Consider the following 55,514-nt stretch of genomic DNA (forward strand, 5'->3'; position numbering starts at 1 on the left):
CCAAGGGGTTCGAACTGACCGCCTCGGGCCGCATCGCGGATTTCCTGCTCTCGGCCTCCTATGCCTATAGCCACAGCACGGTCCGTGCGCCGGGCATGCGGTTCGATGGCCTGGCCCCGCGCAAAGCCCGCGCCACGCCGCCAGCGCCACGCTCGCCTGGGAACCCAGGCAAGGCCCGGCGCTCTCCGCCACGCTGCGCTATGTCGGCAAGCAATATGAGGACGACCTCCAGACCGACGTGCTGCCCGATGCGCTGACCGTCGACGCGGTGGCCCGCTTGCCGCTGGGCCATGGCGTTACCCTGGTCGCGCGCGGTGAGAATCTCTTCGATGAAGAGGTGGTCACCCGCAATGCCGGAGGGTCGATCGACCTGGGCACACCCCGGACGCTGTGGATCGGCGTCCGTTTTACCGGTTGAAGCGCAACCTTCGGAAAAAGCACGCTGGTTGAGGCAGGGCAAAGCTGTATGAGGGACGCCATGCGCTTCTCCTTCCTGCTCGCCCTGCCGCTCCTTGCCGCCACGCCCGCCCAGGCATGGGGGCCGGTCGGCCATCGCATTACCGGCGCCATCGCCGACCAGAATCTGAGCGGCGCCGCACGCGCCCAGGTCCGTCTGCTTCTGGGTGTCGAGGATCTGGCGGAAGCGGCGACCTGGCCCGACGACATGAAGTCCGATCCCGCCGACTTCTGGCGCAAGACCGCCAGCCCCTGGCATTATGTCACGGTGAAGGAAGGCGATCGTTACGGCCCCGCCGACGCCCCGAAGGAGGGCGATGCGATCACCGCGCTCAAACGCTTCACCGCCACGCTGCGGGACGGCAAGGCTCCGCTGGAGGACCGCCGCCTCGCGCTCCGCTTCATCGTCCACATCCTTGGCGACCTGCACCAGCCGCTGCACGCGGGAGGCGGCAACGATCGCGGCGGCAATGATGTGAAGGTCACCTTCTTCGGTCAGGCGACCAACCTGCATTCGGTCTGGGATTCGGGCCTGATCGAACAGCGTGCCCTGTCCTATTCGGAATATGCGAACTGGCTCTCGCGCTCGATCACGCCGGCCCAGTTCATCGACTGGAGCGCCAGCGGTCCGGCGACCTGGGTTCGCGAAAGCATCGCCCTGCGCAAGACCATCTATCCGGCCGAGGCCGATCTGTCCTGGGACTATGCCTATCAGCATCGCGCCGAACTGGACGACCGTTTGCGGCGCGGCGGGGTACGCATCGCCGCCTATCTGAACGCCATTTTCGATTCGACCGCGCCGACCGGCGACATGCCATGAAGCTTCTCGCGCACACCCGCCGGCGAAATATCAAGCTATGGGCAAATCGGGCGACCATCCGGTCACGGGAGGAAAATGGTGCTGCCGGTGAGGATTGAACTCACGACCTCAGCCTTACCAAGGATGCGCTCTACCACTGAGCTACGGCAGCACTATTTTCAGCTCCATCCGGCGTTTCGCGCCAGCGGAGCCGGGCCTATGGCCGCCCCATCGTCCCATGTCAAGGCGGCTTGCGGCAGAAGATGCAAATTGCTTAAGGGCGGGTCATGACAAACGGTCGGGACGAACGGAAAGAGCGCTTGGCGCAGGCGTTGCGGGACAATCTGCGCCGCCGCAAGGCCCAGTCGCGTGAATCGCGGAGTGAGGAAACCCCCCAGCGCCCGGAGGACGCCAGGGGGTAGAAACAAAAGACATATGCTCCCGCGAAGGCAGGAGCGCATGCGGTTACAGGGGCGCGCAGGCCGCCTTCAACCAATCGAGCGCCGAGCCCTCGATCTGCGGGCCGACGACCTCCACCACCCTGGCATGATAGGCGTCCAGCCAGGCCCGCTCTTCGCCGGTCAACAGTTCCACGGCGATCGCATGGCGGTCGATCGGGGCGAAGGTCAGCGTCGCGAAGCCCAACATCTCCCGCTCGGCGCCCGGCACGTCCCGCGCCTCCACCAGCACCAGATTCTCGATCCGGATGCCATATTCGCCGGTCTTGTAATAACCCGGCTCGTTCGACAGGATCATGCCCGGCTGCAACGGCTCGTCCCCGCCGCCGAAGGTCGCGATCCGCTGAGGCCCCTCGTGCACCGACAGGAAGCTGCCGACGCCGTGCCCGGTGCCATGGGCATAATCCAGCCCCTCGGCCCACAGGAACTGCCGCGCCAGCACGTCGAGCTGCCCGCCCCGTGTTCCCTTCGGAAACTGCGCCCGAGCGAGCGCGATATGCCCCTTCAGCACCAAGGTGAAGCGCCGCTTCATCTCGTCGGTCGGCGTGCCGATGGCGACGGTCCGGGTCACGTCGGTCGTGCCGTCGCGATATTGCCCGCCCGAATCGACCAGATAGAAGCTGCCCGTCTCGATTGCGCGATTGGTCTTTTCCTCGACCCGGTAATGCACCACCGCGCCATTCGGCCCCGCGCCGGAAATGGTGTCGAAGGACAGGTCCTCCAGCAGCCCCGTCTCCTTGCGGAACGCCTCCAGCTTCGCCGCCGCGCCCAGTTCGTCGATGCCGCCCCTGGGCGCTTCCACCGCGATCCAGTGCAGGAACCGCGACAGCGCCGCCCCGTCGCGCGCCTGCGCCGCCTTGTGTCCGGCGATCTCGACGGGGTTCTTCACCGCCTTGGGCAACACCGCCGGATCGCGCAGCGGCAATATGGTGGCGCCACCCGCATCCAGCGCCTCGAAGATCGCCGCCACCGCCCGCTCGGGATCGGCCACCACGGTCTTCCCCGCGAAGCCCGCCAGCGCATCGGCAAAACCGGCGCGATCATGCACCCGCACCGCATTGCCCAGATGCTTCACCACCGCCTCGTCGATCTTCTCGGGCGCGACATAAAGGTCCGCCGTCGCATCGGCATGGACGATGGCATAGGCCAGCGCCACGGGCGTCCGCTCCACATCCCTGCCCCGGATGTTGAAGGTCCAGGCCAGCGAATCCAGCGCCGACAGCACCGCCGCATCGGCATGTTTGCCGACCAGCCAGTCGGCCATCGCCTGCCGTTTCTCCGCCGACGACTGCCCGGCATGACGGTCCTCGTGCACCACCAGCTTGGCATCGCTCGGCGCGGGCCGATCCGGCCACACCGCATCCACCGGATTGGTGTCGACGGCCACCAGTTCCGCGCCCCGTTCGGCCAGCGCCTCGCCCGCCGCCTTCACCCAGGCGCGCGTATGCAGCCAGGGATCGTAACCGATCCTCCCGCCGGCGGCCGCATGCTTGCCGAGCCAGGCCGCCACGGACGTCTGAGGCACGCTCTCATAGTGCCAGTGCGCCCCGTCCACCTGCTCGCGCACCTGGAGCGTATAGCGCCCATCCACGAAGATCGCCGCTTCCTCGGGCAGCACGACGGCGCTTCCCGCCGAGCCCTGGAAGCCCGTCAGCCAGGCCAGCCGTTGCGCATAGGCGCCGACATATTCGCTCATATGCTCGTCGGTCAGCGGCACGACGAAGCCGTCCAGCCGGTCGCGCACCAGTTGCGCGCGCAAGGCCTTCAGGCGGTCTTCATAGGTGGACATTGAAATTCCCTTGGATCAAACGGTCCTCTTGCACAGGACGCCATGCGCCCAACATAAGCAGACCAGGGCACTTACGCCAGATCAGGACTTTGAATGACCGCTTCCGCTCCGCTCTCCCCGAAAGATCCTCCCAAGGCCGAAACCCGCGCGCACAGCTTCACCCGCCACGGCATCACGGTGGAGGACCCCTATGCCTGGCTGCGCGATCCGGGCTATCCGGAGGTGAAGGACCAGGCCGTGCTGTCCTATCTGGAGGAGGAGAACGCTTTCTTCGAAGCCGCGATGCAACCGCGCAAGGCGCTGACCGACCGGCTGTTCGAGGAGATGAAGGGCCGCATCAAGGAAGATGACAGTTCGGTCCCGCAGAAGGACGGCGACTATATCTACTGGCGCGCCTTCGAGATCGGCGCCCAGTACCGTAAATGGTATCGCAGGCCCGTGACGGCCAAAGCGGACGGCAGCGACGACCAGCTCATCCTCGACGAACCCGCGCTGGCGCAAGGCCATGATTATTTCCGCCTGGGCGCCATGTCGGTCAGCCCGGACGGCCGCTACCTGGCCTATGCGATCGACGATAACGGCTCGGAACGGTTCGAGGCGCGGATCAAGGACCTGACGACCGGCGAGCTTCTCCCCGAAATCATCCCCGACACCCTGTCCTCGCTGGTGTGGACCAGCGACAGCAAGGGGCTGCTCTACGGCATCGCCAACGACCAGTGGCGCACCGACAATGCCCGCCTCCACTGGCTGGGCCAGCCGGTCGAATCCGACATCGAACTGTTCCACGAGGATGATGAGGGCTTCCGCGTCTCGGTCGGCCTGACCTCCTCGGAAAAATGGATCGTGATCGCGACCGGCGATCATGTGACGACCGAAGCCTGGCTGCTCCCCGCCGACAATCCCACGGCGAAGCCGCTGCTCGTCGCCCCGCGCCAGCCTGGCCGCGAATATGAGGTGGATGAGCATGAGGGCACGCTCTACATCCGCACCAACGACACCCACCCGAATTTCCGGTTGGTGAAATCGACCCTCGCCGCCCCCGACGAGTGGGAAGAGGTGATCGCGCCCGATACCCATTTCTACCTGACCGATTTCACGCTGTTCAAGGGCTTCTACGTCACCGAAGGGCGGCAGGACGGCCTCGACCAGATCGAGCTGCGCGACTATGCGAGCCATGAACCGAAACGCATTCCCTTCCCGGAAGCCAGCTATTCCGCCTCGCTCGACGACAATCCCGAATATGACGTGACGAAGCTGCGCATCGGCTATGAATCCATGGTCACGCCCGACACCATCTATGATTATCACCTTGCCACGGGTGAACTCGAGGTCCTGAAGATGCAGGAAATCCCCTCGGGCTATGACGCGACCCGCTATGCCACCGAGCGGCTGATGATCCCCGCCCGCGACGGCACGCAAATCCCGGTGTCGATCGTCTATCCCAGGGACCTGCCCCGCGACGGCAGCGCCTTGCTCAACCTCTACGGCTATGGCGCCTATGGCATCGCGATGGAGCCGGGCTTCTCCACCAGCCGGCTGTCCCTTCTGGACCGGGGCTTCGCCTTCGCGCTCGCCCATATCCGCGGCGGGGACGATCTTGGCCAGCAATGGTATCTCGACGGCAAGCTCGACAAGCGCACCAACACCTTCACGGATTTTGTGGACGTGGCGAAGGGCCTGATCGACCTTGGCTATACCAGCAAGGGAAGGATCAGCATTTCCGGCGGTTCGGCCGGCGGCGAGCTGATGGGCGCGGTGATCAACAGCGATCCCGACCTGTGGGGCGCGGTCGTGGCGCATGTGCCCTTCGTCGACGTCCTCAACACCATGCTGGACGAGACGCTGCCCCTGACACCCGGCGAATGGCCCGAATGGGGCAACCCTTGCCTGGACAAGGCCGCCTTCGAGACGATCCTCTCCTATGATCCCTACAGCAATGTCAGCGCGCAGGCCTACCCGCCGCTGATGGTGACCGCGGGCCTCAACGATCCCCGCGTCACCTATTGGGAACCGGCCAAATGGGTCGCCAGGCTGCGCGCCAACAAGACGGACGGCAACATGCTGATCCTCAAGACCAATATGGGCGCAGGCCATGGGGGCAAGTCGGGCCGCTTCGAAAGCCTGCGCGAAACGGCGGAGGAATTCGCCTTCATCCTCTGGCAATTGGGCGTCGCGGACTGATGCCCTCCACCTACACCCGCACCTTCACGGCAGGCCCGGAGCATATCGACATGCTTGGCCATGTGAACAATGCGGTCTGGGTCCAGTGGATGGAGCAGGTCGCGACCGAGCACTGGACCCAGGATGCGGACCCGGCGCATGTCGACGCCTATGTCTGGGTCGTGACCCGGCATGAGATCGACTATCGCGGGAACGTCCGGCAGGGTGAAACGGTTTCTGTCCGGACCTGGATCGCGGAAGCGCCGCGCGGCGCCCGGTTCGACCGCCACATGGAATTTACCGGCCCCGACGGCAAGGTAAAGGTGGCGGCTAAATCGACATGGGCGATCATCGACAAGGAAACGGGAAGAATCCTGCGCGTTCCGACCGAAGTTTCTGCGCCTTTCCTGAACAACGGTTCATCCGGAACTTAGCCATATCTACGCACGTTCTTCGGTCCACCAATAATGATGACAGGAGAATTTATGCGTAAGATCGGCACATCTATACGTTTCTTTGCTGCTGCATCGGCTCTGTTTCTTGCCAGCGGTCCGGCATTGGCAGGGGACGAGGAGCGGGCGCTGGCCGCCATCGCCCAGGCCCAGGGCAAGATCGACGCCGCCGGAAAGCTCAAGGCGGGCGAAGCCAATCCGGCCGTTCTCGCCAGGGCGCAGGCATCGCTCCGTCTGGCCCAGGAACAGCTCAAGAGCGGTAAGGAACAGGCCGCCATCCGGGCAGCGATCGAAGCCCAGCAATTTGCCGATACCGCCATCGGGCAGAGCCAGGCCCGCGCCGAAACCGACGCCCAGATCCAGGCATCGACCGCCGCCTCGGCGCAGCAGGATGCCGCTGCCGCCAATGCGCGGGCGGAAGCGGCTGAGCGTGCAGCCTCCGCCGCCGCTGCAGACGCGCAGGCTGCCCGTGCCGCCGCCGCCACGCCCGCTCCCGCCACGACGACCGTGACCACGGAGACGGTGAAGACGGTCCCGACGACGGTCGTGCGCAAGGCCGCCCCGGCCAAGCGCAAGGTCGTGCGCAGGACCACCAGCCCCGCCCGCGCGTCGGTGGTGGAACGGACGACCACCACCGTGTCGAGCCGTTAAAGCGATTTCCACTCAGATGGCGTCATCTGACGATCGAGACATCGCGCGCTTGATCATCACGGATACGCTAAGGGCACGGCCCCTGGGCAGGGAACCATTCCGGGTTCCCTGCCCATCCTTCATGCCGCGCGGTCTTCCGCCTTCGTCTTCCACAACGACCAGACGACCCCCGCGCCGATCAGCGCAAAGGTCACGCCCAGGCTCAGCGCCGGCGGGAACTTGCCCCCATCCAGCAGGAAGTCCGCCACGAAGATCTTGGTCCCGATGAACACCAGGATCGCGGCAAGCGCATATTTGAGGTAGTGGAAGCGGTGCACCATGGCCGACAGCGCGAAATACAGCGCGCGCAGGCCCAGTATCGCCATCACGTTCGACGTATAGACGATGAACGTATCGGTCGTGATCGCGAAGATCGCGGGCACGCTGTCCACCGCGAACACCAGATCGGCGAAATTGATGACGATCAGCGCCAGCAGCAGCGGCGTCGCGGCCCGCACCATCCGGCCCGTCTTCGGATCCTTCATGCGGGCGAGGAAATGCTCGCCATGCAGCTCCGGCGTCACCCGCATATGCGTCGAGATGAAGCGGATCAGCGGATTTTTGCCGACATCCATCGGCTCGTCGCCCGCGAACATCATCTTGATGCCGGTGAAGATCAGGAAGGCGGCGAACAGGTACAGCACCCAATAGGCTTCATGCAGCAGCATCGCCCCGCCCGCGATCATCAGGCCGCGCAGCACGATCACGCCGATGATGCCCCAGAGCAGCGCCCGATACTGATATTTCGCCGGAATCGCGAAATAGGAGAAGATCAGGCTGATCACGAAGACATTGTCGATCGACAGCGCCTTCTCGATGAAGAAGCCGGTGAAATATTGCATCCCCGGCTCCGGCCCGCGCACGAACCAGACCCAGACGCCGAAAGCCATGGCGATGCTGATGTAGAAGAGGGAGAGTTTCAGGCTCTCCCTGATGCCGATCTCCTTGTCCTCCTTGTGCAGGAAACCAAGGTCGAAGGCCGTCAGCGCCGCAACGATGGCGAAGAAGGCCAGCCAGAACCACGCCGGTGTCCCCAGCCAGTCCATGAAGAGAAATTCCACGGGATATGCTCCTCTCGTTCAACAACAAGGTTGATCGGAGAATCCGCTGCGAAGGGGAGGGGGTGGTCCAAACCAAGCCGTCAGTCGCATCGGATAGTCCGATGCGGTCCGACATCACGCGCTGTTTGAGGTCAGCGCGCCAGAGGGGCCCGGTCCGCGAGCGCGACCATAGCTGCGGAAGCCGCCAAAATCAACCGGACCCCATTTCTCCCCACGACGGATGGGGAGGGGGACGGCGGCAGAAGGCGGTGGTGGAGGGAAAATGGTGCAGCCCGAGCCGCGTTGCCCTTGCCCCAGCGGCAAAGGCCGCCATCAACCCCTGCGCAGGTCAACCACTTCGAAAACATCCTCGATCTTCGGCTCGACCTCCGGCGCTTGGGCCATCTCGTCCCGCTCGGTCGCCTGCCGTGCCCACATGGTCGCGTAAAGTCCGTCCGCCCGCACCAGATCGCCGTGCCGCCCGCGTTCGACGATACGGCCCTGCTCCAGCACGATGATCTCGTCGGCATCGACCACGGTGGACAGGCGGTGCGCGACGATCAGCGTCGTGCGCTTGCGTGCGATGCTGCGCAGCACGTCCTGGATTTCCGTCTCGGTCCGGCTGTCGAGCGCACTGGTCGCTTCGTCGAGCACCAGCACCGGCGGGTCCTTCAGCAATGTGCGTGCAATCGCCACGCGCTGCTTCTCCCCGCCGGACAGTTTCAGGCCGCGCTCGCCGACCCGCGTCGCATAACCCTGCGGCAGTCCCATGATGAAATCGTGGATCGACGCCGCCTTGGCCGCTTCCTCAATCTCTTCCTGGGTCGCGCCCGCCCGGCCATAGCCGATATTATAGCCGACCGTATCGTTGAACAGCACCATGTCCTGCGGCACGATGCCGATGGCCGAACGCAGCGACCCCTGGGTGACCTGGGCGATGTCCTGCCCGTCGATCAGGATGCGTCCGCCCTGAATGTCGTAAAACCGGAACAGCAGCCGCGCGATGGTCGATTTGCCCGCGCCCGAAGGTCCGACGATCGCCAGCGTCTTGCCCGCCGGCACGGCGAAGCTCACGCCATGCAGGATTTCGCGTTCGGGATCATAACCGAAATGCACATGGTCGAAGCGCACCTCGCCCGTCTCGACATGCAGGACCGGTGCACCCTGCGCATCGGCGATCTCGGCCTGCGTGTCGATCAGCTTGTACATCGCCTCCATGTCGATCAGCCCCTGCCGGATCGTCCGATAGACCATGCCCAGCAGGTCGAGCGGCCGGAAAAGCTGGCTCAGCAACGTGTTGACCAGCACCACGTCGCCGGTCGAGAATTGCCCCTTGCTCCACCCCCAGACGGTATAGCCCATGGCCCCCGCCATCATCAGGTTGGTGATCAGGGACTGTCCGATATTCAGCCAGGCCAGCGAATTTTCCGACTTCACCGCCGCATCGGCATAGCGCCGCATCGCCTTGGCATAGCGCGCCGCCTCGCGATCCTCGGCGCCGAAATATTTGACCGTCTCGAAATTGAGCAGGCTGTCGACGGCATGGGCGACGGCGTTGGTGTCCATGTCCACCATGTCGCGCCGCAACTGGTTGCGCCATTCGGTGATGGTCCGGGTGAACCAGATATAGAGGCCCACCATCACCAGCGTCGCCGCGACCAGTCCGGGACCGAACTTCACGAAGAAGATGACGCAGACCGCCGCCAGTTCCAGCACGGTCGGCGCGATGTTGAACAGCATGAAATAGAGCATCGTGTCGATGCTCTTCGTGCCCCGTTCGACGATCTTGGTGACGGCGCCGGTCCGCCGGTCGAGATGGAAGCGCAGCGACAGCCGATGCAGATGCACGAACACATCGTCGGCCAGCCGCCGCCCGGCTTCCTGGCCCACCCGCTCGAAAATGGCGTTGCGCAGATTGTCGAACAGCACGCTGCCAAAGCGCGCGCCGGCATAGGCCACCACCAGCGCCACGGCGAGGCCCGCGCCGGACTCCATGCCCGGCACCATCCGGTCGACCGCGCCCTTGTAAGCGAAGGGCATGGCAAGGCTGACGATCTTCGCGACCAGCACCAGCACCATGGCGATCGCCACCCGTCGCCTCAGGGCAGGGGCATCGGCCGGCCAGAGATAGGGGAAAAAGCGCCGCAGCGTCGCCCAGATGGGCGGAAGGGGCGAATTGTCGGGCGTGGATGGCGGCATGGGGGTTATGTAGGGTTCTGAGCCGTCCGCATCCAGTAGGTTCAACCTTGCGGTCAAGTAATCCGTGCTCCTGCGAAGGCAGGAGCCCAGATCAGAGGGTGGAACTGGGCTCCTGCCTTCGCAGGAGCACGCAGCTACCATTTGCGCGGTAGGCGTTAATCCCGCAGCAGTTCGTTGATCCCGGTCTTGGACCGGGTCTGGGCGTCGACGCGCTTCACGATCACCGCGCAATAGAGGCTCGGCCCCGGCGTGCCGTCGGGCAGCGGCTTGCCCGGCAGGCTGCCCGGCACGACCACCGAATAGGGCGGCACTTCGCCGATGAAGATTTCGCCGGTGGTGCGGTCGACGATCTTGGTCGACATGCCGATGAACACGCCCATCGACAGCACCGAACCCTTGCCGATGCGCACGCCTTCCACGACTTCGGAACGGGCGCCGATGAAGCAGTCGTCCTCGATGATCACCGGATCGGCCTGCAACGGCTCCAGCACGCCGCCGATGCCGACGCCGCCCGACAGGTGGACGTTCTTGCCGATCTGCGCGCAGCTTCCCACCGTCACCCAGGTGTCGACCATCGTGCCTTCATCGACGAACGCGCCGATGTTGACAAAGCTCGGCATCAAAATGACATTCTTCGCAATGTGCGCACCCGCGCGGGCGAACGACCCCGGAACCGCGCGGAAACCGGCGGCGCGGAAAGCGGCCTCGTCCCAGCCGGCGAACTTGCTCGGCACCTTGTCCCACCAATGGCCCGCGCCCGGACCATTGTCGATCATCGCATTGTCGTTGAGGCGGAAGCTGAGCAGCACCGCCTTCTTCGCCCACTGGTTGACCTGCCAGGCTCCGGCGCCCTCGGTGCCGGTCGGTTCGGCGACGCGCAGTTCGCCCTTGTCCAGCAGCGCCAGCGCCTTGTCGACCGCCTGCCGGACTTCGCCCTGCGTCTGGAGATTGACGTTGGCCCGGTCCTCCCAGGCGGTATCGATGGTCGCGATCAGTTCGTTGCTCATGGTTGTTCCCCAAAAATATCCGCCAGAAACGGCGTCAGATGGTCGGTTTCGAAATCGATGAAATCGGGATGATGCTCGTGATTGCCGGCTTCCGAGCCGTTATTGACCCAGATGGTGGCCATGCCGATCGCCTTGGCGGGGCGCAGGTTGCGGGCCATGTCCTCGAAAAAGGCGGCCCGCATCGGATCGACATGGTGGACCCGGCAGAGTTCGGCATAGCCCGACGGGTCGGGCTTGGGCACATATTGGCAGGCATGGATGTCGTGGATCAGCTCGAACGCCCCGGCGAGGCCGAGCTTGTCCAGCACGCGCCCGGCATAGGCAGCATCGCCATTGGTGAAGATCAGCCGCCGCCCCGGCAGCGCGGCGATATGGGCGTTCAGTGCCTCGTCCACCTCCAGCCGGTCCATCGATATGTCGTGGACATAGTCGAGAAATTCGCGCGGCTCGATGCCATGATGGTGCATCAGGCCGGACAGCGTCGTGCCATGCTCCAGGAAATAGCGCTTCTGCGTCTGTTTCGCGACCACCGGATCGCAGCCGAGCAGCCCCTGGATGAACTCCCCCATCTTCACGTCGATCAGGGCGAACAGGTCCGCCTTCGCCGGGTAGAGCGTGTTGTCCAGATCGAAGATCCAGGTGTCGACATGGGCGAGATCGGCGCGCATGGCCGCGCCCTAATCCTCCCTGACGGCCAGGGCAAGGATCAACCGCAGCCGGGCGCTTCGGAGTCCTGATAGAAGTTCTGCACCGCCTGCCATGCCTCCTCGGCCGTTTCCACCCAGGTCAACAGATGGAGGTCCGACGGCGAGATCACGCCCTCGTCGGCCAGCGCTTCGAAATCCACCACCCGGGTCCAGAAATCCTTGCCGAAGAGCAGCACCGGGATCGGCTTCATCTTGCCGGTCTGGATCAGGGTCAGCAACTCGAACATCTCATCGAACGTGCCGAAGCCGCCAGGGAACACCGCCAGAGCCCGCGCCCGCAGCAGGAAGTGCATTTTGCGCAGCGCGAAATAATGGAACTGGAAGCTCAATTCCGGCGTGACGAAGCGGTTGGGCGCCTGCTCATGCGGCAGCACGATATTCATGCCGATGGTGGTCTGGCCGACATCATCCGCGCCGCGATTGGCCGCCTCCATGATCGACGGACCACCGCCCGAGCAGACGACGAAATGGCGGCATCCCGCCTCGTTCACCGGATATTGCGCCGCGATCCGCGCCAGCTTGCGCGCTTCGTCATAATAGCGTGCTTTCCGGCCCAGATTCTCGGCAATGCGCTTCTGCTCCGGCGTCGCCGCCGCATCGATCCGCGCCTGTACCTGGTCGGGTTCGGGAATCCGGGCGGAACCATAGAAGACGAAGGTCGACTCGATCTTCGCCTCGTCCATCAGCAATTGGGGCTTCAGCAATTCGAGCTGGAACCGTATCGGCCGCAGATCCTCCCGCAGCAGGAATTCGGTATCCTGGAAAGCCAGGCGGTAGGCGGCGCTGCTGGTCTGTGGTGTTTCCAGCCCCCTGCGGGCGTCGGCGGCTTCCTGACGGGCGGGGCGGAATTTGCGTTCTTCGATTTCTTTTCTAGTCATTTCCGGAAAGGTAGGATGTCGGGATGACAAAGCCAAGGCGCTTATCCGCAGAAGCCGCCAAACCATTTGGCGCTTAACGGCAAAAGCGCCCTGTCGTCATCAGCGGCAGAACCCGCCTTTTCCGCCCATGTCGAAATGGAAATGGTCGTGATGCGCCGCATTGTAATCGGGGCTGAGCACGGTGCGGAACCGCTTGCAGGCGCTGGCGTGGACGATTTCCAGAAACTGGCGCGTCCGCCTGTCGCCGTTCCAGTCCCTTTCGATCGAAATCCGCCGTCCGTCGCTCAGGACGAAGGCCGACACGTCGATCGCATTGCTGTGCGCATGTTCGCTCAGCTTGCCGCTGCCCGCGATCGGCCGGCAGTTATAGGTGCCGAATGTCTCGATCCTCTCGATCTCCGCGCCCAGGATCAGCCGGGCGGCAGGTTGCACGCCGTAACGCGCCCAGGCCGCGAAATTGGCGGCAAGGCCGCAGGTCATCGCGCCCAGATTGGTCGCGGGAACCCCGATATCGATCAGCTTGACGCTTCCCGTCGCGCTGCATCCGCCACCGAAATTCTGGTCGGGCAGGGGGGTGAAGAGGACCGACTGAGACGTCAGCTTCGCCATGCACTGGCGCAGTTCCATCGATGGCGGCGTGGCCGGGCGCGCCGTCCTCACCGGCTTGGCGGGCCGTTCCACGCGTCCGCGCGGCACCAGGTCGCCGCCGCACCCGGCCAGCGCCAGCACGGCGGCCGACAGGCCCGTAAAACCTATGCCGCGAAGGATCGCTTTCCCCCAAACCCGCTCAATCATGACGGCATGATTTACCACGTCCGGCTGGCTCAAGGGTTAACGGCCGACTCCTTTCATCGCATGCAGACATTCAACTTGACTCTTTGGCCGGAGACTTTAGGGCGGCCAGCGGGCCACGCGGTCCCAACGCCGCGCGTGCTCTCTGTAAGGAGACGCATTACATGACTGATCTGACTGCCGTTGACGCCACCCTTGCGCCTGCTGAAAAGCCCGCCAACCGTCCGGCCCGCCCCTATTTCTCTTCCGGTCCCTGCGCCAAGCCTCCGGGCTGGAGCGCCGACAAGCTGAGCGCGCAATCGCTGGGCCGCTCGCACCGCGCCAAGATCGGCAAGACCCGCCTCGCTTATTGCATCGACCTGATGCGCGAGCTGCTCAACCTGCCCGAAACCCACCGCATCGGCATCGTGCCGGGTTCGGACACCGGCGCCTTCGAAATGGCGATGTGGACCATGCTGGGCGCCCGTCCGGTCACGACGCTGGCCTGGGAAAGCTTCGGCGAAGGCTGGGTGACGGATGCCGCCAAGCAGTTGAAGCTCGATCCGACGATCATCCGCGCCGACTATGGTCAATTGCCCGACCTGAACGGTGTGAACTTCGCCCATGACGTGCTGTTCACCTGGAACGGCACGACCTCGGGCGTGCGCGTTCCCAATGCCGACTGGATTCCGGCCGACCGCGAGGGGCTGACCTTCGCCGACGCCACCAGCGCGGTCTTCGCCTATGAGATCGACTGGACCAAGATCGACGTCGCCACCTTCTCCTGGCAGAAGGTGCTGGGCGGCGAGGGCGGCCATGGCGTGCTGATCCTCGGCCCCCGCGCGGTCGAGCGTCTGGAGACCTACACCCCCGCCTGGCCGCTGCCCAAGGTGTTCCGCCTGATGGCGAAGGGCAAGCTCGCCGAGGGCGTGTTCAAGGGCGAGACGATCAACACCCCCTCCATGCTGGCGGTCGAGGACGCGATCTTCGCGCTGGAATGGGGCAAGTCGATCGGCGGTTCCGCGGGCCTGATCGCGCGCAGCAACGCCAATGCGGCGGCGCTCAACAAGATCGTCGAGGAACGCGACTGGCTGGGCCATCTCGCCGCCGACGAAGCGTCGCGCTCGACCACCAGCGTCTGCCTGACGGTCGAGGGTGCGGACGAAGCCTTCATCAAGAGCTTCGCGGCCCTGCTGGAGAAGGAAGGTGCAGCCTATGACGTCGCGGGCTATCGCGACGCCCCGGCGGGCCTGCGCATCTGGTGCGGCGCGACGGTGGAGACCGCCGACATCGAAGCGCTGGGGCCTTGGCTCGACTGGGCCTATGCGACCGTGAAGGCTGCTTAAACAAACTTCTTCCCATATATCCCGTCATCCCAGCGAAAGCTGGGATCTCAGGCATCTAGGTACGACTTTGCCGCCTGAGATCCTGACTTTCGTCAGGATGACGAATTGCAAGAAAGGCAATTCGTCATGCCCAAGGTACTTATTTCCGACAAGATGGACCCCCGCGCCGCCGCGATCTTCCGTGAACGCGGCGTGGAAGTCGACGAAATCACCGGCAAGACGCCGGAAGAGCTGAAGGCGATCATCGGCCAGTATGACGGCCTTGCGATCCGCAGCTCGACCAAGGTGACGAAGGATATTCTCGACCACGCCACCAACCTCAAGGTCATCGGCCGCGCCGGCATCGGCGTCGACAATGTCGACATCCCGGCCGCCTCGTCCAAGGGCGTGATCGTCATGAACACCCCGTTCGGCAACTCGATCACCACCGCCGAACATGCCATCGCGCTGATGTTCGCGCTGGCCCGCCAACTGCCCGAAGCCAATGCCCAGACGCAGCAGGGCCTGTGGCCGAAGAACGGCTTCATGGGCGTGGAAGTCACCGGTAAGACGCTGGGCCTGATCGGCGCGGGCAACATCGGCTCGATCGTCGCCAGCCGCGCGCTGGGTCTCAAGATGAAGGTCGTTGCGTTCGATCCCTTCCTGACCCCGGAACGCGCCGTCGAAATGGGCGTGGAAAAGGCCGATCTCGACACGCTGCTCAGCAAAGCCGACTTCATCACGCTGCACACGCCGCTGACCGACCAGACCCGCAACATCCTGTCGAAGGAAAATCTGGCCAAGACCAAGAAGGGCGTGCGCATCATCAACTGCGCCCGCGGCGGCCTGATCGACGAAGCCGCGCTCAAGGAAGCGATGGATGCGGGCCATGTCGCTGGCGCCGCGCTCGACGTGTTCGTGACCGAACCGGCGAAGGAATCGCCGCTGTTCGGCACCCCCAACTTCATCTGCACCCCGCATCTGGGCGCATCGACCGACGAGGCGCAGGTCAATGTCGCGCTCCAGGTCGCGGAACAGCTTTCCGACTATCTGCTCGACGGCGGTATCACCAATGCGCTGAACGTGCCGTCGCTGTCGGCTGAGGAAGCCCCGAAGCTCAAGCCCTATATGGCGCTGGCGGAAGAACTGGGCAGCCTTGTCGGCCAGCTCGAAGGCGACCGTATCCAGAGCGTCTCGGTCGAGGTCGAGGGCCATGCCGCCGAACTCAACCAGAAGCCGATCACCGCGGCGGTGCTCGCGGGGCTGATGCGCGTCTATTCGGACACGGTGAACATGGTCAACGCCCCCTTCCTCGCGAAGGAGCGCGGCCTCGATGTTCGTGAGGTCCGCCATGACCGCGAGGGCGATTATCAGACCCTCGTCCGCGTGACCGTGAAGACGGAAAGCGGCGACAAGTCGGTCGCGGGCACCCTCTTCGGCAATGCGCAGGCCCGCCTGGTCGAACTGTTCGGCATCAAGGTCGAAGCCGATCTGGCCGGTCACATGCTCTACATCGTCAACCAGGACGCGCCGGGCTTCATCGGTCGTCTGGGTTCGACGCTGGGCGAGGCGCAGGTCAATATCGGCACCTTCCACCTTGGCCGTCGCAACCAGGGCGGTGAAGCCGTGCTGCTGCTGTCGGTCGACGGCGCGGTGAACGAAACCGTCCTGGCCGACATCTGCAAGCTGGCAGGCGTCAAGACGGTCAAGCTGCTCCGCTTCGCCTGATCAGCTTGTGGTTCGGGCTGGCCTATTGCGAATAATCCGCTAAAGGCCAGCCCATGACCACGATCCCACCCGGCCTCCTCCCCGAAGGACTGTCAGATCGCCTGCCACCGCAGGCAGAGGCGTCCGCGCGCCTCGCGCGCCGTGTGCTCGATACCGTCGCCGGCCATGGCTATGAGCGTGTCATGCCGCCGCTCGCGGAGTTCGAGGATACGCTGGTCGGCCGTTTGAAAACGATGCGCGCGCAGGACCTTGTCCGCGCCATCGACCCCGTTTCCCAACGCAGCCTGGCCCTTCGCCCGGACATGACCGCGCAGGTCGGCCGCATCGCCGCCACGCGCCTTGCCAGCGCGCCGCGCCCGCTGCGCCTGTCCTACGCCGGGCCGGTGATCCGCCTGCGCGCGAATCAGCTTCGGCCCGAGCGCGAACGTTTCCAGATCGGCGCCGAACTGATCGGCAGCGACAGCGCCACCGCCGCCGTCGAAATCGTGAACGTCGCCATAGAGGCCTTGCAGGCCGCGGGCGTCACCGGCATCACCATCGACTTTACCTTGCCGGACCTGATCGACAATCTCGCCGCCGGCCCGCTGCCGCTGGCGCCGGAGGAGATCGAGGCGGTTCGCACGGAACTCGATGCCAAGGATGCGGGTGCACTCGCCGCGATCAGCCCGGCTGCCGCCGCCTATCTTCCGCTGATCGAGGCGACCGGACCGTTCCACGCCGCGATGGAGCGGCTCGAAGCGCTCAATGCCGAGCTTGGCGGCGCGATCGACAGCCGGATCGCCGGCCTGCGCGCCATCGCGAAGCCCATCGGCTGGGACATCACCCTGACGCTCGACCCCACCGAGCGTCATGGCTTCGAATATCAGAACTGGTTCGGCTTCTCGATCTTCGCGGACGGCTTCACGGGGGAGATCGGCCGGGGCGGCAGCTACGCCATCACCCGCGCCGACGGCTCGGACGAACCGGCGATGGGCTTCTCGCTCTATCCCGATCCGTTGATCGACGCGGGCTTTGGTGGCGAAGCGCCCCGGCGCCTGTTCCTGCCGTTGCATCATGACCCGGTGCGAGCCGCCGCGTTGCGGGCGGAGGGCTGGCATAGCATCGCCGCGCTCACAGGGCAGGAAAATGGCGAGACGCTTCGCTGTTCGCACTGGCTCGACGGCGACGAGCCGCGCGCCTATTGACTTTACCGGGCCAGCACGGCTAACGCGCGGCCCGCACACCGGGCGATGCGCCCACCCTATCCCACCGGCATGTCGAGTCCCGTCGAAGGGCATGGCCGGTCCGCGCGGCGGGCGGAGGACTATATCCATGGCAAATGTTACCGTGATCGGCGCTCAATGGGGCGACGAAGGCAAAGGCAAGATCGTCGACTGGCTGTCGGAACGCGCGGACGTCGTCGCCCGCTTCCAGGGCGGCCACAATGCGGGCCACACACTGGTCGTGGGCGAGAATGTCTACAAGCTTTCGCTGCTCCCCTCGGGCATCGTGCGGGGCACGCTGTCGGTGATCGGCAATGGCGTGGTGCTGGACCCCTGGCACTTCCGCGATGAAGTCGCCAAGCTGAAGGGGCAGGGGGTGGAGATCACGCCCGACAACCTTCAGATCGCGGAAACCTGCCCGCTGATCCTGCCTTTCCACCGCGACCTGGATGGCCTGCGCGAGGATGCGTCGGGCGCGGGCAAGATCGGCACGACCCGTCGCGGCATCGGCCCGGCCTATGAGGACAAGGTCGGCCGCCGCGCCATCCGCGTCTGCGACCTTTTCCATCTCGACGATCTCGGCCCGCAGCTCGATCGTCTGACCGCGCATCACGACGCGCTGCGCGCCGGGTTCAACGAAGCCCCGATCGACCGCGATGCATTGATGGCCGAGCTGCGCGACATCGCCAGTTTCATCCTGCCCTTCGCCAAGCCGGTCTGGCTGACGCTGAACGACGCCAAGTCCAAGGGCAAGCGCATCCTGTTCGAAGGTGCACAGGGCACGCTGCTCGACATCGACCATGGCACCTATCCGTTCGTCACCTCCTCCAACACGGTTGCGGGCACGGCGGCAAGCGGCACCGGCCTTGGCCCGTCGGGCGCGGGCTTCGTGCTGGGCATCGTCAAGGCCTATACGACGCGCGTCGGTTCAGGACCGTTCCCCACCGAACTGGAGGACGAAACCGGCCAGCGCCTGGGCGAGCGAGGCCATGAATTCGGCACCGTCACCGGCCGCAAGCGCCGTTGCGGCTGGTTCGACGCCGTGCTGGTGCGCCAGTCGGTCGCGGTGTCGGGCGTGACCGGCATCGCGCTCACCAAGCTGGACGTGCTGGACGGTTTCGACGAACTGAAAATCTGCGTCGGTTACAAGATCGGCGATCAGAGCTTCGATTACCTCCCCGCCCATGCGCAGGATCAGGCGAAGGCCGAGCCGGTGTATGAAACGATCGAAGGCTGGCAGGACACGACCGCGGGCGCCCGCAGTTGGGCCGACCTTCCGGCGCAGGCGATCAAATATATCCGCCGCATCGAGGAACTGGTCGGCTGCCCGGTCACGCTCGTCTCCACAAGCCCCGAGCGCGAGGACACCATCCTCGTGCGCGATCCGTTCGCGGACTGATCCGATGGCGGGCGATCGCTTCGAGCGGCACAAGCAGCCCTGGACGGCGGACGAGCTGCAAAAGCTCCATACGCTGGCGAAGAAGGGCATGGCGCTCAAGGCGATCGCCAAGGCCCTCACCCGCAGCGAGGAATCGGTCAAGGCCCGCGCCAAACAGGACGGGCTTTCCATCGCCAAGCTGCGCTAGGGCCAATCGACATTCAGCCCTGACGGCCTGCAAATGGCGCTTTCCCGTGCTTCCGGTGCTCACGTACTTTTAGTACGCTCCGCTCCGGGTCACGAAAAACCACCATTTTCGTCTCGTCATCATCTGAATGTCGATTGGCCCTAGAGCGGTTTGCGATCTGATGGAATCGGATCGGCCGCTCCATTTCTTTGTTTTACCGCGATTTCTTAACCGTCTGATGATGCCATCCGACTGGAAATCGCTCCAGGGCTGGACGCCGTCGAGCGCCAATGCGACATTCTTCTGAACATCAGGAGAGTCTCCCATGGCGCTTGATATCCTTGTCCTTTACGGCTCCTATCGTCGGGGTCGCCTCGGCATCCGTCTGGCGGATTATCTGATCCGGGGCTTCCAGCAACTGGGCCACAAGGCCGAACTGATCGACGCGCAGGCAATTGGCTTGCCCATGCTCGATCTACGCTACAGCGACTATCCGCCGGGCGAAGCGCCTGCCGCCATGGCCGCCCTGTCCGAACGCCTGACCGCCGCCGATGCCTTTGTCTTCGTCGCGGGGGAATATAATCGCGGCGTCCAGCCTGGCCTCAAGAACCTCACCGACCATTTCCTCAAGGAATTCGACCGTCGCCCGGCGGGCGTCGCCAGCTATTCCATGGGCCGCTTCGCCGGGGTCAACAGCCACGCCAACTGGACGGTGACGCTCAATGCCATGGGCATGACCGTCATTCCCGATCGCCTCAGCGTCGGGCAGATCGGCGACACGCTGGATGCCCAAGCCCGTCCCCATGGGGAAAGCGGCGCGGCGCTGGAGCGCGGCTTTGCCAGTTTCGCCCGCACCCTGGTCTATTGGGCCGAAGCCGTGGCGCGTTGACGCAGCCGCTGGACCTCAGGACCGCTTTTCCTCGTCCACCATATCGGATGCCAGCTCCAGTCCGGCGCGACCATGGGATGCGGTATGGGCGGGTGCCTTGGGGTGCGGTACATAATCCGGCTCCTCGACCTCCAGCATCCCCTCCCATTTGGTGATGACGGACGTGGCGATCGCGTTGCCCAGTACGTTGGTCGCGGTACGGCCCATGTCCATGAAATGGTCCACGGCCAGGATGAAGGCGACGCCCTCTACCGGCAGGTCGAACTGCCCCAGCGTCGCCGCCACCACCACAAGGCTGGCGCGGGGCACGGCGGCGATTCCCTTGCTGGTCACCATCAGCACCAGCAGGATGGTGATCTGCGTCGCGATCGGCAGATCGATGCCATAGGCCTGGGCGATGAAGATCGTCGCGAAAGTCGAATACATCATCGACCCGTCAAGGTTGAAACTGTAGCCCAGCGGCAGCACGAAACTGTATATCCGCCGCGGCACGCCGAAGCGGTCGAGCTGCTCCAGCATCTTGGGATAGGCCGCTTCCGAGGATGCTGTGGAAAAGGCGATCAATACCGGCTCGCGCACATAACGGACCAGCGTCAGCATCCGCTTGCCCAGGAATGCCGATCCCGCTGCAAACAGCAGCAGCCACAGGGCCATGAGCGCCAGATAGAATTCGCCCACCAACTGCCCGAAGGTCTTGAGTACACCCAGCCCCTCGGTGGTGATCACCGATGCCAACGCTCCGAACACGGCCAGCGGCGCCATGCGCATGACATAGCCGGTGACCTGCAACATCAGTTCGACCATCGCCTCGATCACGGTGACGATCGGCTTGCCCTTTTCGCCGATGGCGGTCAGCGCGACGCCGACGAACAGCGAGAAGACGACGATCTGCAGGATCGAATTTTCCGCCATGGCCCCGACCATGGAGGTCGGGAAGACATGCAGGATGAAGTCACGGAAGTTGAGCGCTTCGGTATTGACCCCCGAATCCGCGCCCGAGCGGACGAGGTTCAGCCCTTCGCCCGGCGCGAAGAAATTGACGAAGACGAGGCCCAGGGTCAGCGAGATCAGGCTGGCGATGATGAACCAGGCAAGGGCGCGCCCGCCGATTCGGCCGAGCGCCGCGCTGTCGCCCATATGGGCGATGCCGGCGACCAGGGTGGAAAAGACCAGCGGCGCGATGATCATCTTGATGAGATGCAGGAAGATGTCGGCCAGCAGGTGGAAATAACCCGCTACATCCTTTGCCAGGGCCTTGTCGCCGCCCACCCACAAATTGGTCGCAAAGCCCACGATCACCCCGAGAATCATGCCCGTCAGGATGAACGCCGTCAGTCGATTTCGCATGCAATTCCTCTAACCCGTGCCCGCCACAGCGACACCTAACAGGCGCACGGCACCCCCGCAATCGAGGTGGGCCGACCCGCTTATCCCGTTGAACGAACGACGCAGCATATTCCGCGCGCGTTTATTTCATGTCCGGCCGCCGCCGGCGCGGGGCGGGGCAGGTCAAGGGTATAGCAATCCCTCGTGCCAGCCGTCGCCGGTCCGCTCGAACAGGCGGCGTTCGTGCAGGCGATGCTCCCGATCCTGCCAGAATTCGATGCGTTCCGGTTTGACCCGAAAGCCCGACCAATGGGGCGGCCTGGGCACTGGCCCACCCTCGAACCGCAAGCTCGCCTCCTCATAGCGGGCCATGAACAGATCGCGGGATTCCAGCGGGCGCGACTGGTCCGAGGCCCAGGCGCCAAGCTGGCTGTCCCGGCTGCGCGTCGCGAAATAGGCATCGGCGGTGGCGTCGTCGACCGGACCCACCGGCCCCTCGATCCGGATCTGGCGCCGCAGCGATTTCCAGTGGAACAGTAGCGCCGCATGGGGATTGGCGTGCAGATCCTCCGCCTTGCGCCCTTCGAAATTGGTATAGAAGATGAACCCGTCCGGCCCATGCCCCTTGAGCAACACCATCCGCACCGACGGCCGCCCGCGTGCATCGGCGGTGGCGAGCGCCATGGCATTGCTGTCGTTGATCTCGGTTTCGCGTGCCTCATCGTACCAGGCGGCGAACAGGGCAAAGGGATCGGTCATACGCGCCGGTCTACGCGCGCCGAAAAGCCTTGTCGATAAGGCTTTCCCACGCTTGAACCATTCCGCACCTTTCGCCACATAGGGCGCGAACGGGTTTTTATTGCAAGAGGATGTGTTACCGCCCATGGCCGACCCTTATTCCACATTGGGCGTGGCGCGCAGCGCGAGCGAGGCCGAGATCAAGTCCGCCTATCGCAAGCTGGCCAAGGAGCTGCATCCTGACCGGAACAAGGACAATCCCCAGGCAGCGGAGAAATTTTCCGCCGCGACCAGCGCCTATGACCTCTTGTCGGACAAGGACAAGCGTGCCCGCTTCGATCGGGGCGAGATAGACGGCGACGGCAATCCGACTGCGCCCTTCGGCTTTGGTGGCGGTGGGGGAGGCTTTCGCGGGCATCCGGGCGGCCAGGGCGGCGGCTTCGAATTCAACGGCGGCGGCGCGGATTTCGGCGATATTTTCGAAGGGCTGTTCGGCGGCGGTACGGGGCGTCGCGGTGGCGGCGGAGGGGGCTTTGGCGGCTTCGGCCGTGGCGCGCCGCCGCAAAAGGGCGCGAACGTCACCTATCGCCTGGCCGTCCAGTTTGTCGACGCCGCAACCCTCGCGCCGCAGCGGATAACGCTTCAGGACGGCAAGACCATCGACCTGAAATTGCCCGCGGGGGTTGAAACAGGCACGCAGATGCGCCTTTCCGGCAAGGGCCAGCAAGGACCCGGTGGCGCGGGTGACGCCATCGTCACGATCGAGGTGAAGCCTCATGCCTTCTTCACCCGCGACGGCGACAATGTGTTGCTGGAACTGCCGATCACGCTCGATGAAGCCGTGAAGGGCGCGAAGGTCAAGGTTCCCACGGTCGACGGTCCCGTCATGCTGGGTGTGCCCGCGGGCACCTCCTCCGGCAAGACGCTGCGCCTGCGCGGCAAGGGTTTTACCGGCAAGACCGGCCAGCGCGGCGACCAGCTCGTTACCCTGCTGATCGACGTGCCCGCCGACGATCCGGCGATCCAGGCGCTGGTCGAAAGCTGGCAGGACAGCCGCGCCGTGCGGACCCATCTCGGCGTCTGAGGGGTTAGGAGGGAATGCCGCAACCCTCGCCCCTGTCTCCCGAGTCCCGTCGCAAGCATATCGCGGAAGAAGCCCGCATCCATTTCAACCGCCATATCGACCGGGTACGGCCTGGCAGCCACGCCTTTGAAATCGCCAAGCGCGTGGCCGTCGGCACCTATAGCGACGGCTTCATCCATGCCGGGAACCTCGCCTATCTTTCGTTGATGACATTGTTTCCCTTCTTCATCGTGGCGGCGGCGGTGGCGAGCATCTTCGGCCATTCGCAGGATGGGCTGGCGGCGGTCAGGGCCTTTCTGGAAACCGTGCCGCCAGGTGTCGCGGATGTCGTGCGGCAACCGATCATCGACGTGCTGAACGCCCGCACCGGGCCGCTGCTCTGGCTGGGGGGGCTGGTCGGCCTGTGGACCGTCGGCAGCCTCATCGAGACGATCCGCGACATATTGCGCCGCGCCTATGGCACAAAGAGCACGCGCCCCTTCTGGCATTATCGCCTGACCGCCATCGGCATCACGCTGGTCAGCGTTTTCGCGGTGATGTTCGCCTTCTCGATGCAGGTGATCATCACCGGCATCGACCAGTTCCTGCACCAGATATTGCCTTTCGCCGACCAGGCGATCCAGATCGTCGCCCTGACCAAGCTGGTGCCGATGGCGATCCTGTGCGTCGCCCTCTATTCTCTCTACGTCTCCCTGACCCCCAGCCTGTACAAGGACCCCTGCTTCCCCAAATGGCCCGGCGCCCTCGCCACGGCGCTGTGGTGGTATGGCGTCACCCTGTTATTGCCGCCCACGCTTTCCCTCCTGGGCGGTTACGATCGCACCTATGGCAGTCTGGCCGGCGTGATGATCACGCTTATTTTCTTCTTCCTTGTCGGGCTTGGCGTGGTAATTGGCGCGGAATTGAATGCGGCGCTGGCGGAGTTCCCGGAAGAGGAAGCCGCCACCGTCGCGCAGGTCGACAAAGGGAATGGAACGACGAAATGACAGGCTTGATGGCGGGAAAACGCGGTCTGATCATGGGACTGGCGAACGACAAGTCGCTGGCCTGGGGCATATCGAAGGCGCTGCATGCGCAGGGCGCGGAACTGGCTTTCTCCTATCAGGGCGATGCGCTGGCCAAGCGGGTCCGGCCGCTGGCGGAGGAACTCGGTTCCGATTTCCTGATCGACTGCGACGTGTCGGACATGGAAAAGCTCGACGCCGCCTTTGACGAGATCAAGGCGAAGTGGGGCAGGCTGGACTTCGTGGTCCACGCGATCGGCTTTTCCGACAAGAACGAACTGCGTGGGCTTTATGTCGACACCAGCCTGGAAAATTTCCTGCTGACGATGAACATCTCCGCCTACAGCTTCGTCGCCGTCGCAAAGCGGGCGCGTGCGCTGATGGCGGAGGGCGGCAGCCTGCTGACGCTCAGCTATTATGGCGCGGAAAAGGTGATTCCCCATTACAACGTCATGGGCGTGGCCAAGGCGGCACTGGAAACCAGCGTCAAATATCTGGCGATGGACCTGGGGCCGGAGGGTATCCGCGTGAACGCCATCTCCGCCGGACCGATCAAGACGCTGGCCGCGAGCGGTATCGGCGATTTCCGCTACATCATGAAGTGGAACGAGCTGAACAGCCCGCTTCGCCGCAATGTGACGATCGAGGACGTGGGCGGCGCCGGCCTCTATTTGTTGTCCGATCTGGCATCGGGCGTGACCGGCGAAGTCCACCATGTCGATGCGGGCTACAATGTCATCGGCATGAAGGCAGAAGACGCCCCCGACATCGCGCTCGACAAATGAGTGATGAAGGTAGCCTGCCCATAGGTTTCTATAATTTAGGGGTGGGTTACCTTGATGTGGCGCGTGCAGCGTCAAAAGGCGGCGATGTCTGGTTATTCCATGATCCGTTCGAGTTCTTAGTGGCGCATGGCTTAGAACTGATTTTCAAAGCAGATCGTCGCCGGGAGCTGAGTGTGGAGCATGTGCGACGGCAATACGGACATTCCCTGCCTAAATTATTTGATGACCTCAGTGCTGATTTTAAGAATAAGTTTCAGGTCGGAGATGATCTGAAATTCCTGGTCAATCATTTGGACTTGGGGCATTCAGGCCCGAATTGGCGGAATCGTTATCTTGAAACGGGTTATCGTGCCAATGTGCCGTCTCTGCCATCCATGCTTGAGATAGTAGCTCCCTTCACCACCATTGATCGTCGCTGGCTTTCAAACCATTTTGTCGGGCAAATAGCATGAGCTTCAACACCTTCGGCCGCGTCTTCCGCTTCTCGACCTGGGGTGAGTCCCACGGTCCCGCCATCGGCGCGATGGTCGACGGCTGCCCTCCGGGCCTGCCGCTCAGCGAAGCCGACATCCAGCCGTTCCTCGACAAGCGCAAGCCCGGCACGTCGAAATTCACCACCCAGCGCCGCGAACCCGATGAAGTGCGCATCCTCTCGGGTGTGTTCGAGGGCCGGACCACGGGTACCCCGATCAGCCTGATGATCGAGAATAAAGACCAGCGGTCCAAGGATTACAGCGAAGTCGCCAAGGCCTATCGCCCCGGCCATGCCGACTATGCCTATGATGCCAAATATGGCTTTCGCGATTATCGCGGCGGCGGGCGGTCCTCGGCGCGCGAAACCGCCAGCCGGGTGGCGGCGGGGGCGGTGGCGCGGCTCGTCATCCCCGATGTCGACATCTTCGCCTATGTCAGCGAGATCGGCGGCGACGCCATCGACCATGCCCGCTTCGACGCGAGCGAGATCGACAACAATCCCTTCTTCTGCCCCGACCCGGAAGCGGCGAAGCGCTGGGAGAAGCTGGTCGATGATGCCCGCAAGGACGGTTCCTCGCTCGGCGCGGTGGTCGAATGTATTGCCAGCGGCGTTCCGGCGGGCTGGGGCGCACCGCTCTATGCCAAGCTCGACAGCGAACTCGCCGCCGCGATGATGAGCATCAATGCGGTCAAGGGCGTGGAAATCGGTGACGGTTTCGCCGCCGCCCGCCTGCGCGGCGAAGAGAATGCCGACCCGATGCGGCCCAATGCCGAAGGGGGTAAGGACGGTAATCCGGTCTTCCTCGCCAACCATGCCGGCGGGATCGCGGGCGGCATCTCCACCGGCCAGCCGGTCAAGGTCCGCATCGCCTTCAAGCCGACCAGCTCGATCCTGATCCCGGTCGAGACCGTCACGCGGGAAGGCGCCGCGTCGGAGATCATCACCAAGGGCCGTCACGACCCCTGCGTCGGCATTCGCGGCGTGCCGGTCGTCGAAGCGATGATGGCGCTGGTGCTGGCCGACCAGAAGCTGCTCCATCGCGCGCAATGCGGAGCGGATTGAAAGCGCCGAATCGAGCCATAATTCCGGCAAAGACGCGATTCCCGCGAGACGACTCAGCCGATCTGCGGTAACATCTTCGTTACAGATCGCCCGCGGGAGGGCGAGCGGCAGTGCGTAAGCCTGGGGAGCGTCATCATGCCTTGCATGGATTGACGGTCAAAACGTCCCCTTCAGCCGCGAACACGGGCCAGCCATGCAACCATGGCTGGCCCATTTCGTTTCATCGCCGCCAGGAAAGGCGAACTTCGCCAGGACCAATTCCGCCCGACCGGCCCTGTCCCGGCGCCGGCCGCGGCGTCATGATGACGGGGAAACACCAAAGGATCGTCCGTGACCAGCCTGCCCTTCATCCAGGTCGATGCCTTCGCTGATGCCCCTTTCACCGGCAATCCGGCCGCGGTCATGCCGCTTGGCCGATGGCTGGACGACGCCACGCTTCAGGCGATCGCGGCGGAGAACAATCTCTCCGAAACCGCCTTCACCGTGCCCACGCCCGACGATCCCGACGCGGACTATGCGCTGCGCTGGTTCACCCCCGATGTGGAGGTCAAGCTGTGCGGCCATGCCACGTTGGCGAGCGGCCATGTGCTGATGGGCGGCCGTACCGCCGTCCACTTCCGCACGACGCATGCGGGGGTGCTCACCGTATCGCGCGATCGCGACGGCTATGCGCTCTCGCTCCCGGCCTGGACGACCGACCCCAGGCCGCTGCCCGACCTTGCCGCAGCGATGGGCGGCGATGTCCTCGAAACCCGTTGGCGCGAGGGCGGCTACGCGATCTTCGTCTATTCCGACGCCGCCGCGATCCGTGCGCTGCAACCCGATTTCGCGACGCTCAAAAAGGCCGGAAGCATCCTCCTCATCGCGACCGCGCCCAGCGAGGACAGCGATATGATCAGCCGCGTCTTCGTCCCCGGCGCGGGCATAGACGAAGACCCCGTCACCGGCTCGGCCCACTGCCTGCTCACCCCCTATTGGGCCAGGCGGCTCGATAAGACCAAGCTCGTTGCGTTTCAGGCGTCCCGGCGCGGGGGACGCCTATTGTGTCGCCTTTCCGGCAACCGGGTGATCCTGACGGGGGCTTGCCGGACGGTGATCGAAGGCAATTTCCTGCTTTAAGCAGGACTGCTTCTGGCCATTTGCGGACATGAGTTCTCCGTCACCCCGGACTTGATCCGGGGTCCCGCTTTCTTCTCTCGTGCGCGTTTGGCCCAAGGCAGCGGGACGCCGGGTCAAGCCCGGGGCGATGAAACGGGGAACGTTCGCTCTCCACCCTCAACGCGAATAAAGCCCCACCAGCTTCGCCAGTCCTTCCTTCACGACCTCCCGCTGCGCCTTGTCCGGCGACATGCCCAGCCGCACCACGGTCAGCCGCTGCGAGGGCGACACCAATATATATTGCCCATCATGTCCGACGCAGCCGAACAGGCTCCGCGGCGCCTGCCCCGGCATCAACGCGCTTTCCTCGCTGTCCCGGTTGAGCCACAGATGTGCCCCATAGGCTGCGTTGCGCGGCGAGGGCGTGCGCATATAGTCGATCCACTTTTCCGGCACGATCTGGTGCCCCACCACCCCGCGCCCATGGTTGCGCAGCAACTCCCCGAAGCGGGCATAATCCCGCGCCGTCATATGCATGAAGCTGCCCCCGATCATCGTGCCCGCCGCATCATATTCCACGGTCAGGCTGTCGAGCCGTGCAGGAATCTTCAGCCGCCCGTCGATGAACATCTGCATCGCCCGCCGCCGCACGTCGGGATCGGCGCTGTCGGTCAGCATCCGCGCCATCAGGTCGCTGAGGATGATCGTGCTGCCGGTCGAATAGGAAAAGGCCGAACCCGGCCTGTGGGCGAGCGGCTTGGCCTCGGCAAAGGCGCCCATGTCCTGTGCCCCGTCGGTGAACAGCATGCGTACCGTATCGGCCTCGGCCAGGGGCTCGGTATCTTCGACATGGTCGAGGCCGGAGGTCATGGCCAGCAACTGCCGCAGGGTGATCCGTCCCCGCGGATCGCCCGGCTGACCCCAGGCTGCCACCGGCACCGGCGAATCGAGCGCCAACCGTCCGTCGGACACCATCAGCCCGATCAGGACCGCCGTCACGCTCTTGGCCATGGACCAGGACAGCAGCTTCGTTTGAGGCCCGAATCCCGGCGCATAGCGTTCGGCCACGATCTTTCCGTCATGCATGACGATCAGCGCCCGCGTCTCGCCCGCCTCGCTGTCGAACAGCGGATCGATCGCCGCGCCGAGCGCGGCCGCATCCACATCGGAATCGCCGCCGATCCGGACGATGGGTTCCGGCCCGGCGGCGTGCACGGTCCACAGGCCCGCCACCGCGAGCATGGCCAAAATGCCGCCGATCGCGCCAAGGCGCTTTACGCTTTTCCGCTCAAGCCTCATAAGCCGCGGCCTTAGCATGGGATGTGGGAAAGAGTAGCATGTCCGGTCGCCGGAAATGGATTTACGCCTTGGCGGCCATGGGCCTTGTCGCGGTTGCCCTGCTCGCGTGGAACTGGAGTGCGCTGCGTGCCCACGCGCAGGTCGGCGCGGGCTTCGGCGCGCGCGTCGCCTGCTCCTGCCGTTATGTCGAGGGGCGTTCGATGGCGAGCTGCAAGGGCGACAAGGAACCCGGCATGTGGGCGGTGTCGTTGAAGGATCTGCCCGAATCGCAATCGGTCAGCGCCGCCGTTCCGCTGCTTGCCTTCCGCACGGCACGCTATCGCAAAGGGTGGGGCTGCCTGCTCGAACAATAGGTCCCGCCCCTTGGACTGGCACTTCGCCAACTGAGCCGCTAGAGCCACCCTTCATGCGTGCCGACATACCGACCATCCTCCACGATATTTTCGGCTTTCCCGGTTTCCGCGGCGTGCAGGAACAGGTGGTGGGCCGCATCATGGCGGGTCAGCCGACGCTCGCGATCATGCCGACCGGCGCTGGGAAGTCGCTCTGCTACCAACTTCCCGCCGTCGCGCTGGACGGTTGCTGTGTCGTCGTCTCCCCCCTGATCGCGCTGATGCACGACCAGTTGCGCGCCGCGCAGGCGGTCGGCATCCGCGCTGCCAGCCTCACCAGCGTCGACGCCGACTGGCGGGAGACGCAGGACCGGTTGCGCAGCGGCGATCTCGACCTTCTCTATGTCGCCCCCGAACGCGCCAGCGGAGAGGGCTTCCGCAACCTCCTGCGCAGCACCAAGATTGCCCTCTTCGCCATAGACGAGGCCCATTGCGTCTCCGAATGGGGGCATGATTTCCGCCCGGACTATCGCCTGTTGCGTCCGCTGCTGGACGAATTTCCGGATGTTCCCCGCCTCGCGCTGACCGCCACCGCCGACCATCACACCCGCGACGACATCCTGGTCCAGCTTGGCATCCCGCGCGATGGCCTGATCATCGCGGGGTTCGATCGCCCGAACATCCGCTATGCCGTCCATCCCCGCGACGGCCTGCCGCGCCAGCTTTCCGACCTGATCGCCGGTCAGACCGGCCCCGGCATCGTCTACGCCCCCACCCGCGCCGCGACAGAGAAGCTGGCTGAGACCCTGTCCCGTACCGGCCGCCCGACCCGCGCCTATCATGCCGGTCTCGACCCGCACATCCGCGCCGCCAATCAGGCGGCGTTCATCGCCAGCGAGGATATGGTGATGGTCGCCACCATCGCCTTCGGCATGGGCATCGATAAGCCCGACGTCCGCTTCGTCGCCCATGCGGCGTTGCCCAAGTCGATCGAGGGCTATTATCAGGAATCCGGCCGCGCGGGCCGCGACGGCGAACCGGCGCAGGCCCATCTCTTCTGGGGCGCCGACGATTTCGCCCGCGCCCGCCAGCGCATCGGCGAACTCGATCCCTTGCGCCAGCAGGGCGAGCGTGCCCGCATCACCGCGCTGGGCGGGCTGGTGGAAACCGGCACCTGCCGGCGCGCCATCTTGCTGCGTCATTTTGGCGAGAATCCACCGCCGGGCTGCGGCAATTGCGACAATTGCCTGAACCCGCCGCCCAGCATCGACGCCACCCAGACCGCCCGCAAATTCCTGTCCGCCGTCTATCGCACCGGCCAGAGCTTCGGCGTCGGCCATATCGAGCAGGTGCTGACCGGCGCCGTCACCGACAAGATACGCGAGCGCGGCCATGACAAGATTTCGGTCTACGGCATCGTCGACGGGGAGGAGACGGCGCTGCTGCGTCCGGTCTCCCGCGCTTTGCTGGTGCGCGACGCGCTCCAGACCAACGAACATGGCGGGCTGGAATTCGGTCCCAACGCCCGGCCGATCCTCCGCGGGGAGGAAGAGGTCAGCCTGGTCCTCCCGCCCCGCAAGGAACGCCGCCGCAAGAGCGCCCGCAACGGCAGCGCCGAAAATCCCGTGGGCGATCCGCTGTTCGACGCGCTGCGGGCTTGCCGCCGCGAACTGGCGCAGGAGGCGGGCGTGCCGCCCTATGTCGTCTTCCACGATTCGACCTTGCGCGAAATGGCGGAGCAGCGTCCGGCGAGTCTGGCGGAACTCGGCAACATCAGCGGCGTCGGCCAGCGCAAGCTCGATGCCTATGGCGATGCCTTCCTGGCGGCGATCCGCCCTTATCTTTGATCGAACGATATGAAGACGGGAATGGCGTGCGCCCGCCCAGGAGCAGGTTGCCCTGCGGCCTACCCCCTTGAATCCCTCGCCCCACAAGCGCAAGGAGACCCGCAAAGGAGTCCCGCCCATGTTCCGCCAACTCACCAAAAGCCTCTATGTCTCTCCGCAGATCAGCGTCGATCAGGTGGCGGAAGCCAAGGCGCTGGGCGTCACCGTCATCATCAACAACCGCCCCGACGATGAGGAGCCCGGCCAGACCAACGGCGCGGAGATCGAAGCCGCCACGAAGGCGGCCGGCATGACTTATGCCGCCGTTCCCGTCGCCCATGGCGGCTTCGCGCCCTGGCAGCTCGACGGCATGGCCGCGGCGTTGGAGCAGGCGGGCGAGGGCAAGATACTCGCCTATTGCCGTTCCGGCACGCGCAGCACCTTGCTCTGGGCGCTGACCCGCGCCCGCGCGGGCGACCATCCCGCCGCTCTCACTGAACAGGCGGCGTCGGCGGGCTATGACGTCACCCCTGTTCGACAGATCATGGACGCGCTCGCCGCCGGTTGATGCCCACCGCGCCGGAAACCTATGACGCCATCGTCCTGGGCGCTGGCGGCGCGGGCCTCATGTGCGCGGCCATGGCGGGCCAGCGGGGCAGGCGCGTCCTCGTCATCGACCATGCCGATCAGGCGGGAAAGAAAATCCTCATCTCCGGCGGTGGCCGCTGCAACTTCACCAATATCCACACCGCGCCCGACCGCTATCTGTCGGCCAACCCCCATTTCGCGAAGTCTGCGCTGGGCCGTTACACGTCGCAGGATTTCATCGGGCTTGTCGAACGCCATGGCATAGCCTGGCACGAAAAGACGCTGGGCCAGCTTTTCTGCGACCACAGCGCTCGTCAGATCGTCGCCATGCTGCTCGCCGAATGCGAAGCGGGCGGCGTTACGGTCCGGCTAGACCATGCGATTACCGTCGTCACCCACGCGGACGGCCGTTATCGGGTGGTCCATGGCGACAGGAGCGCGACCGCCCCCGCGCTGGTCATCGCCACGGGTGGCCCCTCTATCCCCAAGATCGGCGCGACCGGCTTCGCCTATGATCTGGCGCGCCAGTTCGGCTTGAAAATCGTCGAACCCCGGCCCGCACTCGTCCCCTTGACCTTGGGGGGCGAGGATCTGCTTTTCCGATCGCTCTCGGGCGTATCGACCGACGTGATCGCCCGTCACGGCAAGACTGGCTTCCGCGAGGCCGCGTTGCTCACCCATCGCGGCCTGTCCGGCCCCGCGATCCTGCAAATATCCTCTTATTGGCGTCATGGCGAGACGATCGCGCTGGATTTTCTCCCGGACCAGCCGAGTGGTTGGCTGACCGACGCCAAGCGCGACAGGCCGCGCACCACGCTCATGCAATTGTTGCGCGGTCTTCTGCCCGATCGTCTGGCCGACACCCTGACCGACCGGCTGTCGCTTCCCGGCGACCTCGGCAATATGCCCGATCGCAAGCTTCAGGAGGCTGAACGCCGTCTCGCCGCATGGAGCTTCGCGCCCAATGGGACCGAGGGCTTCGCCAAGGCGGAGGTCACGATCGGGGGTATCTCCACCAACGAGCTGTCTTCCCGGACGATGGAGGCCCGCCATGTCCCCGGGCTCCACGCCATTGGCGAAGCGGTCGATGTCACCGGCTGGCTGGGCGGCTATAATTTCCAATGGGCCTGGGCCAGCGGGTGGGCGGCGGCCCAAGCCATCTAGGCAGTAGTGACGATTTAATCATTTGATCCGTAGCATGATGCTGGCGATTTTGACGAAGCCGAGGAAGTTTGCGGCGAGTTTGTCATAGCGGGTTGCGATACGGCGCCACTGCTTGAGCTTGGCGAAGAAGCCTTCGATGCCCCATCGCTGTTTGTAGGCGATGCGATCATAGTGGTGCTGATATTTACGATGGCGGCGAGGCGGAATGACCGACTCGCCGCCTTGCTCGTAGATGAGATCGTGCAAACTGTCGGCGTCATAGGCCCGATCAGCCAGCACCTTGCCAGCCGGGATGCCGCGGATCAGATCGCAGGCGGGCGCCATGTCGTTTTGCTGTCCGGGGCCGAGGATGAAGCGGATCGGCAAGCCCAAGGCATCGACTACGGCATGGATCTTGGTGCCGAACCCGCCTCGCTTTTCCCGTGCCTCTATCATGCCGCCTTGGTCAGCCAAATCCTTCAAGGACGTCCCGCAAAGCTGACGGCGTTCTACTCTATTTGCGCGGGATGCGTCGAGCGCTTGCCAGATGATGGGCATGGGTGATGGCGACGGCCAGCGCGTCGGAAGCATCAGGCCCGGTGATTTTCGCGCCGGGGAGCAGGCGGGACACCATGGCGTGGACCTGCTCCTTGGATGCATTGCCGACGCCGACGACTGACTTCTTGACGAGGCGGGCGGCATATTCGCCCACTTCCATGCCGGAACGCGACGCCGCCAGCAGCACGACGCCGCGCGCCTGACCCAGTTTCAGCGTCGATTGCGGGTTGACGTTGACGAACACTTCCTCGACCGCCGCGCCATTGGGCTGATGTTCGAGGATCAGGTCGGTCAGCGCCAGGTCCAGCACCAGCAGGCGGCTTGCCAGCGCCATGTCGGAATCGGTCTTGATCTGCCCGTTGGCGATATGGGTCAGGCGATTGCCGTCCGCAGCGATCAGGCCCCAGCCTGTGGTGCCAAGGCCGGGGTCGAGTCCCAGGATAATCATGGCCTGATCTTATGGGCCAGGGTTTTCAGCCCAACTTCTCCATGACCTCATCGGAGACTTCGTAATTGCCCCAGACGGTCTGGACATCGTCATCGTCTTCCAACGTGTCGACCAGCTTCATCAGCGTCGCGGCGTTGCTCTCGTCGACTTCGACGGTGGTCTGCGGCCTCCAGGCGAGCTTGGCGCCTTCGGCCGGTCCGAGCTTGGCCTCCAGACCCTTGGCGACTTCGTGCAGCGCGTCCATGGCGGTCCAGATCTCATGCTCGTCATCGTTCGACGACACGTCGTCCGCGCCCGCTTCCAGTGCCGCTTCGAAGATCGCGTCGGCATCGCCCGCGCTCGCCGGATAGGTGATGAGGCCCATGCGGTCGAAACCATGGCTCACCGCGCCCGACGCGCCCAGATTGCCGCCATTTTTCGAGAAGGCCGTGCGGACGTTGGTCGCGGTGCGATTGCGGTTGTCGGTCAGCGCCTCGACGATGATGGCGACGCCGCCCGGGCCGTAGCCTTCATAACGGATTTCCTCGTAATTCTCCGTGTCGCCGCCAATCGCCTTGTCGATGGCGCGCTGGATATTGTCCTTGGGCATGGACTGTGCCTTGGCGGCATTGATCGCCAGGCGAAGGCGCGGGTTCATATCCGGGTCGGGCATGCCCATTTTCGCCGCCACGGTGATTTCGCGGCTCAGCTTGGAGAACATCGAGGAGCGCTTCTTGTCCTGCGCGCCCTTGCGATGCATGATGTTCTTGAATTTGGAATGGCCTGCCATGGGTCCTGAATTCTTGTCTGCCGGTTGAGGATCGATGGGCGCCCTTACACCAGCGGATGGCGGGAGGGCAACCGTCGGGACATCAGTAGAGTATGGCGGTGCCCGAGGCCGTGACCATCAGCATCGATCCGCTGGAGCCGACCGTCTCATAATCGAGATCGACGCCGACGACCGCATTGGCGCCCAGCGTTGCGGCGCGGGTGCGCATTTCCGCGATCGCCTGCTCGCGGGCGCGCTGAAGCACGTCCTCATAGGCGCCCGATCGCCCGCCGACGATGTCGCGGACGCTGGCGAACAGGTCGCGGAAGAGATTGGCGCCCACGATCACCTCGCCGGTGACGATGCCGAGATATTCCTTAGCGGGGCGTCCCTCCAGCGAGGGCGTGGTGCTGACGATCATCTCGGACATATGGGCGCTCTCCTTTGTCGGCGAACTCGGTTATTCCAGACCCAAGGCGTTCTTGTATGTTTCCAGCAGCGCTTCGGCCTCCATGCGGGCGTTGCGCTCCATCTTGCGCAGGCGGACGATCGACCGCATCGTCTTCACGTCATAGCCATTGGCCTTCGCCTCCAGATACACGTCCTTGATATCGTCCGCGATGCCCTTCTTTTCCTCTTCCAGGCGTTCGATGCGCTCGATGAAAAGGCGTAGCTGTTCGGCGGCGACATTGCCATCGCTCATGGGAATCTCCAGTCTGTGTGAATCGGTTGGGTGAATCGGTCGGTGAACGCCTCTAATGATTGTCGGCGTTCTTCGCCACACTCTCCTGCATGCGTGCGATCTGTTCGGGCGTCGCGTCGCTCTGGTAACGGGATTTCCATTCGGCAAACGGCATGCCGTGGATGATCGCGCGGGCTTCATCCTTGCCGAGCGTCCCGTCCGCCTCCGCGATCCAGTCGGCCAGGCAATTGCGGCAGAAGCCCGCCGTGCCCATCAAATCAATATTTTGAACATCGGTGCGGTGCTGCAAATGCGCCACCAGCCGTCGGAAGGCGGTTGCGGCAACCGCGTCGCTGAGTATGTTATCGCTCACGGCGAACCTTTCGCTGATCTACATCATCCTGTCGTGCAGCACGGATAATCGAAAACCGCGCCCTGGCAAACCAGCGGCGATCATGACGGTCAGGAGTTTGGGAAGAATGACGAAATTACCGCCCCGCACGCGCAAGGTCCGCATTCTCGCGACCCTTGGGCCCGCAAGCGACAGTCCGGAAATGATCCGCGCGCTGTTCGTTGCCGGGGCCGATGCCTTCCGCATCAACATGAGCCATGGCGCGCATGAGGATCATGCCGCGCGCATCGCGGCGATCCGGGCGCTGGAAAAGGAGTTCGGCCGGCCGACGACGATCCTGGGCGACCTTCAGGGGCCGAAGCTGCGCGTGGGGACCTTTGAGCGCGGGTTGGCGGTGCTGGAAACGGGTGCGGCCTTCGTGCTCGACAGCGATCCCACGCCGGGCGATGCCAGGCGGGTGAATCTGCCGCATCCGGAGATTTACGCGGCGCTCGTTCCGGAAACCCGGCTGCTGCTGGACGATGGCAAGCTGGTGCTGCGGGTCAAGAAGGTGGCGGACGACCGCATCGACACGGTGGTGGAGGTCGGCGGAACACTGTCCAACCGCAAGGGCGTGAATGTGCCCGATGTGGTGGTGCCGGTCCCTGCGCTGACGGAGAAGGACCGGCGGGACCTCAGCTTTGCTGTCGAGCAGGGCTGCGACTGGATCGCGCTCAGCTTCGTGCAGCGGCCCGAGGATCTGGCCGAGGCACGCAAGTTGATGGGCGGCTATGGCGCGCTGATGGCGAAGGTCGAGAAGCCTGCCGCCGTGCAGCGGCTGGAGGAAATCATCGAACTGGCGGACGGCGTGATGGTGGCGCGCGGCGATCTGGGCGTGGAATTGCCGCCCCAGGCGGTGCCCCCGCTCCAGAAGCAGATCGTCGCGACGGCTCGGCGCATGGGGCGCCCGGTCGTGGTGGCGACGCAGATGCTCGAATCGATGATCAAGGCGCCGACGCCGACCCGCGCCGAAGTGTCGGACGTGGCGACGGCGGTCTATGACGGGGCGGACGCGATCATGCTGTCGGCGGAGACGGCGGCGGGCGACTGGCCGGTCGAGGCGGTGACGATGATGGACAGTATCGCCCATAGCGTCGAGCGCGATCCGGGCTATTTCGGACGGCTGCACTATACCGAGACGAAGCCCGATCCGACGACTGCCGATGCGCTGGCGGAAGGGGCGGGCGGCATCGTCTCGGTGGTCGGTGCGAGTGCGATCACCTGCTTCACCTCTTCTGGCAGCACCGTGCGGCGCGTGGCGCGGGAGCGGCCGATGACACCGATCCTGGCGCTGACCCCGCGGCAGGACACGGCCCGCAAGCTGGGGCTGACATGGGGCGTGCATGCGGTGCGGACCAAGGATATCGGCACGTTCGAGGAGATGATCGGCAAGGCGCGGCGCATGGCGCTGCGCCATGATATGGTCGAGAAAGGCGGCAAGATCGTCGTGCTGGCGGGTGTGCCCTTCGGGACGCCGGGGTCGACCAACGTGCTGCATGTGGCAGCGATTCGCGGGGATGAGCTTCGGGGCCGGGACGAAGCCTAAAGCACGCCCAGCGCGGTCAGTTCCCGGCGTAGCGCGGCTGCGTCGCGGAACAGGTGTCCGCGCATTCCCTCGGCTTGCGCCGCGCGGATATTGTCCTCGCGGTCGTCGATGAAAAGGGCCTGCGCCGCCTCCACGCCGAATCGGGCGAGCGCCAGCCGGTAGATGGCCGGATCGGGCTTTGCCAGCTTTTCCGCGCCGGAGACCACGATGTCGCGGAAGGGAGCGAATAGGGCTGCTTCCCGTTTGTGGAAGGGAACCCAGAATTCATCGCTGAAATTGGTGATGGCGAAAAGCGGCACGCCGCTGTCATCCAGTTCGCGGACGATGTCCGGCATGCCCTCGATGGTCGGGCCGACGCTGTCGCTGAATTTGTCGCCCCAGAGGCGAATCAGGCCAGCATGCTCCGGATGCCGCGCGATCAATTCGGCGCTGGTTTCCGCGAAAGGACGGCCCTGGTCATGCTGGAAATGCCATTCCGGCGTCACCACGTCGCGGAGAAACGCGTCGAGCGCCCGATCGTCGTCGATCAGGCGCTCGTACAGAACCCTTGGGTTCCAATGATATAGGACATTGCCGACGTCGAAGATGACGGCGGCTATACCCACCCTTTGATCAGCCCTGACGGGCCTTGAAGCGGCGGTTGGTCTTGTTGATGACATAGGTGCGGCCGCGGCGGCGGATCACACGGTTATCCCGGTGACGGCCCTTGAGCGACTTGAGCGAATTGCGGATCTTCATGGAACCAGCCTTTGAATGAATCTTGCGTGATCGAAAATCGAAGCGCTGCCCCTATGGGTGAGGCAGGCGAAAGTCAAGGGGAACTGCCCGCATTTCAGCTCCGTTCATCCCCCGTGCAGCAAAGCCATGGCTTCAACGCTTTTAGGGGATTAGCCGCGCGGTGTCGTGTAGAGGGTGATTATCTTCGGAGTTCAAGTCCATGTTGAAAAAGATCGCCTTTTCTTTCCCGCTGGCCCTTTCCCTGAGCGCCTGCGCCACCGCCATTCCTCCGGTTGAGGTGACACGATTCCATATCGATAATCCCGTGCGCAGCGGGACCGTCGCGGTCGAGGAAATGGCCGGCAATCCCGACGTCGGGCTGGAATTCCGGACCTATGCCGCCGCCGTGGATCAGGAATTGCAGCGGGTGGGCTTCACGTCCGTTGGCAATGGTGCCGGACAGAGCGCGAAGAGTGAATATGTCGCGCTGGTCGGATTCCGTCGGACCTTCCGGGAGCCGAACAGCTATGGCGCCAATGGCAAGCCGGTGAGTGTGGGCGTTGGCGGGGCCGTGGGCAGCGGAGGCTATTCCGGGCTTGGCCTGGGTATCGGTATCAACCTGTCTGGCAAGCCGAAGGGGCAGGTTGTCACCGAATTGCAGGTGCAGCTCAGACGCCGCGCGGATTCGACCACCATCTGGGAAGGCCGCGCGCAGACCGAAGCGCGGGAAGGCACGCCCGCCTCTCAGCCCGGCATCGCGGCGCAGAAGCTCGCGGCGGCGCTCATCGGGGACTATCCGGGGGAATCGGGCCGGACTATAAGCGTCAAATGACCGTCTCCATCACCAGCGCTTTCGACAGCGGCAATATTCGCCTTGTTTCCCTGAACGATAGTCCGGCTGGCGTCCGCGCCGAGCTGGAGATCATCAAGGACCGGCAGAGTGACTTCTACCAATGGTTCCACTTCCGCGTGGCAGGCGTCGCCGGGCGGGAAGTCGAACTGGCGATCACCAATTGCGGCGCGTCGGCCTATCCCGATGGCTGGCCAGGCTATCAGGCAAGGGTGAGCGAGGATCGGGAAAACTGGCTGCTGGCGGACACCAGCTATGCCGACGGGACGCTGACGATTCGCATGGCGCCGGACGCCAATGCGGTGTGGCTCGCCTATTTCGCGCCCTATTCGATGGAACGGCACCATGATCTGGTCGCCTGGGCGGCGTGCCAGCCCGGGGTGGAGCATCGCGAACTGGGGCTGACGCTCGACAGGCAGCCGCTCGACCTGCTGGTGGTGGGCGATGGGCCGAAGAAGGTCTGGCTCTATGCCCGCCAGCATCCGGGCGAGAGCATGGCCGAGTGGTGGATGGAAGGGGCGCTGGAGCGGCTCTGCGATGAAGAAGATGCCGTGGCGCGGCTGCTGCGGAAGAGGGCGACCTTCCACATCGTGCCCAACATGAATCCCGACGGCAGCCGGCGCGGGCATTTGCGCACGAACGCGGTGGGGATCAACCTCAACCGCGAATGGCATGAGCCGTCGATGGAAAAGAGCCCGGAAGTGTTTCTGGTTCGCGCGGCGATGGACGAGACGGGCGTGGATTTCGCCATGGACGTGCACGGCGATGAGGCGATCGCGGCCGTGTTCCTGGCCGGGTTCGAGGGAATTCCCTCGATCACCGAACGGCAATTGACCTTGTACCACCGTTACCGGGAAACGCTGGCCGCGCGGACGCCGGATTTCCAGACGAGGAAGGGTTATCCCACCGCGCCGGCGGGCAAGGCGAACCTGTCCATGTCCACCAACCAATTGGCCGAGCGCTTCGGCGCGGTGGCGATGACGCTGGAAATGCCGTTCAAGGACAATGACGACTTGCCCGATGCCGATTTCGGCTGGTCGCCCGCCCGCTCGATTCAGCTTGCCAAGGATTGCCTGGGCGTGCTGGCGGAGATGATCGGGGAAATCTGATCCCCTGGATTGGGTGGACAAGGTGATGCGTGGGAGAGAGGGAAAAGCGCGGCTTTCGTGCGATGTTCCTACGCATGTGGATCACGCTTTCAGATGCCCGGGTCCGTAGGCCGGTGGCAGATGGTTGGGGGTAGCGGGAAATCGTGGCTGCCATGGGTGGGCTCTCGCCATTCCCCTTTCGTCGCCCCGGACTTGATCCCGCCATGCAATTTCATCGCCTGCGGGGTGGTTTTCCCCCTGGGCTTTCCCTAATTGGATGACATGGCAAGAAGCAGCCGATCCAATGACTGGGGCTTTCCCCGCTGGCGCAGCTATGGCGCATCGCGTGAGGCGCAACAGGTGCGCCTGTGCGATCGATATGGCTGCGACCGGCCGGGCGATTGTCCCGCGCCAAAATCGCCCAACAGCCGCGAGCGCTGGTATTTCTGCACCGATCATGCGGCGGAGTATAACCGCAACTGGGATTATTTTCAGGGCCTCGACCAGGAGGAACGCGAGCAGCGCGAGCGCGCCGAGCGGCGTGATGCAGGTGGATATCAGAACAGCGCCTATCATGGTTGGGGCGGACCCGGCGACGGCAGCCGCTCGCGCGACGAGTTGCACGCGCTCCAGGCGCTGGAGTTGGAGGACGATGCCGATTTTGAGGCGGTGAAGAAAAGCTGGCGCCGTCTGGCAAAGGAATATCACCCCGACGTGAAGCCGGGCGACGCGCAGGCCGCTGTCCGGTTCCAGACGATCCAGGCCGCCTATGAAGTGTTGCGCGCGGCTGAGGAGCGGCGGACATGGAAGCCGCGGGAGCGCGCGGATTGAAGGATCTGGTCCGATCGAACTGGGATCATGCGGTGCTGGTATGCCGCAAATGTTCGAAGAAGCTGGATGGCGGTTTCGGCCGCGCGGGCGATGAGCGGCTGGCCAAGGCGCTGCGCCGATACCTCTCGCTGAAAAAGGGGCGCAAGGCTTTGGCAGGTATCGTCGAGGTGAACTGCCTTGGTGTCTGTCCCAAGGGCGCGGTGACCGTCGTCAATGGCGCACGGGCGCGCGACTGGCTGCTGGTGCGGCCGGGCACCGATCTGGAAGCGCTGGCCCAGGCGCTGGATCTGGCTCCGGCAACAGGAGAGTGCCGCTCTAACCCGCCTGCCTGATCCGCGGCGTTTCCACCAGTCCGGCATCGGCGAGCAGCGGCATCAAAAGCCGTTCCTCCTTGTGCATCCGGTGCAGGATCCTATCCAGAACCTCCCGGCTTTCGCGGCAGAAGTCGCCCCATTCGCGCGCGATCCTGTCATCGCTCCAGCGGGCGATATAGGCCGAAAAGCTCTGGGCGATCGGCGCCATCTCCATTTCCAGCCGCGCAGCCGTGTCGCGCAGCCGTTCGTGCGGCTGCCGCTGCATATTGGGGTAGAATATCCGGTCTTCCAGCGCCAGATGCGCCATCAACTGGCGCGCGAACTGCCAACGGAGCGCGCCGAGCCTTTGCGGGCTGCTGTCGTCTGCAATAGCCTGGCGGAACCGGGCCAGAAGCGCCTCGATCTCGTCATGCTGCCTCTGCAATTCGTCGAGGTCCATATACTGTTTCCCTCTCTCCCCGGCCATATGTTCCGATGGCCGGGTTAAGAAACAGTTGTATCCTATTTCAAGGGCTCGGCTGGGGTGCCCATGATCGTTCCGATCGACGGGCACCCCTTGAAGGATCAGGCGGGCTGGTCCGCGCGGCTGACGCCCTGGCCGTCGAGATTCTGCGCGGCAAAGTCCCAGTTGATCGCTTCCTTGAGGACGCGGTCGGCATAGTTGGGACGGGCGTTGCGATAGTCGATATAATAGGCATGTTCCCATACATCGAGGATCAGCAGCGGCGCGTGGCCTTCATGCGCGACCGGCGTGTCGGCGTCATGATAGCTGGTGACTTCGAGCTTGCCGTCCTTCAGGATCAGTGCGGCCCAGCCGCTGGCGAAATGGCCGACGGCTTCGGCCTTGAGCTTCTCTACCAGAGCGTCGACCGAACCGAAGGCTTCCTCGATCTTGGCGAGCAGGTCGCCGCTCGGCGCTGTCTTCGTGGGCGAAAGCGACTGCCAGTAGAATGTGTGGTTCCAGATCTGGCCGACCTGGTTGAACAGGCCGCCCTTGCTGGACTTGATCAGCTCGACCAGCGACTTGCCCTGGAGCGAGGCGTCGGCGGCGACCAGTTCATTGGCCTTCACGACATAGGCATTATGGTGCTTGCCATGGTGGAAATCGAAGGTTTCGGCGGTCAGAATGTCGCCAAATGCATCCTTGGCATAGGGCAGGTCGGGAAGAACAAAGGCCATGGCGGAACTCCTCGGGCTCGTTATGGATCGGCCGCGGAAACGGATGACGCGGCCGATTGGTTCAATGGTCCTGTCGGGGCGTGGACGCCTCCGCGCCCTTCCCATATGCGCCCCAAAGCGCCAAGGAAACAGATATGTGCCTATTGCGAAACGATCGCAAGAATGGGACGAATTCAACCTTGCGGTGGCGTCGTTTCGCCGATTTCCTCGCTATCGAGTTTCTCGCCGAGGTCGAGGCCATGGCGCATCAGCATCGGGATATTGGCGGCGGCGAAGACGATCGACACGATGGTGACGCCCCACACCTTGACCGCGAGCCAGCTATCGAACGTCATGGTCCGGCGCATCACTTCATTGGCGAGCGCCATGGCGATGAAGAAAAAGGCCCAGTTGCGCGACAGCTTGCGCCAGCCGGCTTCGGTAAGGCCGTCATAGGCGGCCTGAAGCAGATATTTGAGCAGCGGCTTGCCCCGCATCAGACCCGCGAACAGCATCAGCGCGAAGAAGCTGTAGATGATGGTCGGCTTCAACTGGATGAAGCTCTGGTCGCGGAAATAGATGGTGAGGCCGCCGAAGAAGAGGATCAGCATGGCCGACAGCCAGAGCATCGGCGACACGCGGCCGAGCTTCACCTTCGACACGATGACGGCGATGATGATCGCGACCATGAAGGCGGCGGTGCCCAGCATCATGGCGGTGATCGGATTGCCCGGTCCCCATATCCAGCCGGCGCCCTTATAGCTCAGGAAGAAGACAAGGAGCGGGCCGAAGTCCAGGGCGAGGCTGAGATTGCCGTTGTGCTTGGGTTTCTTGGCGTCAGCCATCTGCTTGCTCCATCATCCCGGCGGAAGCGGGGATATCCTGCGGTCGGGTGGTGCCGTTGAGCCCCGAGATTCCAGCTATTGCTGGCATGACGAAGGAGGAGTGATCACCGCGCATAGGCCGTCCCAGCGATCGCCCGCGCCATGTCGCCCGGATCGAAGGGGCGCAGGTCCTCGATCTTCTCGCCCACGCCGATGGCATGGATGGGCAGGCGATATTTCTCCGCCGCCGCGACCAGCACGCCGCCGCGCGCCGTGCCGTCGAGCTTGGTCATGACCAGGCCGGTCACCTGCGCGACTTCCTTGAAAACCTCGATCTGGCTCAGCGCATTCTGGCCCGTGGTGGCGTCCAGCACCAGGACGACGTCATGCGGCGCCGCCGGGTTCAACCGGCCCAGCACGCGCCGGATCTTCGCCAGTTCATCCATCAGCTCGGTCTTGTTCTGAAGGCGCCCGGCGGTATCCACGATCAGCACGTCGATGCCTGTTGCCGTGGCTTGTTTCACCGCGTCGAAGACGATGCCAGCCGCGTCGCCGCCTTCCCTGCCCGCGACGATGGGAATGCCGAGGCGCTCGGCCCAGACCTTGAGCTGGCCGATGGCAGCGGCGCGGAATGTGTCGCCCGCCGCCAGCATCACGCCATAATCCTGTTCGAGGAAGAGGTTGGCGAGCTTGGCGATGGTGGTGGTCTTGCCGGAGCCGTTGACCCCGATGACGAGAATCACCTGCGGGCGCGGGAAGGCCTCTATCTCCAGCGGGCGGGCGACCGGGGCGAGCGTCTTCTCGATCTCCTCCGCGATGATCTCGCGCAGATATTCTTCCGTGAGTTCGCGATTATAGCGGCCCTCCGACAGGCGGTCGCGCACGCGGGCGGCCATGGCGGGGCCAAGGTCGCTGACGATCAGCGCTTCCTCGATCTCGTCCAGGGTCTGTTCGTCGAGAGCGGCCTTGGTGAAGAGGCCGGTCAGATTCTCGCCGAGCTTGTCGGAAGTGCGCTTGAGGCCGCCGAAGAGGCGATCGCGCCAGCTTGTGCCGGGTTCAGTCATTGCTGCGCCTCTTGCGCGATCAGCGCGCCATTCTCAAGGCCCGTGATGGTCGCGCGGACGATGGAGGAGGGGGATTGCGGCCGGGGGAATCGCACCGGGGCGAAATTTTCGGCATGACCCGAAAGCCCGTCGCGCTCCACCAGCACGGATTGGGTCGAGCCGATCAGGCTCATCAGCCAGTTCCGGCGCTGCGCTTCGCAGGCGGCGCGGAGGCGCGCGGCGCGGGCCTTGATGGCGGCGCGGTCGACCTGCGGCATCCGGGCGGCGGGGGTGCCGGTGCGCGGCGAGTAGGGGAAGATATGACCGTGGACGATGCCGCATTCCTCCACCAGCCTGAGGCTGTTTTGGAACATCGCTTCGTCCTCGGTCGGGAATCCGGCGATGATGTCGGCACCGATGCTGATGTCGGGGCGGGCGGTTTTCAGCCTTTCCACGATGCGGATCGCTTCTGCGCGGCTGTGGCGGCGCTTCATGCGCTTGAGGATCATGTCGTCGCCCGCCTGGAGCGAGAGGTGAAGGTGCGGCATCATACGGGGTTCGTGGGCGATGATGTCAAACAAGCGCTCGTCAATCTCTACGCTGTCGAGCGAGGAGAGGCGCAGGCGGGGAAGCTCTGGCACGCCCTTCAGCAGGCGTTCGATCAGCAGGCCGAGCGAGGGCGCGCCGGGCAGGTCGGGGCCGTAGCTGGTGACGTCCACGCCGGTCAGGACGATTTCCCTGTAGCCCGCATCGACCAGTTCGCGGGCTTTTTCGATCACCGCACCGGCGGGGGCGGAGCGGCTGTTCCCCCGGCCATAGGGGATGATGCAGAAGGTGCAGCGATGGTCGCAGCCATTCTGCACCTCCAGGAAGGCGCGGGCATGTTCGGCGAAGGCGCTGGCCATGTGCGGCGCGGTTTCGCGGACCGACATGATGTCGGAGACTTTGATCTGGGCACCCGCTCCGTTCGAAACGAACGGGCGGTAGTGAGTCGGGTCCATCTTTTCCCGATTACCGATCACCGCGTCGACTTCGGCCATTTGGGCGAAGGTTCCCGGCTCGGTCTGCGCGGCGCAGCCTGTCACCATGATCCGCGCATCGGGCCGGTCCCGGCGGGCGCGGCGGATCGCTTGCCGTGTCTGGCGCACGGCTTCGGCCGTCACCGCGCAGCTGTTGACGACGATCAGATCATCCTGCCCGCCCGCCATTTCGCGAATCGCCTCGCTCTCGGCGATGTTGAGGCGGCAGCCGAGCGTGATGATCTGGGCCCCGCTCATGTCAGAAGCGCGCCCAGTCAGCCTCGCCGTCGAAGACATGGGTGGCGGGGCCGGTCATCATGATATGCCCGCCCGGCGCCCAGTCGATCACCAGATCGCCACCCGGCAGGCTGACCGTCGTGGGGCCGCTTACCAGCTTGCGCCGTACCGCCGCCACCGCGGTCGCGCAGGCGCCGGTGCCGCAGGCGCGGGTCAGGCCGGCGCCGCGTTCCCAGACGACCAGGCGAATGTGATTCTCGCCGATGATCTGTGCGAAGTTCACGTTCACGCGGGCGGGGAAGAGCGGATCATGCTCGATCAGCGGGCCCAGACGGTCGAAGTTCACACCGTCCAGATCGTCCACGAAGAAGATCACATGGGGATTGCCGACATTGACCGCCACCGGGGCGGGGAGCTCTTCCCAGCTTACCGGCATGGTCAGCGTGTCCATGGCGTAGGAGAGGGGGATTGCGTCCCATTCGAGGCGCGGCTCGCCCATGTCGACGCTGGCGCCGCCATCGACGGTCTTTGCGTCCAGCAGGCCCGCCTTCGTTTCGATCAGCACGTCCCGGCCGACGAACAGGGGCACGCAGCGGGTCGCGTTGCCGCAGGCCTCCACCTCGCTGCCGTCGCTGTTGAAGATGCGCATCGACACGTCGGCGCGGTCGGAATTTCCTATCAGGATGAGCTGGTCGCAGCCGATCCCGGCATGGCGGTCGGCTATGGCCATGGCGCGCGTCGCCGTCATGTCGAGCGCGGTCTCCCGCGCGTCGATCACCACGAAGTCGTTGCCCAATCCATGCATTTTCGAAAAACGGCCCATAGTGCGGCGCATGTAGGGCTTGTGAGACGAAAAGGCCACCCTAAGCGGCGCTCAAGGATGCGCGCTTGCGTCCATAGAGGAAATAGACGGCCAGGCCGATGGCGTTCCAGATCAGGCAGGCGAGGATGGTCTTCATCGGCAGGCTGATGAACAGATAGGCGCAGCCGCCGATGGCGCCAAGGCCGACCAGCCATCCGGCGGGGGTGCGGAAGGGACGTTTCATGGCGGGCCTGCGGCGGCGCAGGATGAGGAGGCAGGCGCCGACGGCGGTGAAGGCGATCAGCGTGCCCGCATTGGCGAGCGCGGCGATCTCGTCGATGGGCAGGACGCCTGCGATGATCGCGACCAATATGGCGGTGACGGCGGTGATCCGGGCGGGGGTGCCGCGTTTCGAGATTTGGGCCAGCCTTTGCGGCAGGAAACCGTCGCGGGCCATGACGAGGAAGATGCGGCTCTGGCCGTAGAGGAAGCCGAGCAGCACCGTCGGCAGGGCGATCACCGCCGCGATGGCGACGATTCGCGCCACCTGTCCCTGGCCCATTTCGCGCAGGATCAGCGCGAGCGGCTCCGGGCTGTCGGCAAAGCGGGTGAAGGGCATGGCGCCGACCGCCGCCGCCGCTACCAGCACATAGATGAGTGTGCAGACGATCAGCGATCCGACGATGGCGATGGCGAGGTCCCGATCGGGGTTCTTCGCCTCTTCCGCCGCCGTGGAGATGGCGTCGAAGCCGTAGAAGGCAAAGAAGATGATCGCCGCCGCCGCCATGACGCCGCGCTCGACTCCATCGGGGCCCATCGACTTGGCGAAGCCGAAGGGCATGAAGGGGTGGAGATTCTGTGCGTCGAAGGCAGGAAGGGCGATGGCGACGAACAGGCTCAAGGTCGCGATCTTGATGAGCACGAGCAGGCTGTTCAGCCGCGCGCTTTCATGGGTGCCCAGCATCAGCAGCCCGGCGACCACGGCGATGATGAAGATGGCGGGCAGGTTGACGAGGCCGCCCAGTTCCGGCCCCCTCGTCAGCAGGTCTGGGAAGCCCACCGAGGTCAGCAAAGGCGCGGCATAGCCGGACCAGCCCACCGCCACGGTCGACACCACCAGCGAATATTCGAGGATCAGGCTCCATCCGACGATCCAGGCGATGCCCTCGCCCAGCACGACATAGCTGTAGCTATAGGCGCTCCCGGCGGCGGGCATCATGGTCGAGAGTTCGGCATAGGCCAGCGCCGCGCAGGCGCAGATGGCCCCTGCAATGGCGAAGGACAGCAGTACCGCAGGGCCGGCCCGGTCCGCGCCCACGCCGATCAGCGTCAATATGCCGGTGCCGACGATCGCGCCCACGCCCAGCGCCAGCAGGTGCGGCCAGGACAAGGTGCGCGCCAGCCTGTGCCCTTCATGGGCGGGCATCATCGCCTCCATCGGCTTGCGGCGCGTCCAGCTCATGTCTTTTCCCCTTTTGCGGGCACCATGCCGTTGATGGCGCGGCTGGCAAGAAAATTTTGTACAAATGTAAGGCAGTGGATCGCCGCCCCTCGCGACTCCCCTGATATTCTGTTACGGAGCCGCAAACAAAGGTCGCGACGGCATAAATTTAGGGGGGAGGGCGTCCCATGGATGCTGCTGCGTCGACCGCCCCGGCATCGGCCCGGGACAACGGCTTTTATCTGGGAATGGCGGTTGCCATCGCGGCGACGGTGATCGGCGGTTTCGGCTCCTTCGCGTTGCGGGGGTTGGTCGATGTCTCGCGCGCGCCCTATTGGGTGCATGTGCACGCCGCGGTGTTCGTGAGCTGGACGCTGCTGTTCGTCACGCAGAATGCGCTGGCCCATCGCCAGTCGATCGCGCTGCATCGGCGATTGGGCTGGGTCGCGGTGGGGATGGCGACGGCGATGGTGCCGCTGGGCGCGTTCACCGCCGTCATGGCGGTGGCGCTGGATCGCGTGCCGCCTTTCTTCACGATGCCGATCTTCCTGGCCTTGAGCGCGTTGGAACTGATCGCCTTCGTCGCGCTGCTGACCGCCGCCGTCCGCCTGCGCCGCCGGACGGAATGGCACAAGAGGCTGATGCTCTGCACCATGATCTCGATCATCGGACCGGCTTTCGGGCGGATTCTGCCGATGCCGCTGCTGGGACCCTGGGCCGGACTTGCGGTGATGGGCGGGCAATTGCTGTTCGTGGCGGTGGCGATCGCCCATGATCTCGTGTCGCGCGGGCGGGTGCATCCGGCCTATGGTGTCGGTGCGGCAGTGATCCTGGCCGAAGGGCTGGCCGTGCCGGTGCTGGCCGCGACGCCGCCCTTCCTCTGGCTCGCTTCGGCTTTGGCGGGCTGAGTTTCGGTTGCGTCGGGCGCCCGCTTGCGTTAAGGGCGCCCCTGCAATCGGGCGGTCCGCCGCCTGATACCCTGACAGATCCATGGCGCCCAAGAGGGGCACCGGATGGACGCTGGCCGGCGAGGATTCGCCCGCCGGCGATTTTGTCGTTTGGCGGGGTAAGCGCAGTTTTCCGGGCCTTTCGGCCCAAATGAGGTGATGATGTTCGATTCGCTAAGCGATCGTCTCGGTGGGGTATTCGACAAGCTGCGTGGGCGCGGTGCGCTGACGGAGGACGATGTCCGCGCCGCGATGCGCGAGGTGCGAATCGCGCTGCTGGAGGCAGACGTCGCGCTTCCGGTGGTCCGCCAGTTCGTCGATCAGGCGACGGAGCGGGCGGTCGGCAGCGATGTGCTGCGGTCGGTCACGCCGGGGCAGATGGTCGTCAAGATCGTCTCGGATACGCTGACCGAGACGCTGGGTTCTGAATCCTCCGACCTGCTGATCGATGTCACCCCGCCCGCCGTCATCATGATGGTCGGCTTGCAGGGGTCGGGCAAGACCACCTCCACCGCCAAGATCGCCAAGCGTCTGAAGGAAAAAGAGCGCAAGAAGGTGTTGATGGCGTCGCTCGACGTCCAGCGCCCCGCCGCGCAGGAGCAGTTGGCGGTGCTGGGCACCCAGACCGATGTGGCGACGCTGCCCATCGTGCCGGGCCAGCAGCCGGTCGATATCGCCAGGCGGGCGTTGCAGGCCGCGAAGCTCCAGGGCTTCGACGTGGTGATGCTCGATACCGCGGGGCGCCTGCACGTCGACCAGGCGCTGATGGACGAGATGAAGGCGGTGGCCGAAGTCTCCAACCCGGCGGAAATCCTGCTGGTGGTCGACTCGCTGACCGGTCAGGACGCGGTGAATGTCGCGACCAGCTTTACGGCGCAGGTTCCGCTGACCGGCGTGGTGCTGACCCGTATGGACGGCGATGCGCGCGGCGGTGCGGCGCTGTCGATGCGCGCGGTCACGGGGCGGCCGATCAAGTTCGCCGGCACGGGCGAAAAGCTCGATGCGATCGAGCCTTTCCATCCGGCCCGCGTGGCGCAGCGCATCCTGGGCATGGGCGACGTCGTCTCGCTGGTCGAGAAGGCCGCCGAGACGATCGACGCCGAGGAAGCCGACAAGCTCGCCAAGAAAATGGCCAAGGGTCAGTTCGACATGAACGACCTGCGCGCCCAATTGAACCAGATGCGCCGCATGGGTGGCCTTGGCGCGTTGGCGGGCATGCTGCCGGGCCTCAAGAAGGCGCAGGCGGCGATGGCGAACAGCGGCGCCAACGACAAGACGCTGATCCATCTCGATGCGATGATCGGGTCGATGACGCCCAAGGAGCGGGAGAAGCCCGCCCTGATCAACGCCAAGCGCAAGATCCGCATCGCCAAGGGTTCGGGCACCACGGTGCAGGAAGTCAACCGTCTCCTGAAAATGCATCAGGAAATGGAAACGGCGATGAAGAAGATCCGCAAGATGGGCGGCCTCAAAGGGCTGGCCAAGATGTTCACGGGTGGCGGGCTCGACGGGATGCTGGGCGGTGGCGGTGCGCCGCCGCAGGGCTTGCCGGGGTTGGGCGGCAATATGCCGAACCTGCCGCCCGGATTTCAGAATTTCATGAAGAAATAAGCGTTTTCAGTCATTTGGTTTAGAGTAGAAAGGCAAGTTCCATGGCAACCTCCATCCGTCTGTCGCGCGGCGGCTCCAAGAAGCGTCCCTATTATCGCATCGTCGTGGCCGACAGCCGCGCTCCGCGTGACGGCAAGTTCATCGAGCGTATCGGCAGCTACAACCCCGTCCTGCCCAAGGGCGACGAAAAGCGCGTCGTTCTGGACGTCGAGCGCGCGAAGCACTGGGTTGCCGCCGGTGCCCAGGCGACCGACCGCGTGGCCCGCTTCCTCGACGCCGCGGGCGTGAAGGAACGCGCCGCCCGCAACAACCCGAAGAAGGCGGAGCCGGGTCAGAAGGCCAAGGACCGCGCCGAAGATCGCGCCGCCAAGGCCGCTGAAGCCGCCGAAGCCGCCGAAGCGGCCAAGGCTGCTGCTGCCGAGGCTGCTGCCGCGCCCGCCGAAGCGCCTGCCGAAGAAGCCGCTCCGGCTGAAGAAGCGGCCGCCGAGCAGGCCGAGGGCTGAGTCCTTTGACCGACAAGCCCGTCACTCTCGCCGTCGTCATCGGTGCGCATGGGGTGGCGGGCGAAGTCCGTCTGAAGCTGTTCGGGGAGGGGGCGGAGACGCTCAAATCCTATGGCAGCTTCGATGCGGCGGGGCGCATGTTGACGTTGAAGTCGGTGCGCCCCGGCCCCAATGGCGCGGTCGCGCGCTTTGCCGAGATCGGCGATCGCACGGCGGCGGAAGGGCTGCGCGGGACGGAATTGACCGTGCCCCGCTCCGCCTTGCCCGCGCTGGGTGAGGGCGAATATTATCATGCCGACCTGATCGACCTGCCCTGCTTTTCCAGTGATGGCGAAGGGCTGGGTCATGTCGTCGCGGTCGAGAATTTTGGCGCGGGCGACATTATCGAGGTGGAGCGGCCCAATGGGAAGCGCTTCATGGCGCCGATGCATGCGGTCACGATCGCGGATGAGCGGGCGGTTATCGAGGCGGCTTTCGCAGCCTGACCGATGAGCTTCGCCGCGCAGATCCTCACCCTCTATCCGGAGATGTTTCCGGGGCCGCTGGGCGTGTCGCTCGCCGGGCGGGCGCTGGCGGAGGGGAAATGGGTGTGCGATCCGATCCACATTCGCGACTTCGCCACCGATAAACATCGCACGGTCGACGATACCCCTGCTGGTGGCGGCGCGGGCATGGTGCTGCGCGCCGACATACTGGGCCTTGCCGTCGATCATGCGCTGGCACGGCGTCCGGACCTGCCCGTGCTTGCGATGACGCCGCGCGGGGCGCCGGTCACGCAGGGTCGCATTCGCGCGCTCGCCGCCGGTCCCGGCGCCACCATCCTCTGCGGCCGGTTCGAGGGCTTTGACGAGCGGATTTTCGAGGCCCGCCCGGTCGAACAGATCAGCATGGGCGACATCATCCTTTCCGGCGGAGAGATGGGCGCGCTGATGCTGTTGGATGCTTGCATCCGCCTGCTTCCTGGGGTAATGGGCGCCGCTTCCAGTGGGGATGAAGAGAGCTTCGAAAGCGGCCTTCTCGAATATCCACATTATACCCGACCTGTTGAATGGGAAGGGCGCACGATCCCTGAAGTGTTGCGATCGGGGGATCATGCGAAGATCGCCGCCTGGCGGAAACAAAGGGCGGAGGACGATACACGGCTAAGGCGGCCGGACCTTTGGGAACGTCATATCGGCGTTCGGGACCAGTCGCCCTCTGGTGCGCAACGCGAAGAATAGGACCTGAGTCATGAACTTGATCCAGCAGATCGAGGCCGAGAACATCGCGGCCCTCGCCAAGGATATTCCGGAATTCCGTCCGGGTGACACGCTGCGCGTCGGTGTGAAGGTCGTCGAAGGCGACCGCAGCCGCGTCCAGAACTATGAAGGTGTCTGCATCGCCCGTTCGAACAAGGGGATGGGCAGCAACTTCACCGTGCGCAAGATCAGCTTCGGTGAGGGTGTGGAGCGCGTCTTCCCGCTCTATTCGCCGAACATCGATTCGATCACCGTCGTCCGCAAGGGCGTGGTGCGTCGTGCGAAGCTCTATTATCTGCGCGGCCGTACCGGCAAGCGCGCTCGCATCGCCGAGCGCCGCGACGTGCGCGGCGAGGACTGATCGCCCGTTCAACTGTTCTTGACAGTTGTATAAAAGATACAGGCGGCACCCCAATGGGGTGCCGCCTTTTTCTTTGTTTTCCAATGATATGATCGAAATCGCTTCCTGATTGCGCCAGGTGCCTGAACCGGATTTTGCGCCAATAACAAAATTCGTTTCTCATTGATGGCGGTTTTGTGTCAGCGTTCCGTTTCTAGACAATACTCAATATTTCCGACGACCAGACCAGTCGGTCTGGCGCGGGGGGAGTGTGTCTCGAAGATATTGAACGAAACTGGGACAATGAAAAAATAAAAGATCGGCCAGGAGAGGCTCTCTTCATAAGAAAGCAAGGGGGCTATTTCATGAATTATAAGAGTTTCGTTTCCCGCACGGCCATGATTATTGCGCTGTCGTCTTCAGCCTCGGCCCTGGCCCAGACCAGCGATCCGCAGGCGGCTTCGGCTACTGATGGCGCCGCGATCATCGTCACCGGTACGCGCATCACCGGGATGAGGGCGGCCGATAGTCCGGCACCAATCCAGCTTCTGAGCGCGGACACATTGCAGCGCACGGGGTCGCCGGACCTGATGCAGAGCCTGGCGCAGCAGCTTCCCTCGGTTCAGGCGCAATCCTTCGGCGGCGACCTTCAGGCGCATAATTTGCAGATGAAGCTGCGCGGCCTCAGCCCGAACCACACGCTGATCCTGGTCAACGGCAAGCGCCGCCATGGTACCGCCAACGTCTCGGTAGCCGGCGGCCCCTATGGTGGCAGCGCGGCGCCGGACATCAGCTTCATCCTGCCCGAATCGATCGAGCGGGTCGAAGTGTTGCAGGACGGCGCGGCGGCGCAATATGGCACGGACGCGATCGCGGGCGTCATCAACTTCCTCCAGAAGAAGGCTGACCATGGCGGGTCGATCAACCTGACCGGCGGCGAATATTATGATCAGGGCGGCAAGACCTATGCGATCGGCGGCAATATCGGCATGGCGCCCTTCGATGGCGCCTATCTGAACATCTCCGCGCAGAAGAAGCACAAGGGTTTCAGCTTCCGCGGCGACATCAATCCGCAGGCGATCCGGCTGTCCACCGCCTATCCCGCAATCAAGAATCTGCTGGGCTATCCCTATACCAACCGGATCATCGGCGATCCGCACATCGACCAGACGGTCGTGAACTACAATGCCGGCTATGAATTCGGCGATTATGAAATCTACAGCTTCGGCAGCTACGGCCACAAGAAGGCCGCCGCCTATGAAAACACCCGTCCGCCGACGACCGTCGTCAGCGCCAGCGGCGTGCCCTATTATGCCGGTGGCTTCCAGCCGCAGGAGCGCATCGACGAGACCGACTATTCGGTGACTGGCGGCTTCCGCGGCACGGTGGGCGACACGACCTTCGACCTGGCGTCCACCTATGGCAAGGATCTGGTCAAGGTCTATGTCTACCACTCGGCCAATGCCCAGCTTTACGCCGATACCGGCTTCACGCCCCAAACCTTCCACAATGGCGATTTCTTCAACACCCAGTGGAGCAACACGCTCGACCTGACCCATGCGTTCGACGTGGGGCTGTCGGAGCCGGTCAACGTTGCCGCGGGCCTGGAATTCCGGCACGAAACCTATGGTATCCGCGCGGGCGATCCGGCCTCCTATTATGGCGGCGGCGCGCAGTCCTTCTTCGGCTACAGCCCCAATGACGCGGGCAAGTACAAGCGGGACAATTTCTCGCAATATCTGGACATCAGTCTGAAGCCCGTCGAAAACTGGCTGGTCGACGGCGCGGTGCGTCACGAACATTATAGCGATTTCGGCGACACGACGGTCTTCAAGCTGACCACCCGCTATGACTTTTCCGATGCCTTCGCGCTGCGTGGCACGGTCAGCACCGGCTTCCGCGCGCCGACCTTGGCGGAAGGCGGCTATTCGGGCCTGAACGTGGGTCCGGGCTTTATCGGCGGCGTGCTTCCGCCTGCTTCCGCTGCGGCGGGATCGCTGGGCTTCGGCGGTCTCAAGCCTGAAAAATCGACCAACTTCAGCCTAGGTACGGTCTTCAACCCAACGCGGAACTTCACCCTTACGCTCGACGCCTATCAGATCACGATCCGCAACCGCATCATGACCTCAACGGCCTTCTCGGGCTTCACCGGCAATCGTTGCCCGGCGGGCTATGCCGGCAGCAATGCGGCGGCCTGTCTGCCCTTCAATGCCGACCAATATGCCATCTACAACCAGCTCGCGGTGCTGAGCGCGGTGAATGCGGCGCTGGGCGGCAGCAGCACGGTGACCGATTGGCGTACGGCGGATGCCATCCCGGCCTATGTGCTGTTCGCGGACAATGGCGTCGACCGCAATACCGAGGGCGGCGTGTCGGTGCAGAGCTTCGTCAACGGCGTGAAGATGCGGACCCGCGGCGTCGATCTGGTGGCGAGCTACCTCGCTGATCTGGGCGATCTGGGCAAGCTCGACCTGACCTTGACCGCCAACTACAACCAGAACAAGGTTCTGGGGATCAATCCGCTTCCTGCCGCGCTCTATTCCAGCACGGTCAATCCGGAGTTGACGCGCCTGATCGACGCGTCGAGCGAGGTGGAACTGGAGCATAGCACGCCGCGCTTCCGGGGGACGTTCAACGCCTTCTGGACCTGGGGCAAGTTCACCGCCAACCTGCGCGAAAGCTATTATTCGCAGGTCTACACGCTGGAAAATGCGCGCAGCGGTCCGGATGCGGGCAATCTGATCAAGGTTCCGGTCAAGGAGGCGTTCCTCACCGATCTTGAACTCGGCTATCAGATCGCGAAGCCGATCAAGATCTCCGTGGGCGCGAACAACCTGTTCAACAAATATCCGACCCAACGGTCCAAGGAGTTCATCCGCAACACCGAATTGGCCAATATGGAACGCGGCTATTCGACGAGCAAATATCCGCTCATCTCGCCCTATGGCATCAATGGCGGCTATTATTATGCGCGTGTGAATGTGACCTTCTAAGAATAGAGGGACGGGCCACTCGGCTCGGTCTCTTGTTCGACAGGGAAGGCGGCGATCGGCCTGGGCCGTCGCCGCCTTTTCCTTTCTCCTGGTGCATCAGCCTATGTCGCTCCTTCACCGTCTCGCCATTCCCGCCGATGAACCATCGCTTGTCCATGTGATGAGGCTGGCGATCGACGGGTTGCAGTCTGGTTTTCTGACGCCTGAGCAGGTGCGGGCGAGCCATGCTTTCATGGGGCTGGACAGCCGGTTGATCAGCGACGGCACTTATTTCGTGATCGAGGATCAGGGGCAGATCGCCGGTTGCGGC

At 64.3% G+C, this 55,514-nt stretch carries 57 protein-coding genes, 1 tRNA gene and 2 pseudogenes (2 of these 60 running past the window's edge); 34 read left to right on the top strand and 26 right to left on the bottom strand.

What is annotated here, in order from left to right; translation table 11 throughout:
- Positions 1-418: pseudogene (locus YP76_RS05150) on the top strand (TonB-dependent receptor); it begins 1,588 nt to the left of the window's first position.
- 60 nt (positions 419-478) lie between these two features.
- Positions 479-1,276, top strand: a complete 798-nt coding sequence (locus YP76_RS05155; RefSeq protein ID WP_046762656.1) for a S1/P1 nuclease — start codon at positions 479-481, stop codon at positions 1,274-1,276.
- Positions 1,277-1,352: 76 nt separating this feature from the next.
- On the opposite strand, the gene YP76_RS05160 is transcribed toward YP76_RS05155, so the two are convergent.
- Positions 1,353-1,427: transfer RNA gene (locus YP76_RS05160), tRNA-Thr, on the bottom strand.
- A gap of 293 nt (positions 1,428-1,720) precedes the next feature.
- Complete coding sequence (locus YP76_RS05165) at positions 1,721-3,502, bottom strand: aminopeptidase P family protein (protein WP_046762444.1); 1,782 nt, start codon at positions 3,500-3,502, stop codon at positions 1,721-1,723.
- A 93-nt stretch (positions 3,503-3,595) separates the two neighbouring features.
- Between YP76_RS05165 and YP76_RS05170 the strand changes: the two genes are divergently transcribed.
- The 3 genes from YP76_RS05170 to YP76_RS05180 are packed head-to-tail and all read left to right on the top strand — an operon-like array spanning position 3,596 to position 6,765.
- A complete protein-coding gene (locus tag YP76_RS05170; protein WP_046762445.1) occupies positions 3,596-5,683 on the top strand; it encodes a S9 family peptidase in 2,088 nt (695 codons plus the stop codon).
- Positions 5,683-6,096 (top strand): acyl-CoA thioesterase, encoded by a 414-nt coding sequence (locus YP76_RS05175; RefSeq protein WP_046762446.1) that lies wholly within the window; start codon positions 5,683-5,685, stop codon positions 6,094-6,096. The genes YP76_RS05170 and YP76_RS05175 overlap by 1 nt, the downstream gene beginning before the upstream one ends.
- 51 nt (positions 6,097-6,147) lie before the next feature.
- Positions 6,148-6,765 carry a hypothetical protein gene (locus YP76_RS05180; RefSeq protein WP_046762447.1) on the top strand — a complete coding sequence of 206 codons (618 nt, stop codon included), beginning with the start codon at positions 6,148-6,150 and terminating at the stop codon, positions 6,763-6,765.
- A 119-nt stretch (positions 6,766-6,884) separates the two neighbouring features.
- Here the strand turns inward: YP76_RS05180 and YP76_RS05185 are convergent, their stop codons facing one another.
- The 6 genes from YP76_RS05185 to YP76_RS05210 form a co-directional block, all read right to left on the bottom strand.
- The gene (locus YP76_RS05185; RefSeq protein ID WP_046762448.1) at positions 6,885-7,865 is read right to left on the bottom strand and encodes a TerC family protein; all 981 of its coding nucleotides are present in this window, start codon (positions 7,863-7,865) and stop codon (positions 6,885-6,887) included.
- A gap of 312 nt (positions 7,866-8,177) precedes the next feature.
- A complete protein-coding gene (locus YP76_RS05190) occupies positions 8,178-10,043 on the bottom strand; it encodes an ABCB family ABC transporter ATP-binding protein/permease (RefSeq protein WP_046762449.1) in 1,866 nt (621 codons plus the stop codon).
- Positions 10,044-10,198: 155 nt separating this feature from the next.
- Positions 10,199-11,050 carry a 2,3,4,5-tetrahydropyridine-2,6-dicarboxylate N-succinyltransferase gene (gene dapD, locus YP76_RS05195; protein ID WP_046762450.1) on the bottom strand — a complete coding sequence of 284 codons (852 nt, stop codon included), beginning with the start codon at positions 11,048-11,050 and terminating at the stop codon, positions 10,199-10,201.
- The gene (locus tag YP76_RS05200; protein ID WP_046762451.1) at positions 11,047-11,718 is read right to left on the bottom strand and encodes a pyrimidine 5'-nucleotidase; all 672 of its coding nucleotides are present in this window, start codon (positions 11,716-11,718) and stop codon (positions 11,047-11,049) included. The genes dapD and YP76_RS05200 overlap by 4 nt, the downstream gene beginning before the upstream one ends.
- Positions 11,719-11,756: 38 nt before the next feature.
- On the bottom strand, positions 11,757-12,635 hold the full coding sequence (locus YP76_RS05205; protein ID WP_046762452.1) for an LOG family protein: 879 nt from the start codon (positions 12,633-12,635) through the stop codon (positions 11,757-11,759).
- Positions 12,636-12,734: 99 nt separating this feature from the next.
- Positions 12,735-13,430, bottom strand: a complete 696-nt coding sequence (locus YP76_RS05210; protein WP_046762657.1) for an extensin family protein — start codon at positions 13,428-13,430, stop codon at positions 12,735-12,737.
- A gap of 161 nt (positions 13,431-13,591) precedes the next feature.
- Between YP76_RS05210 and YP76_RS05215 the strand changes: the two genes are divergently transcribed.
- From YP76_RS05215 to YP76_RS05245, 6 genes are all read left to right on the top strand, one after another.
- Positions 13,592-14,752, top strand: coding sequence for a phosphoserine transaminase (locus tag YP76_RS05215; protein ID WP_046762453.1), 1,161 nt, complete (start codon positions 13,592-13,594; stop codon positions 14,750-14,752).
- A 126-nt stretch (positions 14,753-14,878) separates the two neighbouring features.
- The gene (serA, locus tag YP76_RS05220) at positions 14,879-16,459 is read left to right on the top strand and encodes a phosphoglycerate dehydrogenase (RefSeq protein ID WP_046762454.1); all 1,581 of its coding nucleotides are present in this window, start codon (positions 14,879-14,881) and stop codon (positions 16,457-16,459) included.
- A gap of 53 nt (positions 16,460-16,512) precedes the next feature.
- On the top strand, positions 16,513-17,643 hold the full coding sequence (locus YP76_RS05225; RefSeq protein ID WP_046762455.1) for an ATP phosphoribosyltransferase regulatory subunit: 1,131 nt from the start codon (positions 16,513-16,515) through the stop codon (positions 17,641-17,643).
- A 127-nt stretch (positions 17,644-17,770) separates the two neighbouring features.
- The gene (locus tag YP76_RS05230) at positions 17,771-19,060 is read left to right on the top strand and encodes an adenylosuccinate synthase (protein WP_046762456.1); all 1,290 of its coding nucleotides are present in this window, start codon (positions 17,771-17,773) and stop codon (positions 19,058-19,060) included.
- Between the two features lie 4 nt (positions 19,061-19,064).
- On the top strand, positions 19,065-19,247 hold the full coding sequence (locus tag YP76_RS05235; RefSeq protein ID WP_021245469.1) for a hypothetical protein: 183 nt from the start codon (positions 19,065-19,067) through the stop codon (positions 19,245-19,247).
- Positions 19,248-19,551: 304 nt separating this feature from the next.
- Positions 19,552-20,115 (top strand): NADPH-dependent FMN reductase, encoded by a 564-nt coding sequence (locus tag YP76_RS05245; protein WP_046762458.1) that lies wholly within the window; start codon positions 19,552-19,554, stop codon positions 20,113-20,115.
- Between the two features lie 15 nt (positions 20,116-20,130).
- Here the strand turns inward: YP76_RS05245 and YP76_RS05250 are convergent, their stop codons facing one another.
- Both YP76_RS05250 and pdxH read right to left on the bottom strand, forming a co-directional pair.
- Entirely contained in the window at positions 20,131-21,462 is a 1,332-nt protein-coding gene (locus YP76_RS05250; RefSeq protein WP_046762459.1) for a dicarboxylate/amino acid:cation symporter, read from the bottom strand.
- A 162-nt stretch (positions 21,463-21,624) separates the two neighbouring features.
- Positions 21,625-22,200, bottom strand: coding sequence for a pyridoxamine 5'-phosphate oxidase (gene pdxH / locus YP76_RS05255; RefSeq protein ID WP_046762460.1), 576 nt, complete (start codon positions 22,198-22,200; stop codon positions 21,625-21,627).
- A 124-nt stretch (positions 22,201-22,324) separates the two neighbouring features.
- Between pdxH and YP76_RS05260 the strand changes: the two genes are divergently transcribed.
- The 6 genes from YP76_RS05260 (at position 22,325) to YP76_RS05280 (ending at position 27,708) form a co-directional block, all read left to right on the top strand.
- Positions 22,325-23,263, top strand: a complete 939-nt coding sequence (locus YP76_RS05260) for a DnaJ C-terminal domain-containing protein (RefSeq protein WP_046762461.1) — start codon at positions 22,325-22,327, stop codon at positions 23,261-23,263.
- 14 nt (positions 23,264-23,277) lie between these two features.
- Positions 23,278-24,249: a YihY/virulence factor BrkB family protein gene (locus YP76_RS05265; RefSeq protein ID WP_046762462.1), complete on the top strand. Its 972-nt coding sequence runs from the start codon at positions 23,278-23,280 to the stop codon at positions 24,247-24,249.
- The gene (gene fabI, locus YP76_RS05270; RefSeq protein ID WP_046762463.1) at positions 24,246-25,052 is read left to right on the top strand and encodes an enoyl-ACP reductase FabI; all 807 of its coding nucleotides are present in this window, start codon (positions 24,246-24,248) and stop codon (positions 25,050-25,052) included. Before YP76_RS05265 ends, fabI begins: the two co-directional genes overlap by 4 nt.
- Complete coding sequence (locus YP76_RS27585; RefSeq protein ID WP_157035662.1) at positions 25,049-25,504, top strand: hypothetical protein; 456 nt, start codon at positions 25,049-25,051, stop codon at positions 25,502-25,504. The genes fabI and YP76_RS27585 overlap by 4 nt, the downstream gene beginning before the upstream one ends.
- A complete protein-coding gene (gene aroC / locus YP76_RS05275; RefSeq protein WP_046762464.1) occupies positions 25,501-26,589 on the top strand; it encodes a chorismate synthase in 1,089 nt (362 codons plus the stop codon). Before YP76_RS27585 ends, aroC begins: the two co-directional genes overlap by 4 nt.
- A gap of 330 nt (positions 26,590-26,919) precedes the next feature.
- Positions 26,920-27,708 (top strand): PhzF family phenazine biosynthesis protein, encoded by a 789-nt coding sequence (locus tag YP76_RS05280; RefSeq protein WP_046762465.1) that lies wholly within the window; start codon positions 26,920-26,922, stop codon positions 27,706-27,708.
- Between the two features lie 156 nt (positions 27,709-27,864).
- Here the strand turns inward: YP76_RS05280 and YP76_RS05285 are convergent, their stop codons facing one another.
- On the bottom strand, positions 27,865-28,986 hold the full coding sequence (locus YP76_RS05285) for a serine hydrolase domain-containing protein (protein ID WP_046762466.1): 1,122 nt from the start codon (positions 28,984-28,986) through the stop codon (positions 27,865-27,867).
- 38 nt (positions 28,987-29,024) lie between these two features.
- Here YP76_RS05285 and YP76_RS05290 point away from each other — a divergent pair, with 38 nt between their 5' ends.
- The 4 genes from YP76_RS05290 to YP76_RS05305 all read left to right on the top strand — a co-directional run bounded on the left by YP76_RS05290 (position 29,025) and on the right by YP76_RS05305 (position 32,896).
- Complete coding sequence (locus tag YP76_RS05290; RefSeq protein ID WP_046762467.1) at positions 29,025-29,339, top strand: hypothetical protein; 315 nt, start codon at positions 29,025-29,027, stop codon at positions 29,337-29,339.
- Between the two features lie 53 nt (positions 29,340-29,392).
- On the top strand, positions 29,393-31,165 hold the full coding sequence (gene recQ / locus YP76_RS05295; protein WP_046762468.1) for a DNA helicase RecQ: 1,773 nt from the start codon (positions 29,393-29,395) through the stop codon (positions 31,163-31,165).
- 118 nt (positions 31,166-31,283) lie between these two features.
- Positions 31,284-31,712, top strand: coding sequence for a TIGR01244 family sulfur transferase (locus YP76_RS05300; RefSeq protein ID WP_046762469.1), 429 nt, complete (start codon positions 31,284-31,286; stop codon positions 31,710-31,712).
- Positions 31,712-32,896 (top strand): BaiN/RdsA family NAD(P)/FAD-dependent oxidoreductase, encoded by a 1,185-nt coding sequence (locus YP76_RS05305; protein ID WP_046762470.1) that lies wholly within the window; start codon positions 31,712-31,714, stop codon positions 32,894-32,896. Before YP76_RS05300 ends, YP76_RS05305 begins: the two co-directional genes overlap by 1 nt.
- Before the next feature lie 18 nt (positions 32,897-32,914).
- Here YP76_RS05305 and YP76_RS05310 read toward each other — a convergent pair.
- The 6 genes and pseudogenes from YP76_RS05310 to YP76_RS05335 form a co-directional block, all read right to left on the bottom strand.
- Positions 32,915-33,310: pseudogene (locus YP76_RS05310) on the bottom strand (IS5 family transposase); the annotation flags it as partial.
- A 79-nt stretch (positions 33,311-33,389) separates the two neighbouring features.
- Positions 33,390-33,881, bottom strand: a complete 492-nt coding sequence (ruvC, locus tag YP76_RS05315; protein ID WP_046762472.1) for a crossover junction endodeoxyribonuclease RuvC — start codon at positions 33,879-33,881, stop codon at positions 33,390-33,392.
- 25 nt (positions 33,882-33,906) lie between these two features.
- Positions 33,907-34,650, bottom strand: a complete 744-nt coding sequence (locus YP76_RS05320) for a YebC/PmpR family DNA-binding transcriptional regulator (RefSeq protein ID WP_046762473.1) — start codon at positions 34,648-34,650, stop codon at positions 33,907-33,909.
- Positions 34,651-34,732: 82 nt separating this feature from the next.
- On the bottom strand, positions 34,733-35,059 hold the full coding sequence (locus YP76_RS05325) for a heavy metal-binding domain-containing protein (protein ID WP_197707370.1): 327 nt from the start codon (positions 35,057-35,059) through the stop codon (positions 34,733-34,735).
- A 30-nt stretch (positions 35,060-35,089) separates the two neighbouring features.
- Entirely contained in the window at positions 35,090-35,332 is a 243-nt protein-coding gene (locus YP76_RS05330; RefSeq protein ID WP_013848733.1) for a DUF2312 domain-containing protein, read from the bottom strand.
- A 52-nt stretch (positions 35,333-35,384) separates the two neighbouring features.
- On the bottom strand, positions 35,385-35,684 hold the full coding sequence (locus YP76_RS05335) for a DUF1244 domain-containing protein (protein WP_046762474.1): 300 nt from the start codon (positions 35,682-35,684) through the stop codon (positions 35,385-35,387).
- A gap of 106 nt (positions 35,685-35,790) precedes the next feature.
- Between YP76_RS05335 and pyk the strand changes: the two genes are divergently transcribed.
- Positions 35,791-37,248 carry a pyruvate kinase gene (gene pyk / locus YP76_RS05340; protein ID WP_084733023.1) on the top strand — a complete coding sequence of 486 codons (1,458 nt, stop codon included), beginning with the start codon at positions 35,791-35,793 and terminating at the stop codon, positions 37,246-37,248.
- On the opposite strand, the gene YP76_RS05345 is transcribed toward pyk, so the two are convergent.
- Positions 37,245-37,907 carry an HAD family hydrolase gene (locus tag YP76_RS05345; protein WP_084733024.1) on the bottom strand — a complete coding sequence of 221 codons (663 nt, stop codon included), beginning with the start codon at positions 37,905-37,907 and terminating at the stop codon, positions 37,245-37,247. The two genes, pyk and YP76_RS05345, sit on opposite strands and share 4 nt — an antisense overlap.
- Positions 37,861-37,986 (bottom strand): type B 50S ribosomal protein L36, encoded by a 126-nt coding sequence (gene ykgO / locus YP76_RS05350; RefSeq protein WP_004210176.1) that lies wholly within the window; start codon positions 37,984-37,986, stop codon positions 37,861-37,863. The genes YP76_RS05345 and ykgO overlap by 47 nt, the downstream gene beginning before the upstream one ends.
- A gap of 199 nt (positions 37,987-38,185) precedes the next feature.
- Between ykgO and YP76_RS05355 the strand changes: the two genes are divergently transcribed.
- The 4 genes from YP76_RS05355 to YP76_RS05370 all read left to right on the top strand — a co-directional run bounded on the left by YP76_RS05355 (position 38,186) and on the right by YP76_RS05370 (position 41,066).
- Complete coding sequence (locus YP76_RS05355; protein ID WP_046762476.1) at positions 38,186-38,797, top strand: DUF4136 domain-containing protein; 612 nt, start codon at positions 38,186-38,188, stop codon at positions 38,795-38,797.
- Positions 38,794-39,924 (top strand): M14 family metallopeptidase, encoded by a 1,131-nt coding sequence (locus YP76_RS05360; protein WP_046762477.1) that lies wholly within the window; start codon positions 38,794-38,796, stop codon positions 39,922-39,924. Before YP76_RS05355 ends, YP76_RS05360 begins: the two co-directional genes overlap by 4 nt.
- A 261-nt stretch (positions 39,925-40,185) precedes the next feature.
- Positions 40,186-40,734 (top strand): J domain-containing protein, encoded by a 549-nt coding sequence (locus YP76_RS05365; RefSeq protein WP_046762478.1) that lies wholly within the window; start codon positions 40,186-40,188, stop codon positions 40,732-40,734.
- Complete coding sequence (locus YP76_RS05370; RefSeq protein ID WP_046762479.1) at positions 40,707-41,066, top strand: hypothetical protein; 360 nt, start codon at positions 40,707-40,709, stop codon at positions 41,064-41,066. Before YP76_RS05365 ends, YP76_RS05370 begins: the two co-directional genes overlap by 28 nt.
- Here the strand turns inward: YP76_RS05370 and YP76_RS05375 are convergent.
- The 7 genes from YP76_RS05375 to YP76_RS05405 form a co-directional block, all read right to left on the bottom strand.
- Positions 41,050-41,487 carry a hemerythrin domain-containing protein gene (locus YP76_RS05375; protein WP_046762480.1) on the bottom strand — a complete coding sequence of 146 codons (438 nt, stop codon included), beginning with the start codon at positions 41,485-41,487 and terminating at the stop codon, positions 41,050-41,052. The genes YP76_RS05370 and YP76_RS05375 overlap by 17 nt on opposite strands.
- A gap of 125 nt (positions 41,488-41,612) precedes the next feature.
- Positions 41,613-42,227 carry a superoxide dismutase gene (locus YP76_RS05380; protein WP_046762481.1) on the bottom strand — a complete coding sequence of 205 codons (615 nt, stop codon included), beginning with the start codon at positions 42,225-42,227 and terminating at the stop codon, positions 41,613-41,615.
- A 173-nt stretch (positions 42,228-42,400) separates the two neighbouring features.
- Positions 42,401-43,051 (bottom strand): septation protein IspZ, encoded by a 651-nt coding sequence (gene ispZ / locus YP76_RS05385; RefSeq protein WP_046762482.1) that lies wholly within the window; start codon positions 43,049-43,051, stop codon positions 42,401-42,403.
- Between the two features lie 104 nt (positions 43,052-43,155).
- On the bottom strand, positions 43,156-44,094 hold the full coding sequence (ftsY, locus tag YP76_RS05390; RefSeq protein WP_046762483.1) for a signal recognition particle-docking protein FtsY: 939 nt from the start codon (positions 44,092-44,094) through the stop codon (positions 43,156-43,158).
- Positions 44,091-45,350, bottom strand: coding sequence for a tRNA (N(6)-L-threonylcarbamoyladenosine(37)-C(2))-methylthiotransferase MtaB (gene mtaB, locus YP76_RS05395; protein ID WP_046762484.1), 1,260 nt, complete (start codon positions 45,348-45,350; stop codon positions 44,091-44,093). The genes ftsY and mtaB overlap by 4 nt, the downstream gene beginning before the upstream one ends.
- Before the next feature lies 1 nt (position 45,351).
- Positions 45,352-46,152, bottom strand: a complete 801-nt coding sequence (gene dapF / locus YP76_RS05400; RefSeq protein WP_046762485.1) for a diaminopimelate epimerase — start codon at positions 46,150-46,152, stop codon at positions 45,352-45,354.
- 40 nt (positions 46,153-46,192) lie between these two features.
- Positions 46,193-47,593, bottom strand: a complete 1,401-nt coding sequence (locus tag YP76_RS05405) for an amino acid permease (RefSeq protein WP_046762486.1) — start codon at positions 47,591-47,593, stop codon at positions 46,193-46,195.
- Between the two features lie 167 nt (positions 47,594-47,760).
- Here YP76_RS05405 and YP76_RS05410 point away from each other — a divergent pair, with 167 nt between their 5' ends.
- The 8 genes from YP76_RS05410 to YP76_RS05445 form a co-directional block, all read left to right on the top strand.
- Positions 47,761-48,480: a hypothetical protein gene (locus tag YP76_RS05410; RefSeq protein ID WP_046762487.1), complete on the top strand. Its 720-nt coding sequence runs from the start codon at positions 47,761-47,763 to the stop codon at positions 48,478-48,480.
- A 198-nt stretch (positions 48,481-48,678) separates the two neighbouring features.
- Complete coding sequence (gene ffh, locus YP76_RS05415) at positions 48,679-50,130, top strand: signal recognition particle protein (protein WP_046762488.1); 1,452 nt, start codon at positions 48,679-48,681, stop codon at positions 50,128-50,130.
- A gap of 41 nt (positions 50,131-50,171) precedes the next feature.
- Entirely contained in the window at positions 50,172-50,633 is a 462-nt protein-coding gene (gene rpsP / locus YP76_RS05420; RefSeq protein WP_046762489.1) for a 30S ribosomal protein S16, read from the top strand.
- A 5-nt stretch (positions 50,634-50,638) separates the two neighbouring features.
- Entirely contained in the window at positions 50,639-51,118 is a 480-nt protein-coding gene (rimM, locus tag YP76_RS05425; protein ID WP_046762490.1) for a ribosome maturation factor RimM, read from the top strand.
- A gap of 3 nt (positions 51,119-51,121) precedes the next feature.
- Positions 51,122-51,853 (top strand): tRNA (guanosine(37)-N1)-methyltransferase TrmD, encoded by a 732-nt coding sequence (gene trmD, locus YP76_RS05430; RefSeq protein ID WP_046762491.1) that lies wholly within the window; start codon positions 51,122-51,124, stop codon positions 51,851-51,853.
- Positions 51,854-51,863: 10 nt separating this feature from the next.
- Positions 51,864-52,232, top strand: coding sequence for a 50S ribosomal protein L19 (gene rplS / locus YP76_RS05435; RefSeq protein ID WP_046762492.1), 369 nt, complete (start codon positions 51,864-51,866; stop codon positions 52,230-52,232).
- A gap of 344 nt (positions 52,233-52,576) precedes the next feature.
- Entirely contained in the window at positions 52,577-55,204 is a 2,628-nt protein-coding gene (locus tag YP76_RS05440; RefSeq protein ID WP_046762493.1) for a TonB-dependent receptor plug domain-containing protein, read from the top strand.
- A gap of 103 nt (positions 55,205-55,307) precedes the next feature.
- Positions 55,308-55,514, top strand: the 5' end (the start) of a protein-coding gene (locus YP76_RS05445) for a GNAT family N-acetyltransferase (protein WP_046762494.1). 318 nt of this gene lie beyond the right edge of the window; the window shows 207 of its 525 coding nt (coding positions 1-207); it begins with the start codon at positions 55,308-55,310; its stop codon lies off the right edge, out of view.

It is taken from the genome of Sphingobium chungbukense (assembly GCF_001005725.1).
Taxonomy (GTDB): domain Bacteria; phylum Pseudomonadota; class Alphaproteobacteria; order Sphingomonadales; family Sphingomonadaceae; genus Sphingobium; species Sphingobium chungbukense.

Bases quoted from the DNA above. Each gene is read 5' to 3' on its own strand.
- YP76_RS05165 (WP_046762444.1), bottom strand. From the start codon at position 3,502: ATGTCCACCTATGAAGACCGCCTGAAGGCCTTGCGCGCGCAACTGGTG.
- YP76_RS05290 (WP_046762467.1), top strand. From the start codon at position 29,025: ATGTCCGGTCGCCGGAAATGGATTTACGCCTTGGCGGCCATGGGCCTT.
- YP76_RS05265 (WP_046762462.1), top strand. From the start codon at position 23,278: ATGCCGCAACCCTCGCCCCTGTCTCCCGAGTCCCGTCGCAAGCATATC.
- fabI (WP_046762463.1), top strand. From the start codon at position 24,246: ATGACAGGCTTGATGGCGGGAAAACGCGGTCTGATCATGGGACTGGCG.
- YP76_RS05330 (WP_013848733.1), bottom strand. From the start codon at position 35,332: ATGAGCGATGGCAATGTCGCCGCCGAACAGCTACGCCTTTTCATCGAG.
- YP76_RS05215 (WP_046762453.1), top strand. From the start codon at position 13,592: ATGACTGATCTGACTGCCGTTGACGCCACCCTTGCGCCTGCTGAAAAG.
- YP76_RS05205 (WP_046762452.1), bottom strand. From the start codon at position 12,635: ATGACTAGAAAAGAAATCGAAGAACGCAAATTCCGCCCCGCCCGTCAG.
- aroC (WP_046762464.1), top strand. From the start codon at position 25,501: ATGAGCTTCAACACCTTCGGCCGCGTCTTCCGCTTCTCGACCTGGGGT.
- serA (WP_046762454.1), top strand. From the start codon at position 14,879: ATGCCCAAGGTACTTATTTCCGACAAGATGGACCCCCGCGCCGCCGCG.
- YP76_RS05320 (WP_046762473.1), bottom strand. From the start codon at position 34,650: ATGGCAGGCCATTCCAAATTCAAGAACATCATGCATCGCAAGGGCGCG.
- YP76_RS05305 (WP_046762470.1), top strand. From the start codon at position 31,712: ATGCCCACCGCGCCGGAAACCTATGACGCCATCGTCCTGGGCGCTGGC.
- YP76_RS05225 (WP_046762455.1), top strand. From the start codon at position 16,513: ATGACCACGATCCCACCCGGCCTCCTCCCCGAAGGACTGTCAGATCGC.
- YP76_RS05360 (WP_046762477.1), top strand. From the start codon at position 38,794: ATGACCGTCTCCATCACCAGCGCTTTCGACAGCGGCAATATTCGCCTT.
- YP76_RS27585 (WP_157035662.1), top strand. From the start codon at position 25,049: ATGAGTGATGAAGGTAGCCTGCCCATAGGTTTCTATAATTTAGGGGTG.
- mtaB (WP_046762484.1), bottom strand. From the start codon at position 45,350: ATGAGCGGGGCCCAGATCATCACGCTCGGCTGCCGCCTCAACATCGCC.
- YP76_RS05155 (WP_046762656.1), top strand. From the start codon at position 479: ATGCGCTTCTCCTTCCTGCTCGCCCTGCCGCTCCTTGCCGCCACGCCC.
- ruvC (WP_046762472.1), bottom strand. From the start codon at position 33,881: ATGATTATCCTGGGACTCGACCCCGGCCTTGGCACCACAGGCTGGGGC.
- YP76_RS05200 (WP_046762451.1), bottom strand. From the start codon at position 11,718: ATGCGCGCCGATCTCGCCCATGTCGACACCTGGATCTTCGATCTGGAC.
- YP76_RS05180 (WP_046762447.1), top strand. From the start codon at position 6,148: ATGCGTAAGATCGGCACATCTATACGTTTCTTTGCTGCTGCATCGGCT.
- ykgO (WP_004210176.1), bottom strand. From the start codon at position 37,986: ATGAAGATCCGCAATTCGCTCAAGTCGCTCAAGGGCCGTCACCGGGAT.
- YP76_RS05345 (WP_084733024.1), bottom strand. From the start codon at position 37,907: ATGTCATCAACAAGACCAACCGCCGCTTCAAGGCCCGTCAGGGCTGAT.
- rpsP (WP_046762489.1), top strand. From the start codon at position 50,172: ATGGCAACCTCCATCCGTCTGTCGCGCGGCGGCTCCAAGAAGCGTCCC.
- YP76_RS05285 (WP_046762466.1), bottom strand. From the start codon at position 28,986: ATGAGGCTTGAGCGGAAAAGCGTAAAGCGCCTTGGCGCGATCGGCGGC.
- YP76_RS05325 (WP_197707370.1), bottom strand. From the start codon at position 35,059: ATGTCCGAGATGATCGTCAGCACCACGCCCTCGCTGGAGGGACGCCCC.
- pdxH (WP_046762460.1), bottom strand. From the start codon at position 22,200: ATGACCGATCCCTTTGCCCTGTTCGCCGCCTGGTACGATGAGGCACGC.
- YP76_RS05170 (WP_046762445.1), top strand. From the start codon at position 3,596: ATGACCGCTTCCGCTCCGCTCTCCCCGAAAGATCCTCCCAAGGCCGAA.
- YP76_RS05210 (WP_046762657.1), bottom strand. From the start codon at position 13,430: ATGATTGAGCGGGTTTGGGGGAAAGCGATCCTTCGCGGCATAGGTTTT.
- YP76_RS05375 (WP_046762480.1), bottom strand. From the start codon at position 41,487: ATGGACCTCGACGAATTGCAGAGGCAGCATGACGAGATCGAGGCGCTT.
- YP76_RS05260 (WP_046762461.1), top strand. From the start codon at position 22,325: ATGGCCGACCCTTATTCCACATTGGGCGTGGCGCGCAGCGCGAGCGAG.
- YP76_RS05380 (WP_046762481.1), bottom strand. From the start codon at position 42,227: ATGGCCTTTGTTCTTCCCGACCTGCCCTATGCCAAGGATGCATTTGGC.
- YP76_RS05245 (WP_046762458.1), top strand. From the start codon at position 19,552: ATGGCGCTTGATATCCTTGTCCTTTACGGCTCCTATCGTCGGGGTCGC.
- ftsY (WP_046762483.1), bottom strand. From the start codon at position 44,094: ATGACTGAACCCGGCACAAGCTGGCGCGATCGCCTCTTCGGCGGCCTC.
- dapD (WP_046762450.1), bottom strand. From the start codon at position 11,050: ATGAGCAACGAACTGATCGCGACCATCGATACCGCCTGGGAGGACCGG.
- YP76_RS05190 (WP_046762449.1), bottom strand. From the start codon at position 10,043: ATGCCGCCATCCACGCCCGACAATTCGCCCCTTCCGCCCATCTGGGCG.
- YP76_RS05405 (WP_046762486.1), bottom strand. From the start codon at position 47,593: ATGAGCTGGACGCGCCGCAAGCCGATGGAGGCGATGATGCCCGCCCAT.
- YP76_RS05175 (WP_046762446.1), top strand. From the start codon at position 5,683: ATGCCCTCCACCTACACCCGCACCTTCACGGCAGGCCCGGAGCATATC.
- YP76_RS05230 (WP_046762456.1), top strand. From the start codon at position 17,771: ATGGCAAATGTTACCGTGATCGGCGCTCAATGGGGCGACGAAGGCAAA.
- YP76_RS05300 (WP_046762469.1), top strand. From the start codon at position 31,284: ATGTTCCGCCAACTCACCAAAAGCCTCTATGTCTCTCCGCAGATCAGC.
- pyk (WP_084733023.1), top strand. From the start codon at position 35,791: ATGACGAAATTACCGCCCCGCACGCGCAAGGTCCGCATTCTCGCGACC.
- ispZ (WP_046762482.1), bottom strand. From the start codon at position 43,051: ATGGCTGACGCCAAGAAACCCAAGCACAACGGCAATCTCAGCCTCGCC.
- YP76_RS05355 (WP_046762476.1), top strand. From the start codon at position 38,186: ATGTTGAAAAAGATCGCCTTTTCTTTCCCGCTGGCCCTTTCCCTGAGC.
- dapF (WP_046762485.1), bottom strand. From the start codon at position 46,152: ATGGGCCGTTTTTCGAAAATGCATGGATTGGGCAACGACTTCGTGGTG.
- rplS (WP_046762492.1), top strand. From the start codon at position 51,864: ATGAACTTGATCCAGCAGATCGAGGCCGAGAACATCGCGGCCCTCGCC.
- YP76_RS05235 (WP_021245469.1), top strand. From the start codon at position 19,065: ATGGCGGGCGATCGCTTCGAGCGGCACAAGCAGCCCTGGACGGCGGAC.
- YP76_RS05370 (WP_046762479.1), top strand. From the start codon at position 40,707: ATGGAAGCCGCGGGAGCGCGCGGATTGAAGGATCTGGTCCGATCGAAC.
- YP76_RS05250 (WP_046762459.1), bottom strand. From the start codon at position 21,462: ATGCGAAATCGACTGACGGCGTTCATCCTGACGGGCATGATTCTCGGG.
- ffh (WP_046762488.1), top strand. From the start codon at position 48,679: ATGATGTTCGATTCGCTAAGCGATCGTCTCGGTGGGGTATTCGACAAG.
- YP76_RS05365 (WP_046762478.1), top strand. From the start codon at position 40,186: ATGGCAAGAAGCAGCCGATCCAATGACTGGGGCTTTCCCCGCTGGCGC.
- trmD (WP_046762491.1), top strand. From the start codon at position 51,122: ATGAGCTTCGCCGCGCAGATCCTCACCCTCTATCCGGAGATGTTTCCG.
- YP76_RS05440 (WP_046762493.1), top strand. From the start codon at position 52,577: ATGAATTATAAGAGTTTCGTTTCCCGCACGGCCATGATTATTGCGCTG.
- recQ (WP_046762468.1), top strand. From the start codon at position 29,393: ATGCGTGCCGACATACCGACCATCCTCCACGATATTTTCGGCTTTCCC.
- YP76_RS05410 (WP_046762487.1), top strand. From the start codon at position 47,761: ATGGATGCTGCTGCGTCGACCGCCCCGGCATCGGCCCGGGACAACGGC.